Origin of the sequence: Micromonospora palythoicola (genome assembly GCF_036689795.1) — a bacterium.
Classification (GTDB): domain Bacteria; phylum Actinomycetota; class Actinomycetes; order Mycobacteriales; family Micromonosporaceae; genus Micromonospora; species Micromonospora palythoicola.
The window spans coordinates 115,343-173,013 of sequence record NZ_JBAGKI010000001.1; the positions used below are offsets into that span (position 1 = coordinate 115,343).

Here is a 57,671-nt window from a genome sequence, read left to right on the forward strand (position 1 = left end):
CCGCCAACAGGCGGTCCACCACTGGCCGGCGCAGCCGCGCGTACGCACCGGTCGGATCGGCTGCCCGCGCGTCCAGCCGCAGTTCGGGAACCTCGCGCAGGTCGACCAACGGCGCACCGTCATCGGCGCCGCGGACCGCCGCGACCCGCGGATCGCAGAGCAGGATCATCGTCCGGCTCCCCCGCCGGGCCGCTGCACGTGCCGGGCGAAGGCCAACGCGACGAGACGATCCAGGATCTCCCGGTAGTCGACACCGGCCGCCGCCCACACCTTCGGGTACATCGAGTGCGCGGTGAAGCCCGGCATGGTGTTCAACTCGTTGACGTACAACTCGCCGGCGACCTCGTCGAACAGGAAGTCGACCCGGGCCAGGCCCCAGCCACCGATCGCGGCGAACGCCCGCACGGACAGGTCCCGGATCCGCTCGGTCACCTCCGGGGGCAGCGAGGCCGGGACGATCATCGGATCGGTGTCGCCGAAGTACTTCTGGCGGTAGTCGAACCAGCCGCCACTGACCCGTACCTCGCCGACCGCTGACGCGTCCGGGCGGGTGCCGCCGAGCACACCGCACTCCAGCTCCCGACCGCTGACCCCCTGTTCCACCACGACCACCGTGTCGTGTCGCAGCGCCTCCTCGATCGCCGCCGCCAGATCGTCGCCCTCGGCCACCCGGGAGATGCCGATCGAGGAGCCCATCCGGGCCGGCTTGACGAACACCGGGCGACGCAGGCCCAGCACCAGCTTTTCCGGATCCTCCGTGGTCCGGTAGGTGGTCGCGTCGAAGGAGACGTGCGGGGTGATCGGCACTCCCTCGGCCCGCAACGCCCGCTTCATCGCCACCTTGTCCATGCCCACGGCCGAAGCCAGAATGCCGCACCCGACGTACGGCACACCCAGGGATTCGAGCAGCCCCTGCACCACCCCGTCCTCACCGAACGGACCGTGCAGCACCGGAAAGACCACGTCCAGCTCGGCGTGCACCGCGCCGGGGGCGTCCATCGCGGTCACCACCGCCGTGCCGGACCGCGGCCCGGCCCGCAACTCCACCGCCGGACCGATCACCGTCAGCCGGTCGTCGATCGCCCGCTCGGACGGCGTGCCGGCGAGAAACCCGGACAGCGCCGCGTCCGGCACGAGCCGCAACCCGCCGGTACGGGTCACCCCGATGGCGACGATGCGGTAACCACCGCCGGCCAGCGCCCGAGCCACGCCGAGCGCGGAGGCGCAGGAGACGTCGTGCTCCGCCGACGGGCCGCCGAACAGAATTCCAATGCGTACCGGCGCGCTCACGCCACTGCCACCTCTTCCTCGATTCGGGCGGTCGCCGTCAGTCGGGCGACCAGTTCCGGTTCCACGTTTCCGCCGGTCAGCACCACGCCGATCGTGCGCTGCCGGGCACCGGCCGCCGCCGGCAACCGCTCGGCGGCGGTCAACCGCCGCGTCCCGCCCGACCCGAGCGAGCGCAGCCCGTGGTCGGTGCCGAGCGAGTGCGGCCTCCAGTCGGCGGCGACCCGTAGCGCGCCGGCCAGGCCCGCCGCTCCCGACGGTTCGGCCAGCACCTTCAGTTCCAGCAGCAGCAACCGGAAGGCCGCCGCGATCTCGTCGTCGTCCACCCGCACCACGGCACGCAGCCGGTCGCGCAGCACGGCGAAGGGCAGGTCACCCACACAGGACGGACGCAGTCCGTCGGCGATCGTCGGTGCCGGCGGGACCGCGACGGGTCGACCGGCGGCCAGGCTGCGGGCGAGTGAGTCGCAGCCACGGGGCTCGACCCCGTACACCTCGATCGGCCGGCCGGTCGCGGCCAGACAGGCACCGGCCGCACCACCACCCCCACCGACCGGCAGCACGAGGGCGTCCAGCGGGGTGCCGGCCCGTTCGGCCTCCTCGATCAGTTCGAGGCTGGCACTGCCCTGCCCGGCGACGACGTCCGGATGGTCGTACGCGTCGACGATCGGGTGGCCGGTCTCGTCGCTCACCCGACGGGCCACGGCCAGTCGCTCCTCGACCGTCGTACCGGCGAGCACCACCCGGGCTCCCGCCGCGCGGGCCCGGGCCACCTTCGTCGCCGCCGCGTCGACCGGAAGCACCACCGTGGCGGCCAGTGCGAACGCGCGCGCCGCGAGCGCCACCGCCACCGCGTGGTTGCCGGTGCTCTGCGCGACCACCCCGCTGCGCCCGGCCGCTGCCAGCCGACCCACCGCGAACAGCCCGCCGCGCATCTTGTACGAGCCGCCGGCCTGGAGGTTCTCCGCCTTCAGCAGCACCCGGGCACCGGCCAGCCGGTCGATCACCGGTGCGCTCAGCACCGGGGTACGCACCACCCGGCCGGCCAGCCATCGAGCTGCCTCCGGCACGTCGATCGGGGCCGGGACGGCTCCGGGGGGATCGGTGTGGGTCATGTCCTCTCCTTCGAAGTCGATCAGTGAGACGCCGTCGCCACGAGCGGTGCCACCGGCCAGGTCGCGGCCACGCCGATCAGGTCGCAGGCACGCCGAAGGTCGGGCTGCCGATCTGTTCGGCCCCGTTCGTGGGTTCGCTTGCCGGCCTGGCGGCCGGGTCAGGGTGCGGTGGGTAGTTGGACGTCCACCCGCAGTCCGCCGTACTCGGCGGGGCGAGCGGCGATCAGGCCGTCGTGGGCCTGGGTGATCGAGCGGGCGATGGCGAGGCCGAGGCCGGCACCACCGCTGTGGTTCGTCCGGTCCCGGGCCAGGCGGCGGAACGGCTCGAAGAGCCCGGCGACCGCCTCGGCCGGCACCACCTGGCCCGTGTTGGCCACGGTCAGGGCCGGGCTGCGGCCGACCGTGACGGTGAGGGTGCCGCCCGGTCGGTTGTACTTGATCGCGTTCTCCACCAGGTTGGTCACCAGGCGTTCCAGCAGCACCCGCTCGCCCATCACCAGCCGGGGTTCCAGGTGGCTCTGCACCGTCAACCCGGCCTCGGTGATCCGGTCCTGGTACGTGGCCAGCACCCCGGTCACCATCTCGTCGAGTCGCTGCGGGGTACGGGAACGCAACCCCTGGTCGCTCTCGCTGAGCGCGAGCAGCCCCTCGATCAGCCGCTCGTTGCGTTCGTTGGTCTCCAGCAACTGGCCGGTCAGCAACTCCAGCTGTTCACCGGTGAGCGAGCGGGCCATCCCGACCTCGATGAGGGTCCGCTGCACCGCCAACGGCGTACGCAGTTCGTGGGAGGCGTTCGCGGCGAACCGTCGCTGACCCTCGTAACCGGCGGCGATGCGCTCCATCATCTCGTCGATGGACCGGGCCAGCCGGGCCAGTTCGTCGTTGCCGCGCGGGCGGAGCCGGTGACCGAGATTCTGCGGCCCGACCTGCGCGACCGGCCCGGCCAGATCCCGCACCGGACGCAGGCACCACAGCGCGCCGGCCCAGACCCCGATCACCGCGACCAGGAGCACGGCGAGCGGGGCGAGTGCCAGGACCAGATCGAGGAAGTTGTACGCCTGGCCGCAGAGCACGCTCGACCCGGGCAAACCGGTGCCGCAGAGCCGCGTGCCCCAGAGCCACACCTGGCTCAGGGCCCACCTCGCCAGCTCGGGAGCGGCGTATCCGACGAACAGCGCGACCACGCCGACCAGCACGACCCGCCAGCGCGGGGTCACTCGGCACCGCCGATGCGGTACCCGGCGCGGGGCACCGTGTGGATGACCTGCGGCTCGCCGAGCTTCTTGCGCAGCGTCATCACGGTGACCCGGACGACGTTCGTGAACGGATCGGCGAACTCGTCCCACGCCTGTTCCAGCAGGTCCTCGGCGCTGACCACCCGGCCCTCGGCGCGGAGCAGCACGTGCAGCACCGCGAACTCCTTCGGGCTCAGGCCGACCGGCCGGCCGGCTCGGGTGACCGTGTGCCGCGCCACGTCCAGGACGACGTCGTGCGCCCGCAGTACCGGCGGCACGGCCGGGGCGGAGCGCCGTCCCAGTGCCTGTACCCGGGCGACCAACTCGGCGAAGGCGAACGGCTTGGTCAGGTAGTCGTCGGCACCCAGCCCCAGGCCCTCCACCCGGTCGCGGATGCCGGCGGCGGCGGTGAGCAGCAGCACCCGGGTACCGGAGCCGGACGCCGCCAGGCTGCGGCACACCTCGTCACCGGTATGTCCCGGCATGTCCCGATCCAGCACGGCGACGTCGTACCGGTTCACCCCGACCCGTTCCAACGCTCCGTCACCGTCGTAGCAGACGTCCACCGCCATCGAGAGGCGACGCAGCCCCTCCGCGACGGTGTCCGCCAACAACCGCTCGTCGTCCGCCACCAGCACCCGCACGCTTCCGCTCCCCGTGGTCCTCGCTGTCGGCCATACGTTCCCAGGCAGGAGTTAAGGGTTCCGTAAGCGCCCGCCACCCCAATACTCCACGTAACCGCGCGCCAACCCCGCCCCGCCCCACCCCGCCCCGCCCCGCCCCGCCCCGCCCCCGCGATCTTGCACTTTTGGTCGCCGAAATGTCTTGTTAGAGCGCTTTTGCACCGACAGAAAGTGCAAGATCGCGGGGCAGGTGGGGTGCGAGGCGGGCGGGGTGGGGGCGTCAGGAGAGGGCGGTTCGGATGGTGGCGATGATGTAGTTGGGGCGACGGTAGAGGTCGCGATCGGTGAAGTACCGCATCCGCCAGCCCTGCGCGTCGAGCCAGTTGACACGTTCCCGGTCGTACCTGAGGCTCTCGCGACCCAGATGGGAGACACCGTCGTACTCGATGCCGACCCTGCGTTCGCGGTAGCCGAGGTCCAGGCGATATCGCTGTAAGCCGTCGGCGTCGTGCACCCAGAGTTGCGGCTCAGGTGGCGGTAGCCGCCCGTCGACCAGTACCAACCGCAACTGACTCTCCTGGCGGCATTCCGCCCGGCCGTCGGCCAGCGACACCAACTCGCGCGCCTGTCGCACCCCGCGCAATGCCCGATGCCTGCACACCTCGGCGATCAGATCGTCGGGGCTCACGGCACCGGACCTGAGAGCGCAGTCCAACACGGGAAGTGCGTCGAGCCGCCGCACCGTACGCGCCAGGTCGATCGCGCAGCGCGCCGCCGGCACACAGGGCAGCCCACCGACGAGGACCGGCTGCACCGGCAGCACGGACCGATGCACGACCAGCCCGGGTAGCCGGGGTTTCGGCGCGATGGCCGGCAGTTGGACGTGCACGAGGTCGTCGCGCAGAACGCCGAAGCCGTACCGTCGGGCCGCCGTCTGTCGGGTCAGCACGGCGCCCTCCGGCAGACACAGCAGCAGCGCCCGCAGTTCGTCGTCGTCATCGAGGGGTTGATCGGCATAGACACCCCTCCGCACGCGGCGCAGTTCCTCCCGGCCCAGTCGGGTACGAAGTCGTCGGGCGCTGAGCGTCCGCAGCAGAGTTTCCACTCGCCACAGTTGAGCAATCATGCGGACACCCTCCCCGTCCCGCCACCCACCGTTCCGCCCCCACCAACTCCCCTGTGGACAACCCTCCCTCCTGTGGAAAACCACCCCCAACCCCGACCCTCGTGCTACCCCACCCCACCTTCTCCGCGATCTTGCACTTTTCGACGCGACATTTCCGGTTGAAGCGCTCATAATGGCGACCGAAACTGCAAGATCGCGGGGGTGGCGGCGCGTCGGGTCAGGGGCGGGCGCGCAGCGAGGTGGCCAGCACCAGCAGCAGCGCGACTCCGAACATGGCCGTGCCGATGACGTTCACCTGCGGTGGGATGCCCCGCTGGGCGGCACCCCAGACGTACATCGGGAACGTGACGGTGGTGCCCGAGTTGAAGTTCGTGACGATGAAGTCGTCGAAGCTGAGCGAGAACGCCAACAGGGCGGCGGCCACGATGCCGGGCAGCACCAGCGGCAGGGTGATCCGCCGGAACGTCTGCCACTCGCCGGCGTACAGGTCCATCGCGGCTTCCTCCAGCCGCCGGTCCATCCCGCTCAGCCGGGCCTTCACGGTCACCACCACGAACGACACACAGAACATGACGTGGGCGACGACGATGGTCCAGAAGCCGAGCGGCACCCCGCCGGAGACGAAGAGGGCGAGCAGCGACGTGCCCATCACCAGTTCCGGCGTCGCCATCGGCAGGAAGATCAGCACGTTGAGGGTGGACCGACCCCGGAACCGGTGCCGGGCCAGGGCAAACGCCATGAGCGTGCCGAGCAGGGTCGCCGCCACGGTGGCGAGGAACCCGATCTGGACGCTGCGCAGCACCGCCTCGCACATCTCCGAGGTGGCGCACGGGTTGCGCCAGTTGTCGAGGGTGAACTCGTTGAAGTCGTACGACAGCCGGCTGGAGGGGCGGTTGAACGACAGCGCGGCGACCACCGCGATCGGCAGGAACAGGTAACCGAGCACCAGCAGCGCCACGCCCAGCACCCAGTGCTCGGCGAACCAGCGGGAGATCCTCACGGTGCCTGCCATTCGTTCGCGACTGCGGGGCTCCGCTGCGCTGCACTCCTCACGCTCACAGGGCCCGCCTTTGATTCGCGACTGCGGGGCTCCGCTGCGCTGCACTCCTCACGCTCACAGGACGTCCCTCGTCCCGGTGCGGCGGAGGTAGCCGAAGACCACCGCGAGGATCGCCGTCATGAGCAGGAACGACAGCGCCGCGCCCTGCGGATGGTCGAGCCGGACCAGGAACGCCGAGTCGATGACATTGCCGATCATGTACTCGTTCGGGGTGCCGAGCAGTTCGGCGTTCAGGTAGTCGCCGGTCGCCGGGATGAAGAAGAGCAGGGTGCCGGCGGTCAGGCCGGGCATCGACAGCGGCAGGGTGACCCGCCGGAACGTCTGCAGCGGGCTGGCGTACAGGTCGCTGGACGCCTCCAGCAGCCGGCGGTCCAGCCGTTCCAGGCTCGCGTACAGCGGGAGCACCAGGAACGGCAGGAAGTTGTACGTCAGGCCGAGCACCACCGCGACCGGAGTGGCCAGCAGCCGGCCGTCCGGGCCGAGCAGGTGCACGTCGCGCAGCAGCCCGACCAGCCAGCCGTTGTCCGACAGGATGGTCTTCCAGGCCAGGGTACGCAGCAGGAAGCTGGTGAACATCGGCGCGATCACGCAGACCAGCAGCAGGTTCTTCCACCGGCCGGCCCGCTGCGCGATCGCGTACGCCAAGGGGTAGCCCATCAGCAGCGCCAGCACCAACGCGATGCCGGCGTACCCGAAGGACCGGCCGAACTGCGGCCAGTACGCCTGCAAGGCCGCCGGGTAGTTGCCGAACGCCCAGGTCAGCGTGTACCCGGTGGAGAGCGAGCCGGCGGGGTCGTAGAGGCTGGCCGCGGCGAGCTGCACCAACGGCACGACGAAGAACAGGAACAGCCAGGCCGCGCCCGGCAGCAACAGCAGGTACGGCAGGAACCGGCGATGCTCCGGCCGGCCACCAGGTGACGGCGACGCCGGCTGCTCCCCGGCACCGGGGGGTGCCTGGGCCGGTGCGCTCACGCCCCCGCCTCGCTTCGTGGGCTCACCGGGCCGCGCCGACCGGTTCGTCCCGCATCGGGGCGGTCCGGTCGTCGTCGACGTGCCGGCCGAGCAGGAAGGCGTGCCGCGGATCCCAGTACGCCACGGCCCGCTCCCCGACGGCGAAACGCTCCTGGGCACCGCTGTTGGCGACGAAGACGCTCAGCTCATCGCCCCAGCCGGTACGCAGCAGGTACTGCGTGCTCACCCCGACATAGGAGGCGTCGGTGATGCTGCCTTCGACGTGCTGGTGGCCGGTCGGCACCTGCCCGGCCGCCGCGGCCAGGTGCAGCTTCTCCGGGCGTACGCCCAGGAGAACCGGACCCTGGGCGGCGCGGGACCGCGCCGACGGCACGGAGAACCGCGCGCCGTGCGCGGTGACCAGCAGGTCACCGCCGTTGCCGCCGGAGACGTCACCGGCGATCAGGTTGGACTGGCCGAGGAAGTTCGCCACGAAGGCGGTCGCCGGGAACTCGTACAGCTCGGCCGGCGCGCCCAGTTGCTCGATCCGGCCGGCGTTCATCACCGCGACCGCGTCCGCCATGGTCATGGCTTCCTCCTGGTCGTGAGTGACGTGCACGAACGTGACGCCCACCTCGGTCTGGATGCGCTTGAGTTCGATCTGCATCCGGCGACGCAGCTTGACGTCGAGCGCACCGAGCGGCTCGTCGAGCAGCAGCACCTGCGGGTGGTTGATCAGTGCCCGGGCCAACGCGACGCGCTGCTGCTGGCCGCCGGAGAGCTGGGCGGGGCGGTGCCGCTCGTACCCGTCGAGCTGCACCAGGGACAGCATCCGCCGGACCTGGCCGTCGACCGAGCGGATGCCGCGCCGCCGCAGCCCGAAGGCGACGTTCTCGAAGACGTCCAGGTGCGGGAAGAGCGCGTAGCTCTGGAACACCGTGTTGACCGGTCGTTTGTACGGCCGCAGCCGGGTGATGTCCCGGTCACCGAGCAGCACCCGCCCGCGGGTCGGTTCCGCCAGGCCGGCGACCATCCGCAGGGTGGTGGTCTTGCCGCAGCCCGAGGCGCCGAGCAGGGCGAAGAACGAGCCCTGCGGGACCGTCAGGTCCAGCTCCTCGACCGCGGTGAAGGCGCCGAACGTCTTGGTGAGGTTGACCAGCCTCAGATCGCCGGCCGGGGTCTGCGCAGCCACCGTCACGCCCCGATGACCTGCTGGAACTTCGTTTCGTACTCCCGTTCCTGCGGCTCGTCGAGCGCCATGAAGACCTTGGCCTTGGCGAGCATGGCCTCGTCGGGGAAGATCAGCGGATTCGCGGCCAGTTCCGGATCGATCTTCTCCAGCTCCGCCTGCGCCCCCTGCACCGGGCAGATGTAGTTGACGTACGCGGCGAGCTGAGCGGCGACGGCCGGATCGTAGTAGTAGTTGATCAGCTCCTCGGCGTTGGCCTTGTGACCGGCCCGGTTCGGCACCAGCAGGTTGTCCGACCAGAGCAGTACGCCCGATTCGGGCACCACGAACTTGATCCGTTCGTCCTCGAAGCCGAGCTGGATGATGTCACCGGACCAGCCGACGCACGCCGCGATGTCGCCCTTGGCCAGGTCCGGGGCGTAGTCGTTGCCGGTGAACCGGCGGATCTGCCCGGAGTCGACGGCCCGCCTGAGCTTGTTGAGCGCGTCGTCGAACTGGGCGGCGGTGAAGTCGGTCGGGTCGTGGCCGTTGGACATCAGCAGCAGTCCCATGGTGTCGCGCATCTCGCTGAGCGCGGTCACCCTGCCCTTGAGGTCGGGGCGGGTGAGCAGCTCGTCGACGGTACGGATCTCGCCGGTGACCCGGCCGTTGTAGGCCAGTCCGGCGAGGCCCGACTGCCACGGGATCGCGTACTGGTCCGCGGTGTCGAAGGGCCGGTTCCGCAGCGACGGCAGGAGGTTGGCCTCGACGTTCGGCAGCTTCGACTTGTCAAGCTTCTGGATCCAGCCGAGCCGGATCATCCGGGCGGCCATCCAGTCGGTGAGCACCATGATGTCCCGCCCGGTGCTCTGGCAGGCGGCGAGCTGGTTCTGCACCTTGCCGAAGAACTCGTTGTTGTCGTTGATGTCCTCGGCGTAGGTCACCTGGATGCCGGTCCTGCTGACGAAACCGTCCAGGCTGGGGCGCTTCGACTCGTCGTCGGGGTCCACGTCCATGTACTGCGGCCAGTTGGAGAACGCCAGCGTCCGCTCCGCGCCGGACAGATCCTCGCTGACGCAACCCTCCTCGGTCTGCTGCGCGGCGGGGGTACCGCAGCCGGTCAGGGTGCCGCCGCCGGCGAGGAGGGCGGCCGAGCCGAGGGTGCCGGTGAGCAGGCCACGCCGGGTGAAGGGCCGGTGGGCACCACGCATGAGACGGTTCCTATCAATGATCGTGGGCGACGGGACGAGGGTGGGCCGCCGGCTGGGGCTGGAGAGCCGGCGGCGACAGACGAATGATCCTGACATGAGGCGAGGGTGCCGGCCACGCCCCGGGCACCTTCCCTGACTCACCCTGCCCCGCCACCGGCCCCTCGACCCAAACCAGACCGCTCGCCCCACCCAGACCACTCGCCCACCCAGACCGCTTGACCCACCCAGACCCCTCGCTCGCCCAGACCAGACCCACGCATGCCGGACCCACGCGGGCCGGACCCACGCGGGCCGGACCCAGGCAGGCCACCTGGCCCACCCAGGCCGCTTGATCCACTCGACATGCCGCATCCCGCGCCATCCAGGTCGCCTAAGACCGCAAGATGCCGCATCTCGACGACCGAGCCGGGCGAGAGGACCGGCTGAAGGGGGCCGGGTAAAGGGTGCCGGGCGACTGAGCGGGGCGACCAGCCGGGCGACTGAGCGGGGCGACCAGCCGGGCGACGTGGCGGGCGGGGCACCGGATGCGGCGACCGGGCCGGTAGGCGAAGCAGAGTGGCGGCTCAGACGGTACTGCGGACGGTGCTGGTGACGAAGGCACGCCAGGCGCTCGGGGTGAAGGCCAGGGTGCCGCCGGTCCGGTCCTTGCTGTCGCGCACCAGCACCCGGCCGGGCAGGTTGTCGGCCACCTCGACACAGTCGCCGCCGTTGTTGCTGCTGCGGGTGGCGGTACGCCAGCTTGCGCCGGTCAACTCCATGTCGTCGCCCTCCAGATCAGGCGCGATGCTTGGCTTGCGTGACGAAGGCACGCCAGGCGGCCGGAGTGAAGGCCAGGGTGCCGCCGGTCCGGTCCTTGCTGTCGCGCACCAGCACCCGGCCGGGCAGGTTGTCGGCCACCTCGACACAGTTGCCGCCGTTGTTGCTGCTGCGGGTGGCGGTACGCCAGCTGGCGCCGGTCAACTCCATGTCGTCGCCACTTCCCTGATCAGGTCGATGGACCGTCGGCGGGGCAGCGCCTCACCGGTGACGCTCTCCCACCTCGCGCCCAGGCTAGCAAGGTCGGCACTGTCGGTCACCACCTGACCGCGCAGTTGATTGTCCAGATAGGCCGCCTCCGCGCCGTCCGGCATCCGGGCCAGCACGAACGGCCCGGCCAGGCCGGTGTGCCACGGGTTCTCCGCCGGAATCACCCGGACCTGCACGTGCTCCCGCTCACCCAGCGTGGCCAGCTGGGCCAACTGCTCCGCCATCACGCTCGGATCGCGGCTGACCGGCCGCCGCAGCACCACCTCGTCGATCACCGCGACCAACTGAAGCGGGGTCTCCCGCTCCAGCACCCGCTGCCGCGCCAGCCGCGCCACCACGATCTCGTCGACCTCCGCCGGCGACAGCAGGCCGCCGGTGGCCAGCACCGACCGGGCGTACGCCTCGGTCTGGAGCAGCCCCGGCACGAGCAGTGGCTCGTACGACCGGAGGGACCGGGCGTCCTGCTCCAGTTCCGCCCACGCCCGGAACCAGGGCAGGTCCCGGCGGCGGAACGGCTCCGGCCAGAGTTCGGCGGCCTTGCGCCCGAGGAGGTTGGCGACGGCGATCCTGGTCCGCGGATGCGGGATCCGCCCGTCCGCCAGCCAGCGAGCCGCCGTCTTCGGGTCGACGCCCACCTTCCCGGCCAGGGACTCGGCCGTCTCGCCCTTGTCCGCCATCGCCACCCGCAGCGCCTCGTTGCCCACAGTCCCGTTGCCCATCGCGCCCTCCCGACTCGCGTCACCCTCCGGCGCACGCTAGTCACCAGGAGTCGCCGTGTCCGTCGCCTGCCGGCGTGTTGCACCAGGACTGTTTCGCACATCCGAGGCGCACCCCAGACGCCCCCGAGACGCCCCGCCGACGCCCAGTCGCAGTCGCCCCAGCGCCGACGCCCACCCAACGACGCCGTCCCCGCGATCAAGAAGTTCTGGTCGCCCCAGGGCTCGGAACGCGACCAAAACTTCTTGATCAACGCCGACAGACGGCTGGGTTGGGTTAGTGGGTGGGGGGGATTACGCGGAGGTGGCCGCGGCGGGAGGTTGAGGACGCGGCGGGGGGTGTGGAGGGGTGGTTCTGGTCGTCCTGGGGAGGACGGGGGGCGGGGCGGGCGGCCTCGCGGACCGCTTCGGCGAGTGCGACCAGGTCGTCGGTGGTGGGCGGCGGCGGCTCGAACTCGCCCTCGTGGCGGACGACCTCCCAGCCGCGCGGAGCGGTCAGGCTGCGGGCGTGCGGCTCGCAGAGGTCGTACGTGTGCGGCTCGGCGAAGGCGGCCAGCGGGCCCACCACGGCCGTCGACTCGTTGTAGACATAGGTCAGCGTGGCGACCGCTTGCCGGGGGCAGCCGTTGCGGGAGCAGCGCCGTGGTGACCTCACCGGCGCAGGGTATCTCCATTACCGGCTCCGGCGCACCGCTTCGCGTTACGACACGCCCGTCTTGGTGATCACATTTCTCGTCCGGCGGCCGCAACGCGCCAGGTGGCCGGCGCTGACGCTGCTCGGCGGGGACCGGAAGCTACTCTTTGGCACATGACGAGCCCGGAGAACCGCCGCCCCGGCACCGGCCGGCGGGCGCACCGCGACCGGCACGGACGCGGTCTGCGTGGGCGGCTGGTGCCGGCCACCGTGCCGCTGGCGCGGACCAAGGCGGAGATCTTCGACGATCTGGTGCTGGACACCGTCGAGACGCTGGAGCGTCGGTTCGCCAAGGAGCTGGCCGGGGTGGAGTTCGCCGTCGAGGACGTCCCGCCCGACCTGAACGTCTACGACTCCGACGTGCTGGAGGACGGCGAAGTGCCGCTGGCCCGGCTGCTGCCCGGTCGGCCCGGCCGCCAGGAGGTGCCGCCTCGGATCGTGCTGTACCGGCGACCGCTGGAATTCCGGGCGATGGACCGGGAGGATCTCGCCGACCTGGTCCACGACGTCATCATCGAACAGGTGGCGAACCTGCTCGGCGTCGACCCGGACGAACTGGCCTGATCGCCCCCGCACCGTCACCGACCAGCCGGGCGCCTGCGCCGACCAGCCGACACGTCCGCCGACGACCAACCCCGACACGTCCCTCGACGACCAACCCCGGCGCGTCCGCTGGCGACCAGCCGGCACGGCCAGCGCGCGAAATCCCCGCAGGACCGACCCGTCCGCTGGCAGCCGCGCGCCGGGCCGGACCGCCGCAGCGGGTGGGACGGTCCCCCAACCGTCCCGCCCCACGTCAAGTCAGGCCGCCCGGCGCTTGAGCTTGCGCCGCTCCCGTTCGGAGAGTCCACCCCAGATCCCGAACCGCTCGTCGTGGCCGAGAGCGTATTCGAGGCATTCCGTCTTGACCTCGCACCGCGAGCAGATGCGCTTCGCCTCGCGGGTCGAGCCGCCCTTCTCGGGGAAGAACGCCTCCGGGTCGGTCTGCGAGCACAGGGCCCGCTCCTGCCACTCCGGCGCGTTTCCGAGCAGGTCGGCCGCCTCGAGCTGGCCGTCCATTCAGTTGCCTCCTTGTCGCGCACCGGCGTCGTCGCCGCTGCAACCCCCCACGCGAAAGGCGTGCTTTTGTCCGTCCGGTCCGGTTATCGTGCGTTCCGTGCGAACAACCCCATTCAAATTACACGCGTGTAATGCGTGCGCCGTCAAGCCAAACTTGATAATGGAGTCGCCCTCCCGACACGCGTCCGGGACGGCCGTCCGTACCACCCGGTCTCGCCCTGCCCTATCGATTCAGACCCCGGCCTAGTAACGCCCTCCCCGGCGAGTTGCCCGAGTTTTCTCCCGTGGCGCGCCGGGCGCCACCGAAGCGGTCGAGCTTCGCGGCGGCGCCGGAGAAGCCGCTCATCAAGATCCGTTGATCTTGATGAGCAAGGTTATCCCGACTTCGCCAACCCCGCCCGCCAAGCGGGTGAACGACGACCGCGTCCCGCCCACATTGTGGACGGGACGCGGCGGGCGGGACTCCGGCAGTTCAGTCGGCCAACGGCTGCAAGCTGGTCGGCAAGGCGAATTCGGCCACCACCCCACCGGACACGGTGACCGATCCAACAGGCGTGTCAGCGTCCCACCAAACGGTATAGACGCCGGCCGGAAGGTCCGGATAGACCGCACTGTGGAACGTGCCGTCCCGGACCCGACGCTCGCGTACGGCGGAGTGCGTACGCGGGTCACCGTCCCGGTCGGCCCGGCTCACCTCGATCTCCCGACCGAGCAGCTGCCGCCCGGTGTAGATGATCAGTGCTCCGGTGTCACCACCCAGGGTCAGCTTCGGCCCACCCCCCTGAGGTTTCACAGTGATCATGACCAACCTTTCCGGCGGCGGCGCGCAGACGCCGCGTTGACGGACGGGGGTCACGACAGACCACGCCGGACCCCCGGTGCGGGGTGCCGGCGACGGTCCTCGCCGCGCCGCCGCCGGCACCGACGGGTACGTCCGCCGGAAGGCGAAGGTTCGACCCTAGGCCGCGATGTGACCGTACGCAGTGGTGCGCCTACGCGCCGGTCGGCCCGCCGCCGCCGCGATGGCCCGCAACTGCTCCTCGGTACGCGCCGACCCGTTGCCGGAACCGGCCATCCGCGAGATGGTCTCCTCCATCAGCGTGCCCCCGAGGTCGTTGCAGCCGCCGCGCAGCAACTCCGCGGTGCCGGCGTCGCCCAGTTTCACCCAGGAGCACTGGATGTTGTCGATCCGACCGTGCAACAGCACCCGTGCCATCGCGTGCACCACCCGGTTCTCCCGCCAGGTCGGGCCTGGGCGGGCGATGCCCGCGAGGTAGATCGGGGCGTTGGTGTGCACGAACGGCAGCGCCACGAACTCGGTGAACCCGCCGGTACGGTCCTGCACCCCGGCCAGCACCCGGAAGTGCGCCAGCCAGTGCGCGGGGTGGTCGACGTGGCCGTACATCATCGTCGAGCTGGACCGGATGCCCAGCTCGTGGGCCGTGCTGACCACCTCGACCCAGGCGGCGGTCGGCAACTTGCCCTTGGTGAGCACCCAGCGCACCTCGTCGTCGAGGATCTCGGCCGCCGTGCCCGGGATGGTGTCGAGTCCGGCCTCGCGCAGCCCGGCCAGCCACTCCCGCACCGACACGCCGGCCTTGGCGGCGGCGGTGACGATCTCCATCGGTGAGAAGGCGTGCACGTGCATCTGCGGTACCCGGGCCTTGATCGCCCGGACCAGGTCGGCGTAGATGGTCACCGGCAGCTTCGGGTCGATGCCGCCCTGGAGGCAGACCTCGCCGGCACCGGCCTCCCACGCCTCCTGCGCCCGGTCCGCGACCTGCTCCACCGAGAGCCGGTACGCGTCGGCGTCCCGTTCCCGCTGCGCGAAGGCGCAGAACCGGCAGCCCACGTAGCAGACGTTCGAGAAGTTGATGTTGCGGTTGACCACGTAGGTCACGTCGTCGCCCACGGCGGACCGGCGCAACTCGTCGGCGGTGCGGCACAGCTCGTCCAGGGCCGGCCCGTCCGCGCCGAACAACGCGAGTGCGGCATCGGTGTGCCGGGGCTCCAGCAGCGCCGCCGGATCCTCGGCGGCCAGCCGCAACCCGGCCCGCAGGTCGGCGTCGGCGGCCCCGGCGACGAGCGGCCGGCCGGCCCCGGGACCGGTTCCCGCCTCCGTTGCCGGGCCACCGTCGACACCCGCCCCCGCCGGTGGCACAGCCACCTTCGCGGCTACCTCGGCCCAGTCGCCGTAGACGTGGTCGAAGTCGCCCCGGCGGTCGTCCGTGCGCCCCGTGGTGTCGATGGTGGTGTGCAGGTCGGTGCGCCCACCGAAGGTCTCGTCGGGCTCCTGCCACGGCCGGCCCACCGGACGGGCCGCCTCGACCGCCAGCCCGGTCGCCGGATCGGCGAGCGCGGTCACGTGCGGCAGCAGTCGCGCGTCCAGCCACGGCTCGCCGGCCCGCACGTAGTCGGGGTAGACGGTCAGCCGCTCGCGGAGGGTGAAGCCGGCCGCGGCGGTACGGGCAGCCAGCTCGTCGAGCTGCGGCCAGGGACGCTCCGGGTTGACGTGGTCCGGGGTCACCGGCGAGACACCGCCCCAGTCGTCGATGCCGGCTCGCAGCAGCAGGTCGTACTCACCGGCGATGAGGTTCGGCGGTGCCTGGATGCGGGCCTTCGGACCGAGCAGCACCCGGGCCACCGCCACGGTGGCGGCGAGGTCGTGCAGTTCGGCGTCGGGCATCCCCCGCATCGCCGTGTCCGGCTTCGCCCGGAAGTTCTGCACGATCACCTCCTGGAGGTGGCCGTACTCACGTTGGGTACGCCGGATCGCGAAGATCGCGTCGACCCGTTCGGCGAGGGTCTCGCCGATGCCGATCAGGATGCCGGTGGTGAACGGGACGCCGACCCGGCCCGCGTCGTCGAGGACCCGCAACCGCACCGCCGGCTCCTTGTCCGGTGAGCCGTAGTGCGGGCCGCCGGGCTCGGACCACAGGCGGGTGGCGGTGGTCTCCAGCATCATCCCCATGCTCGGCGCCACCGGCTTGAGTCGTTGCAGCTCCGCCCAGGAGAGCACCCCCGGGTTCAGGTGCGGCAGCAGGCCGGTCTCCTCCAGCACCGCCACGGCACAGGCCCGCAGGTAGTCCAGGGTGGACCCGTAGCCGCGTTCGTCGAGCCACTGCCGGGCCGCCGGCCACCGCTCCTCCGGCCGGTCGCCGAGGGTGAACAGCGCCTCCTTGCAGCCCTGCGCCGCGCCGGCCCGAGCGATGGCCAGCACCTCCTCGCGGTCGAGGAAGGCCGCCGGCAGCCGGTGCGGCACCGTGGCGAAGGTGCAGTAGTGGCACCGGTCCCGGCAGAGCCGGGTCAGCGGAATGAAGACCTTCTTCGAGTACGTCACGACGCCGGGCCGGCCGGCGTCCCGCAGGCCGGCGTCCCGAATCGCACCGGCGATGCCGAGCAGTTCCTCCAGCGCCGCGCCCCGGGCGGTCAGCAGGGTCGACGCCTCGTCGACGTCGAGCGCCCGCCCGGTGGCGGCGCGGCGCAGTGCCCGCCGTACGCTTCCGTCACCCGGCCCGCGCTCGCTCTGATCAACCATCCGCTCAGCCTATTCGCTGCGGCCCGTTGCGGCCCCGGCCCGTGGGCAACCGCACGTGCCTTCGACGACGCGCCGGTCAGCTCGGCTGGTCGCCCGGGTCGATCCGCTGGGTGCGGTCGGCCTCTCCATCGCCCGACCGGGCAGCCGGCGGCGCGGCGTCACCGTCGCCCGGCCGCGCGATCGCCTGGGTCGGCTCGGCGCTCTGGTGCGGGATCGTCTGAGTCGGCTCGGCGTCCTGCCGCTCGGCGCGCCCGGCCGGGTCGCCCTGACGCGGCACGCCCCCGCCCGGGTCGCCCTGACGCGGGATGCTCTGGGTCGGGTCGGCCGAGGCCGGCTGCCCGAACGGCGGTGCGGCCGGCGAGGCCGGCGACCCGAACGGCGGTGCGGCCGGCGAGGCCGGCGACCCGAACGGCGGTGCGGCCGGCGGGGCCGGCTGGCCGAATGTGGGCGCGGCCGGCGAGGACGGCGCCGACTGCGGTGGCACCGCCGGCTGGCCGTGCGGCGGCCAGGTGTGCGGAGACTCCGGTGGCCCTCCGGCGGGCGCCTGACCGGCCATTGGCCAAGCCGGCTGGCCGCCCTGACCGCCAGGGTTGCCCTGGCCGCCATGGTGGCTGTGGCCGCCGAAGTGGCCCTGGCCGCCGGGGTGGCCCTGGGTCGTGCCGCCGGCCGGGTAGCCGCCGAACTGGCCGGGCGGCGCCCACCCGCCACCCTGCTGACCGGGCTGGCCACCGAACTGACCCGCGCCGCCCGGCTGCGGCCAGCCCGGCTGCGGCGTGCCGTACAGGCCGGGCTCGGCCTTGGGCCGGGGTACGTGGTAGAGCCGCTGCCACACGCTCCACACCACGTACGCCGCCGCGGCGAAGAGCGCCACCCAGGCGACCCGGGTGAGCAGTCCGGTCATCGCGTCGAAGAGCTGCGCCTCGGCCAGCCGACCGACGACCCAGATCAGCAGGGTCAGACCGCCGAGCACGGCGCTCACCGCGTACTCGATGAGCGCCACCTGCGTGATCATTTTCGCCCGTCCGACGGTCGGGGCGAGATGCGTGGCCAGCAGCACCGCCAGCACCGGCAGCACCACCGCCTCGACGCCGATGAAGGCGAAGAAGGAGCTGGCGGCGCGCCCGGTGACCGTGCTGTACGCGCCCTGCGGGGTCAGCAGCCGGATCAGCCCCACGAACAGAAAGACGGCGTTCGCGCCCAGGAGCACGAGAGCGACGAGTTCACGTAGCGGCCCGGTCACCTGGCGGGCCGGGGTCGGGTCGGTGGGCGGGGGCTCGGCGGGGCTGGTCACGAACTCTCCCTGGGGCGAAAGCGGACAGATGCCGACGTGAGCCTAGTCTCCCGGGGCAGTTGGCCGCCGCAGGCGTCACGTAGGCGAGGATGGGCGGATGCGCATCGTGGTTCTGACCGGCGGAATCGGCGGTGCCCGGTTCCTGCTGGGGGTGCGGGCGTACGCCCGCGAGGTGGGTGCCGAGGTGACCGCCGTGGTCAACGTCGGCGACGACCTACGGCTGCACGGACTCCGGATCTGCCCGGACCTGGACAGCGTGCTGTACACCCTCGGCGGCGGCGCCGACCCGCAGCGGGGCTGGGGACGGGTCGACGAGAGCTGGACGGTCAAGGACGAGCTGGCGGCGTACGGTGCCGAGCCGAGCTGGTTCGGGCTGGGTGACCGGGACATCGCCACCCACCTGGTCCGCACCACGATGCTCGACGCCGGTTATCCGCTGCACCAGGTCACCAAGGCACTGGCGACCCGCTGGCAGCCCGGCGTACGCCTGTTGCCGGCGACCGACGACCGCCTGGAGACGCACGCGGTCGCCGACCTCGACGGCGGCCAGCGGGCGATCCACTTCCAGGAGTGGTGGGTGCGGTACCGGGCACAGGTCCCGACCCACCGGTTCGTCTTCGTCGGAGCGGAGTCGGCGAAGCCGGCACCCGGCGTCACGGAGGCGATCGCCGGAGCCGACGTGCTGCTCGTGGCACCGAGCAACCCGGTGGTCAGCATCGCGCCGATCCTGGCCGTGCCGGGTCTGCGCGAGGCGGTGGCGGACGGCCCCGCCCCGGTGGTGGGCGTTTCACCGATCATCGGTGGCGCACCGGTACGCGGCATGGCCGACCGTTGCCTGGCGGTCGTCGGCGTGGAGTGCAGCGCCGCCGGCGTCGGTGGGCTGTACGGAAGCCGGGCGGGTGGCGGGCTGCTCGACGGCTGGTTGGTGGCCGAGGAGGATGCCGCGACGGTGGTGCCGGACGTGACGGTCCGTGCGGTGCCGCTGCGGATGACCGACGAGGCGGCGACGGCGGCGATGGTCCGCGCCGCGGTGGAGTTGACGTGAGACTGGAGATCCTGCCGGTGCCCGGGATCGGGCACGTGACCGAGGGGGACGACCTCGCGGCCCTGATCGGAAACGCGGCGCCCTGGCTGCGCGACGGTGACGTGCTGGTGGTGACCAGCAAGATCATCTCAAAGGCCGAGGGGCGGCTGGTCGACGTGCCCGCCGACGGCCCGGATCGACAGGCCGTCCGGGACGAGGTGCTCGCGGCGGAGACGGTACGGGTGGTCGCCTCGCGCGGCGCGACCCGGATCGTGCAGACCCGGCACGGCTTCGTGATGGCCGCCGCCGGGATCGACGCCTCGAACGTCGACAAGACCCGGCTGGTGCTGCTGCCGGAGGACCCGGACGCCTCGGCCCGCGCGCTCCGTGCCGGCCTGCGCGACCGGTACGGCGTGGACGTCGCGGTCGTCGTGAGCGACACCATGGGCCGCCCCTGGCGCAACGGGCTGACCGACGTGGCCCTCGGCGTCGCCGGGATGGACGCCATCCGCGACCACCGGGGCGAGGTCGACCCGTACGGCAACGAGCTGGTGCTGACGCAGATGGCGGTGGTCGACGAGCTGGCCGCGGCGGGTGAACTGATCAAGGGCAAGTGCGACCAGGTGCCGGTCGCGGTGATCCGCGGTTACCTGACGCCGCCGCTGTCGGGGGACGGCGAGGGCGCCGGGGTGCTGGTCCGGGACGCCTCGATGGACCTGTTCTCGCTCGGCACCGCCGAGGCGAAGGCGGCCGGTCTGGCGGCTGCCGCCACCCTGCCGGATCACCTGTCGGAAGCCCCACCCGACCCGGCCACCGTCGCGCGGGCGATCGACTCGGTCGCCGACGTGATCGCACCCGGCACGGTCTTCACCCAGGTCACCGACGACGAGGTACGCGCCGCGCTGGCCCCCATCGTGCCGGGCTGGCCGGCCCGCGCGACCGGCCTGGTGCTCTGCTCCCCACCCACCCCGGTGGGCCCGTTCCAACTGGTCCGCTTCGGCACGGACGTGCAACGCCTGCGCACCGCCCTCGCGGCGGCCCACGTCCCCACCCGGCTCCTTCCCCCACCCGGCGGCACCACCGCCGCCGCCACCCTCGCCCTCTGACAGCTGGGCGGGTCAGGCGTTGAGGACGGCGCGGCCGAGCGGGGTGAGGGTGTGCAGGACGGTGTTGCGGTCGCGGTTGCTGACCAGCAGACCCGCGTTCCGCAGCACGCTGGTGTGCTGGCTGGCCGCCGCCGCCGAGATGCGCAGCCGGCGGGCCAGCTCGCCGGTGGTGCAGCCGTCGTCGCTGGCGGCGAGGACCGCCGCGCGGGTACGGCCGAGCAACGCGGCCAGCGCTTCCCGGCCGGTGTCGCCCGCCACGGGCGCGTCCCCGGTCAGTCCGCCCAGCCGGTCGACCGGGTAGACCAGCACCGGCGGTAGTTCCGGGTCGAGCAGCGCGACCGGCGTGTTCGCGCAGAAGAACGACGGCACCAGCAGCAGTCCTCGTCCCTCCAGGTGAAGTTCCCGGCTCCTCGGGTAGGTGGGAATCTCCAGCACGCCCGACTCCCAGCGCAGGCCCGGCCGCAGCGTGGTCAGCAGCCCTTCGACACCCCCGTCGAGCATCGCCCGCGACCGGCGGGCACGATCGGCCTCCACCGCACCCTGGACCCGCGTCCAGTACGGGCCGAGGGCGAGCTGCCGGTAGCGGTCCATCGTCTCGGTCAGGTGGGTCAGGGCCTCCGGCTCACCCCGGGCGATGGCGGCCACCCCGGCGGGCAGGTTCCGGTTGTCGCCGGCGAGCAGCGTGAGGTCGCGTTGCAGCGACGCCACCGGGGTACGCCGCAGCGCCTCCATCCCCGCCTCGAAACCGTGCACGCCCTCGTACGGGGTGAGGAAGTCCGGAAAGTAGCCACGCGGCGGGCTCAAGGTGGAAAGCAGTCGCAGCGCCTCGGCGTCCATCTGCCGACGCAGTCCCCGCGAGACCTCGCGACGCCAGCCGGCGAGCAACGGATCGCGGCTGCGCCCGGGCAGCAGGTGCAGACTCAGCACCACTTCCCAGACCGGATCGGCCGCCGGAGCCACCCGGGTCCGGAGAATGTCCTCGCCGGAGAAATGGATCTTCAGCATGGGTACTCCCACCGCCCGGCGGAGGGGGCACCCGGCGACCTCCGAACTGTACCCGGCCGCCCCGACCTCGGGCAGTTAAGCCTCAGCTGAAAGACCTCGACGGCCGGGACGTGAATCCGCCATGCTTCCCGTGCCACAGGGGGGACCCACGTCGAACGTGTCCGCCCCACTGGTGCCCGAGAGCGGGCGGCACCATACGAGGGTCTGCGGCGCAGCTTCCGCAGGGGGTGCCGCCCGGTCTCCCCGGCACCGGTCCGGCCGCCGCACCAGCTCGTCCACCAGCACCCGTACGCTGGCTCGGACGAGAGGAGCGGCCGTTGTCGACGACCCGAATCATGGACCGATCCGCGGACGGCTGGACGGCGCTGCACGCCGACGCGCTGACGGTGCTCACCGGCTGGACGCCGACCAGCCCCGACGCGGCGGTGGCCCGCGACCGTACCCTCGTCCTGCTCGACGCCGGGCCGGTCGCGATGGACCGCGCACACCGCGCCGGTCACGTCACCGCCAGCGCTCTGGTGTTCGACGCGACCGGCAGCCAGGTGCTGCTCTGCCTGCACGGCAAGTTCCACAAGTGGGTGCAGTTGGGCGGGCACTGTGAGCCCGCCGACCGGACGCTGGCCGGCGCCGCCCTGCGCGAGGCCACCGAGGAGTCGGGCATCGTCGGTCTGCGGATCGATCCGCTGCCGATCGACGTGGACGTGCACCCGGTGGCCTGCCAGGGCGGGTCGCTGCACCACGACGTACGCTTCGCCGTGTTCGCCCCGGTCGGCGCGACGGAACGGGTGAGCGTGGAGTCCGAGGCGCTCGGCTGGTTCCCGCCGGAGCGGTTGCCGCAGCCGTTGGCCGGCGGCACGGCCCGGCTCGTCACACCGGGCCTGGCGGCCTTCAGACGAGCTTCTCCGCACCCCGTCTCTTGAGTTCGTCCACGATCGACTTCACGTCCTGAGCGCGATCGCGCGGGCAGACCAGCAACGCGTCCTCGGTGTCGACCACGATCAGGTCGCGTACGCCGACGGCGGCCACCAGCCGACCGGCCTGCGGCGCCACCACCATGCCGCTGCTGTCGTGCAGCAGCACCTCGGTCTTGGCGTCGCTGGCGAGCACCACGTTGCCGTCCGGGTCCGCCGACAGCACCTCGCCGAGGGTGTGGAAGTCACCCACGTCGTTCCACCGGAAGTCACCGGGAACGGTCGCCACCCGGCCGGCCGCGGCCGCGCCCTCCATCACCGCGTAGTCCACCGAGATCTTCGTCAGCGTGGGCCAGACCGCACCGAGCACGTCGTCCTGTTCGTCGGAGTGCCACGCCGCCGCGATCGTGGTGACCCCGGCGTGCAGGTCGGGCTGCTGACGTGCCAGCTCGGCGAGAAACGCCGACACCCGCCAGACGAACATGCCGGCGTTCCAGAGGTAGTGGCCCGACCGCAGGTACGTATCGGCGACCTCGGCGCTCGGCTTCTCCTTGAACTCGAGCACCGGTCGCATCGGGCCACCGTCGACGGGCTCGCCGGTCCGCAGGTATCCGTAGCCGGTCTCCGGCCGGGTCGGGGTGATCCCGACCGTCATCAGCAGCCCCTGCTCCGCGCCCCGGACGGCCTCGCGGACGGTGTCCACCCACCGCTGCGGATCGCCGATCAGATGGTCGGCGGCGAACGATCCCATGACGGCGTCCGGGTCGCGTACGGCGATCACCGCCGCGGCCAGCGCGATGGCGGCGCAGGAATCCCGTGGCGACGGTTCGACCAGGATGTTCTCCTCCGGCAGACCGGTCAGCTGACGGGCCACGGCCGCGGCGTGCGCGGCCCCGGTGACCACCATGGTGCGTTCGGGGGTGGTCAGCGGCCCCAGCCGCTCGACGGTCGCCTGCAACAACGACGCGGACGTGCCGGTGAACGGGTGCAGGAATTTGGGATGCCCGGCACGGGACAGCGGCCACAACCTTGTGCCGCTGCCACCGGCCGGAATGACGACATAGATCACCAGGACATCATGCCCGAACCGCCCGGACCGGGCGTCTCGGTTGCCGGCCTCAGGCCCGCGCCCTGGTCCACGCCGCGATGTGCACCTCGGCGCTGGACCCCCAGGTGAACTCCTTCGCCCGATCGAACCCGGCCTTGGCCAGCGACAACCGGCGTGGTTCGTCGTCGAGCAGCGCGGCCAGGTCGGCGGCGATCTGATCCGGATCCTCGCTGGTGTAGGCCACCGCGTCGCCACCGACCTCCGGCAGCGACAGCCGGGGGGTGGTGAGCACCGGGGCGGCGCACGCCATCGCCTCCAGGATGGGCAACCCGAACCCCTCACCGTAGGAGGGGTACGCGGCCACCAGCGCCCCGCCGAGGAAGCCGGGCAGGTCGCCGTAGCGCAGGTAGCCGGGACGCAGCAGCCGCAGGTGCGAGGGCACCTCGGCCACCGCGCGGTCGATATCGTCGTCGTGGCCCTGTCCGCCGGCCACCACGAGTGCCGGCGGGTCCGGCCGCTCGGCGACCGCCCGGGCCCAGCCACGGATCAGGTTCGGCACGTTCTTGCGCGGCTCCTTGGCGCCGAGGAACGCGACGTAACTGCTGCCGCCCAGCCCCAGGCGGGCCCGGACCCGGGCCTTCTCCTCGTCGCCGGGCGCGTGGAAGGCCTCGTGGTCCACCCCGTGGTAGGCCACGTCGATGCGGGTGGGGTCGGCGTCCAACAGGCGGATCAGTTCGTCGCGGGTCGCCTTGCTGGGCACGATCACCCGGTTCGCGCGCCGCAACGAGGTCTTGATCGCGCTACGGAAGAACGTCCGGCGGGACTTGTCGTAGTGCTCCGGCTCGGTGAAGAACGTCGCGTCGTGCACCGTCACGGTGACCGGACAGCCGGCCCGCAGCGGGCAGGTGTAGAAGGGCGAGTGCAGCACCTCCGCGCCGACCTGCTGGGCGAGCAGGGGCAGGCCGGTCTGCTCCCAGGCGAGCCGGGCCGGCCGGTGCGCCACCGCGGCCGGCGCCGGAATGATCTCCGCGCCGGGCAGCTTCCGCCGGTAACGCTCCAGGTCGGTGCGGAGGCTGACCACCACCAGGTCCACCGCCGATCCGCACACCTTGCCGAGGGCGCCGAGCAGGCCATCGACGTATCTACCGACGCCGCCGCGATCGGCGGGAACACTCGTGGCGTCGATGAGCACGCGGGGCGGGCGACCGGCGGTCACGGGGCGACTCCTTGCGGTGGCGGGACTGTGGGGAACGACACTCCGGCAAGCCTACGCCGGAGCCGGGCACGGACGCTGACTGCGACCCGACGGTACGCCGACTTGTCGCTGTCATCGAGTACGGCCGCCGGGCGCGTATCGTTCGCGCCGATGGCTGACAACATTGCCCGGGTGTTCGCCGACGCGGTCGCGACCGACCCGAACCGCCCCCTGCTGACCTGGTACGACGACGCCACCGGCGAGCGCACCGAGCTTTCCGGAGCGACGCTGGCGAACTGGGTGGCCAAGACGGCGAACCTGCTCGTCGACGAGCTGGCCCTCGGGCCGGGTGGCACTGCGGCGGTGCTGCTGCCGCCGCACTGGCAGAGCGCCGCGGTGCTGCTCGGGTGCTGGTCGGCCGGGCTGACGGCGCGTCCGGCCGGTCTGCCGGTCGCCGACCGGCCGGGCGAGGTGGACGTGCTGTTCGCCACCGTCGACGGCGTCGCCGAGGCCGACGCCTGGTCGGCGGCCGACCGCTACGCGCTCGCGTTGCACCCGTTCGCGCTGCCGCTGCCGGAGGTGCCGGCGGGCTTCGCCGACTACGTCACCGAGGTACGCGCGCACGGCGACCACTTCACGGCGTACCCGCCCGGCGGGCCGGAGCACACCGCGCTGCGCGCCCGGGTCACCACCCGCGCCGCCGAACTCGGCATCTCCGCGGGTGACCGGCTCCTCGTGGACGTCGACCGGCACCCGGACCCGCTCGACTGGCTGCTTGCCCCGCTCAGCGTCGGCGCCACCCTGGTGCTCTGCGCCCACCCGGACCAGGCCCGCCTGGCCGACCGTCGCTCGACGGAACGCGTCACCCGCGCCCTGACCTGACTTGCCCCGCCCAGCTCTGCCCCGCCCAGCTCTGCCCTCACTGCCCGGCCCTGACCCGCCCAGCTCTGCCCTCACTGCCCGGCTCTGACCCGCTCGCCCCGGCCCGGGCCTGCTCGCCCCGACCCGAACCGGCCCGGTCTACCCAGCCCGGCCTGCCTGGCCGGCCCGCCCGGCCTGAGCCGTCGCCAGCTGGGCGGTGCTGGAGGCTCGGGTCGAAAGGTCGGCGTCTCGGGTCGGGTCAGGTGGCGGGGCGGTCCGGGGTGCGGTGTCGGGCCAGGGTGGCGAAGGCGGTCAGGGAGTCCGGGTTGGCCAGGGCGCCCTTGGCCGCCGCCTGGTCGACCGGAGTTCCGGTGAGGATCTTCTTGACCGGCACCTCGAGCTTCTTCGCCGACAGGGTGCGTGGCACCGCGCGGACCTGGTGGATCTCGTCGGGTACGTGCCGGGGCGACAACGCGGTACGCAACTCGCGGCAGATCGTCCGGCGCAACTCGTCGTCAAGGCTCACTCCCTCGGCGAGCACCACGAACAGCAGCAGCTCACCGGCGCCGCCCTCGTCGTCCTCCAGGTGCACCACCACCGAGTCGACGACCTCGTCCAGCCCTTCCACGACGGAGTAGAACTCGGCGGTGCCGAGGCGTACGCCGCCCCGGTTGAGGGTGGCGTCGGAGCGACCGGTGATGACACACCCGCCCCGGGAGTTGATGGTGATCCAGTCCCCGTGCCGCCACACCCCCGGATAGACGTCGAAGTACGCCTCCCGGTAGCGGGCTCCGTCCGGATCGTTCCAGAAACCCACCGGCATGCTCGGCATCGGTTCGGTGATCACCAGCTCGCCCAGCTCCCCGATGACGGGAGTGCCGTCCGGCGAGCGGGCCTCCACCTTGGCGCCCAGGGCACGGCAGGCGATCTCACCGGCGTGCACCGGCAGCAGCGGCACGCCGCCGACGAAACCGGTGCAGACGTCGGTGCCGCCGGACAGCGACTGGAGCTGAAGGCCGTCGCCGACCGTGTCGTACACCCAGGTGAAGCCCTCGGCGGGCAGTGGCGCGCCGGTGGAGCCGAGGCCGCGCAGCGCGGAGAGGTCGGCGATCTCGCGGGGGACCAGCCCGGCCTTGCGACAGGCCAGCAGGAACGGCGCCGAGGTGCCGAAGTACGTGGTGCCGGTCTGCTCCGCCAGCCGCCACAGGGCACCCAGGTCGGGATGGCCGGGGTTGCCGTCGAACAGCACGATGGCCGCGCCCACCGCCGGCCCGGAGACCAGGAAGTTCCACATCATCCAGCCGGTGGTGGTGAACCAGAAGAACCGGTCCGCCGGGCCGAGGTCGTGGTGCAGGGCGAGCATCTTCAGGTGCTCCAGCAGGATGCCGCCGTGTCCGTGCACGATCGGCTTGGGCAGGCCCGTGGTGCCGGAGGAGTAGAGCACGTACAGCGGGTGGTCGAACGGCACCGGGGTGAAGGCCAGCGGTTCGTCGGTATCGGCCGCCAACTCCGCCCAGGCGAGTGTGTCCGCAGCCGGCGAACCGTCGGGGTCGAGGTAGGGGATCGACACGGTGTGCCGCAGCGACGGCAGCGCGGCCCGGATCGCGGCCACCTCGGCGCGCCGGTCGACCGGCTTGTCGCCGTAGCGGTACCCGTCCACGGCGACCAGGACCTTCGGCTCGATCTGCTGCCACCGGTCGGTGACGCTGCGGGTGCCGAACTCCGGCGCACAGGACGAGAAGACGGCGCCGAGGCTCGCGGTCGCCAACATCAGCACGTACGTCTCGGGGATGTTCGGCGCGTACCCGGCCACCCGGTCGCCGGTGGTGACGCCGAGCCGGCGCAGTCCGGCGGCGACCCGGCGGACCTGCTCGCGCAACTGCCCGGCGGTCAGGGTGACCGGCGGCCGGGTCTGCCCGTGCGCCACGACCACGGGCTCGTCGTCGGCCCGGCCCGGCATCCGCAGCACGTTCTCGGCGTAGTTGAGGGTGGCGCCGGGGAACCACCGGGTGCCCGGCATGTGCCGGTCGGTCAGGGTGGCGGTCGGCGGGGTGTGCGCGACGACGCCGAAGTGGTCCCAGATCGACCGCCAGAAGGCGTCCAGGTCGGTGACCGACCATCGCCACAGCGCGTCGTAGTCGGCGAACGTCAGCCCCCGGTGCTCGGCGAGCCAACGCAGGTAAGCCCCGATCCGGGACCGCTGGAGCACGTCCGCCGGTGGCGTCCACAGCACGTCCGTCACTGGTCCACTCCTCCCCTGGCCCGGCACGACGCTGTGCGGTGGGCCGTGGCGCCATCTTGCCCTACCTCGAAGCGCCATTGTCCGCACCCGACCCGCGCAGGCGCATGTGCCCGCCCCACACCCCCTCGACCCGGGCAGTGTGGGCGGGACGCAGGAAGCGCCGTCGGCGGCCGGAGCGGTCAGGGTTCGCTGCGGGCCGCCTGGATGGCCTGGCGGCGGGCCAGCCGGTGGGCGCGGCGGATCTCCGCCTCACGCCAGCGCCGCTCGTCCTCCGGCGTCTCCGGCAACACCGGACGCACCGGTCGGGGCGCGCCGCCCACCTCGACCCCGACGAAGACGAGGTACGCGGTGGCCACCCGCACCGGTACCTCGTCGGCCGAGTCCCAGCGCTCGGCCATCACCCGGACGCCGACCTCCATCGAGGTCTGCCCGGTCCAGTTCACCTGGGCGTACGCGTGCACCAGGTCGCCCACCCGGACCGCCTCCGAGAAGACGATCTCGTCGATCGCGGCGGTCACCGCCGTGCCACCGCTGTGCCGCGCCGCCGCCGCGCCGGCCACGTCGTCGACGAACTTCATCAGCACCCCGCCGTGCACCGTTCCGTACAGGTTCACATCCACCGCGGTCATGATCCGGCTGAGGGTTACCCGGGAGTACGAGGTCGGCTTGCCCGGCAGGGCGGTGGCGGGGTGCTCGGTCATGTCGGAAACGGTACGGTGCGCGGATGCGACATCTGTGGAGCTTCCTCGCAGGGCTGGTGGTGGTGCCGGTCACCTGGGTGCTGGTCACCCTCGGTCAGGACGGGTCGGCCGACACCGTCAACCGGTGGGTGGAGATCGGCACCGCCAACACGGCGAATCTCATCGAGCCGGCCGTGTACCTCGCTGTCGGTGGCATCGTGCTGGGCCTGCTCGGCACGCTACGCATCTCACCGCTCGGTCCGCTGGTGGCCGGGCTGCTGCTGGTCACCCCGTACGTCGGACTGTTCGTCTCGCCCTTCCGGGTACGCGAGCGCATCCCGTCCGACTGGAAGTTTCTCGGCGACCCGCTGCCGCTGGGGCTGCCGGTGGAGAACGGCACGCTCTTCCTGATCGGCATGCTGCTGCTGGTCGCGACGTTCAGCGGGCAACGGTGGCGGCGGTGGCCGGTCGCGGTGCCGCAGCCGGAGCCGGGGACCCCCGACATGCCGGCACCAGACCAGACGTTGACCGACTGGTCACCGGGCCCGTCGGCGGAACGGGACACCGCGCCGCTGAGCCTGGGCTACCCGGACCCGGACCCGACACCGACCGAGCCGCTGCCCCGGCGTACCGGAGGTGGGTCGCCCTGGTCGGCACCGCCGGGCAACCTGCCCCGACGCGACGACGCCACCAGCTGACCCGACAGATACGGATCGGCACCTCCGCCCGGCAACCGCGCGGGCGGAGGTGCCGACAGCCGTCGTCGGAGTGTCAGTCCTTGAGCAACTGCCGGGCCATCACGATGCGCTGCACCTGGTTCGTGCCCTCGTAGATCTGGGTGATCTTGGCGTCCCGCATCATCCGCTCGACGGGGTAGTCACGGGTGTAGCCGTAGCCGCCGAGCAACTGCACCGCGTCGGTGGTGATCTCCATCGCGGCGTCCGAGGCGAAGCACTTGGCCGCCGCGCCGAAGTAGGTCAGATCGGCGTCGCCGCGCTCGGACCGGCCGGCCGCCGCGTACGTCAGCTGCCGGGCCGCCTCCAGCTTCATGCCCATGTCGGCGAGCATGAACTGCACGCCCTGGAACTCGGCGACCGCCCGGCCGAACTGCTTGCGCTCGGCGACGTACCCCTTGGCGTAGTCGAGCGCACCCTGCGCGATGCCCACCGCCTGCGCGGCGATGGTGACCCGGGTGTGGTCCAGGGTCTTCATCGCGGTGGCGAAGCCGGTGCCCTCGGCGCCGATCATCCGGTCCGCCGGGATCCGGACGTTGTCCAGGTAGACCTCGCGGGTCGGCGACCCCTTGATGCCCAGCTTCTTCTCCGGCGCGCCGAAGCTCACCCCCGGATCCGACTTCTCGACCACGAAGGCGGAGATGCCCCGGGAGCGGGCGGCGGGGTCGGTCGTCGCGAAGACGGTGTAGAACTCCGAGACACCGGCGTTGGTGATCCAACGCTTCACCCCGTTGAGCACCCAGTGGTCGCCGTCACGTACCGCCCGGGTGGTCATCGCCGCCGCGTCGCTGCCGGCCTCCGGCTCGGAGAGGCAGTACGAGAACATCGCCTCGCCGGCGGCGACCGGCGTCAGGTAGCGGCGCTTGAGATCGTCGGATCCGGCCAGCAGCAGCGGCATCGTGCCCAGCTTGTTCACCGCCGGGATCAACGAGGAGGAGGCGCAGGCCCGAGCGACCTCCTCGATCACGATCGCCGTGGCCAGCGCGTCCGCACCCGCCCCGCCGTACTCGACCGGGATGTGCGGTGCGTGGAAGTCGGCGGCACGTAGCGCGTCGTACGACGCCTTCGGGAACTCACCGGTCTCATCCGCCTCGGCGGCGTGCGGAGCCACCTTCGCCGCACAGACCTCACGGACCGCTTCCCGGATCGCCTCGTGCTCCTCCGGCAGGCGGTACGCGTCGAACGACTGTTCTGCGGCCATGTCGGCCCCTCCCCTTCACCGCTATCATGCGCAGTCTGTAACGTCGGCTGGACGCCCACCACGCAGACTGAAGGATAACGACCACAGTTCAGGTGATGTTACCGGCGCGTAGGCTGGGCCATGACGAAGCTCCGACGCCGCTCGGCGATGATGGAACCCAGCAGACGACCCACCCCTGCGGTGCCCACCTGGCGCCGTGGCGGAACGCGACGCAGCCACGCGGCGCCAGTGCGAGCGGAGAGACAGGCGTGACCATCCCGTACCCGAACACCCAGCCGGTGCCCGCCATCGCGGCGGTCACACCCCCCTCGGGTGCCTCCCGGCCCCGGGTGACCTTCCTGGGCACCGGCTACCTTGGCGCGACCTATGCCATCTGTTACGCCGAACTCGGCTACGAGGTGCTCGGCTTCGACGTCGACGCGGACAAGATCGCGAAGCTGAACGCGGGCGAGGTGCCGATCCACGAGCCCGGGCTCGACGAACTGCTGCGGCGCAACCTCGCCGCCGGCCGGCTGCGCTTCAGCACCGACATCGCCGAGACCGCCGACTTCGGTGACGTGCACTTCATCTGCGTCGGCACCCCCCAGCGGGCCGACGGGATGGGCGCCGACCTGTCGTACGTCGAGGCGTCGGTCACCGGCCTGGCCCAGCACCTGACCCGCAAGGCGCTGATCGTCGGCAAGTCCACCGTCCCGGTCGGCACCGCCGAGTGGGTGGAGCAGCTCGTCGGCAAGCACAGTCCGGCCGACCTCGGCGTCGAGGTCGCCTGGAGCCCCGAGTTCCTCCAGGAGGGCTTCGCCGTCGACGACGTGCTGCGCCCCAACCGCATCGTCGTCGGGGTCAAGAGCGAGTGGGCCAACGGCATGCTCTACGCCGCCCACAAGGGCGTGTTCGATCTCGCCGCCACCGAGGACCGGGAAGTACCGCTGGTCGTCACCGACTTCGCCACCGCCGAACTGGTCAAGGTCGCCGCGAACGCCTTCCTGGCCACCAAGATCTCCTTCATCAACGCGATGGCCGAGGTCTGCGAGGCCTCCGGCGGCGACGTCACCCAGCTCGCCAAGGCCATCGGCTACGACCCCCGCATCGGCAACCGCTTCCTCCAGGCCGGTCTCGGCTTCGGCGGTGCCTGCCTGCCCAAGGACATCCGCGCCTTCCAGGCCCGGGCCCAGGAACTCGGAGCCGGCGAAGCCCTCCGCTTCCTGCACGAGGTCGACCTGATCAACCTGCGTCGCCGTACCCGCGTCCTCAACCTCGCCGCCGACCTGCTCGGCCGCCGCTCCGGCCCCGCCGGCCCCGACCTGTCCGGCACCCGCGTCGCCGTCCTCGGCGCCACCTTCAAACCCAACACCGACGACGTACGCGACGCCCCCGCCCTGGCCGTCGCCGCCCTGTTGCACAAGGCCGGCGCCGATGTCCACGTCTACGACCCCGAGGGCATGGAGAACGCCCGCCGCGCGGTGCCGGAACTCACCTACGAACCCGACATCAGCACTGCGGTCACCGACGCCGACCTGGTCTGCGTCCTCACCGAGTGGGCCGACTTCCGCAACGCCGACCCCGGCCTCCTCGGCGACCTCGTCGCCGGCCGCCGCATCGTCGACGCCCGCAACTGCCTCGACCCGGCACTGTGGACCCAGGCCGGCTGGGAGTACCGGGGCATGGGGCGTCCGTGATCCCACCGTTTGGTGATGTTGGCGGTTGACCCGCCGACAACTGTCGAATTCCCGGCCCGCTTTGGGCATGCTGCGACAGTGGGATTCCACAGTGCGGGTGGAGGGGTGTCGTGGCGAGCTTTCAGTGCCCTTCGTGCGGCCGGGAGATCAAACCGGCGGTTCGCTGCCCGCACTGCGGTGCGCACCAGCCACAATGGGCCGAGCACCTGGCGGACATCGAACGATCCATCGCGGAGTTGAAGGCCCGCGAGGCCGCCATCGCCCGCGAACAACGGCAGCTCGCCGCGAAGATGCAGGCCGCGCTCTTCCAGCGGGACATTCTCTCGCACGCCGGCAGCCAGGGCGACGAGCGCCTCCGGCAGGCCACCCGCCCCCGGCGCGTACTCCGTCGCCGGCCGCCGCGACGCTCCGCCTCCGAGGATGCCTCGCCGCCGCGCGACGGCGCACCCCCGCCGCCCCGGGTACCCCGGCAGGGCGCCGCCGGCACCCAGGGGCCGCCGCCACCGACCGAACCGGTCTGGCTGGACGCCGACGATCCTGAGCATCCGCCCGAGGCCTCTTCCCGGGAGGTCCAGAACATCCCGCTCGGTCTCGGTGCGCTGCTGCTCGGCGTCGCCGCCGTGGTGTTCGCCGTGGTCGCCACCAGCTCGATGGACGCGCTGGCCCGGCTGGGCATTCTGCTGCTCGCGACGGTGCTCATGCTGCTCGCCCCGCCGGTGCTGGTCCGGCGCGGGCTGACCTCCACGGCCGAGACCATCGCCGCCGTCGGTCTGCTCCTGGTGCCCCTCGCCGGGTACGCGTTGTGGGCCGTGGACCGGATCGGCGGCGGCGGCGCCTCCGGTGCCGTCTTCGCCGGTGTGATCTTCGCGGTCACCGCCGCCGTCTCGGTCGGCTACGCCGGGTGGACCAGGCTGCGCGCACCCCGGTTCGCCAGCGTGCTGGCCGCCCAGCCGGTGGTGCCACTGCTCGCGTACGACCGGATCACCGGTCCGGCGGGCTGGGCGCTGGTGCTGACCGTGGTGGCGCTGCTCGACCTGTGGCTGGCCCGCTCGCCGGTCACCGTGGAGCAGCCGGTCACCGACGGCCCGGCCAGCTCCGGCCGGTCGGGTGCCCCCCGGCAACGGTCGGCTGAGCAGAGCCAGGTTGACGGTAGGCCGGAGGCGGCGCCGGAGGAGAGCGGCGAACTGCTGGATCCCATCGGCGGCAGCGCGACCGCGCCGGCCCGACCGGTGCCGGGGTTGCGGGAACTGACCTGGGTGCTGCACGGGGTGGCGGTCGCCCTCGCCCTGGCGTACGCGGTGACCGCCCTGCTGCGGACCACCACCGTGCCGGGCGCGACCGGCGCGGGCCTGGTGCTGCTCCTCGCCGCCGCCGTCTGCCTGGCCGGGACGCTTGTGCTCCGCCGCCCACCCCTGCCCGACCTGGGCGCGGGTGTGTTCACCCTCGCCGTCATCGGCGCCCTGGGGCGGATCGCCTCGGTGGCGCTCCCCGGCCGAGCCCTGCTGTTGATCGCCCTGGTCATCACGGTCACCGGTCTCGCGGTCCGGGCGGTACCCGAGTCCGCCCGCCGGGGACCACAACTCGCCTCCGCGGTGGCGCTCACGGTCAGCGGGGTGGTGGTCGCCGGCAGTGCGCTGCGTGCCGGCATCGCCCCGATCGAGGCGGCGCTGCCGGCCTGGGCGGCGGACCTCGACCGGTACCCGGCCGAACTGGCCGCCGCCGTGGGACCGGCCGCGTGGCAGCTCGCGGCCAGCGCCTTCCTGCTGACCGTGGCCGCGGTGCTGGCCCTACCGCCGGAGATCCGCCGCGAGTTCGCGGTGACCGGTGCCGCGCTCACCGCGCTGGCCGTACCGGCCTCCTTCGGGCTGGCCTGGACGTACGCGCCGTGGCCGATGGTGCTGACCGCGATCGGCATCGGGGCGGCCGGCCTCTCCGCTCGTACCCCCCGCGCCGCGTTGGCGCACGCGGTGACCGCCGCCACGGTCGGGCTGGCCGGTGCCGGCGCGGCCCTCGCCCGGCCGGCGTTGACCGCTGCCGTGCTGCTCACCCTCGTCGTGGCCGGCACGCTGATCGCCGCCGCTCCCCGGATCCGGCTCGCCCCGGCGGCGGCGGACACCGTCTCGGCCTGGGCCGCCGGAGGTGCCGCCTTCGCGCTGCCCGGAGCGGTGGCCGCCTTCGTGGCGGCGACCCTGCCGGTGGATGACACGCCGACTCCGGCGAGCCTGCGCGAGGCGACCGTGCCGGTGCTCGCGGCGAGCTTCCTCGCCGTGTGTGTCACGCTCGGTTACGCCGCCCTGGTGCAGGTGTCGCAGCGCCAGATCCCGGTCCCGCTGTCGGTGGGCACCGGCCTGGGCGCGTTGCTGGTCGCCGCGGCCGGATTCGGCGCACCGGGGGCCACCGTGGCGGATGCCTGGGTCGGCGCGCTGCTGCTGGTCGCCGCGGTACTCCTCTTCCTGGCTCCCTCGATCGACACCGGCCGCCGTTCCGATCTCACCCTCGACGGCTCCGACCTGGCGACCGCCGCGGTGACCGCCGCGCTGGTCGCCACCCTGCTGCGGATCGGCACGGTGCTGGCGCCGAGCGGGCAGCTCGCCGTCGCCGCCGCGCTGGTCCTGGTCGTCGCCGTGGCGGCCCGGGCGATGCCCGAGCAGTGGCGTCGTGGGCCGGTGCTCGGCCTCACCATCGGTGGCCTGCTGATCGGGCTGCTGGCCGGCTGGATGGCGCTGCGCGGTGGCGTCGGTGTGCTGGCCACTCCCGGCCCGATCTGGAACGGCGACCTCAGCGGTTGGCCGGCCGCGCCCACCGGCGGCACGACCTGGCAGGGCCCGATCGCCCTGGTGCTGCTCGCAATCGCGGCGGGGATTCTGCTGCCGCCACCCTGGCGCTACGACGTGGCCGGCGTGGCGGTGGTGCTCGCCACCATCGGCGCTCCCGCCGCGTTCGAGCTTGCCTGGTGGTCGCCGGTCCTGATCGGCGGCATGGTCGCCACCATCTTCGGGATGGCCGCGGTCGCCACGATCGATCCCCGGGCCGCGCTGTCCCGCATCACGGTGGCCGGGGTGGTCGCGTTGCACGCGGCCGGTGCCGGCCTCGTACGGCCGTGGACGACCGCACTTGCCCTGGGCAGCATCGTGCTGATCGGCGCGGTGGTTGCCGCGCTGGCCCGTAACCTGGCCGAGCCGCTCGTCGAGGACATCGAGGCGGAGGGCATGCCGCCGCACCTGGCGCAGATCGGTGGTGCGGCTGTGGGCGCGGCGCTGTTGGCGTTGCCGGGTGCCGTCGCCGCCCTCGCCGTCGAGTTCGGCCACGCCCCGCAGGTGGTGCTCACCGCCGGCCTGGCCGCATCCAGTCTCGGCCTGGCCGCGGTGGCGGCGGCCCGTCGGCAGGTTCCCCAGTACCTGCCCTGGGCCAGCGCCGGGGTGGTCGGCGGAGCCAGCGTGACCGCGCTCGCCGCCGTCCCGATCGCCGTGCCCGTCGGTGTCTACGCCGCTGCGGCGGCACTGCTCGGTGTGCTCGCCGAACTGGTACGCGGGGCGACCGAGCCGCCGGCCGGCGCGGCCCAACCGGTGCGCCGCTGGACCGTGCTGCTGGACGGGGCGCTGCGCCGACTGCCCGATGACGACCGGCGCCGGTGGCGGGTGAGCCCGGCCGCCGGTGCGCTGGCCGCCGCCGCCGTGCCGACCGTCCTGGCCCTGGTATCCATCGCACCAGCGCTGATCGCGGCCCTCGTCGACCCGCATCGCACCGTCGGCCGGATCTGGCAGGGGCCACCGGCGGTCCTGCTCGATCCGCCGCCGGCAGCGGTCAACCCGACCCATGTGCTCACCGCGTTGCTGCTCACCGCGACGGCGGCCCTGGCCGCGACCGGGTTCAGTGGCGGTCGCCGGTCCCGGGCCGTGCCGGTGGTGCTGCCCGGCGCCGCCGTCACCCTGCTCATCGCCCCGATCGCGCTGGGCGGCGGCTGGCCGACGAGCACCCTGTCGGCGCTGGCGGTGTTCACCATCTCGATGCTGGGGCTGGCGCTGACACCACCGCCGGCGCTGGTGGAACGGGCCCGTTCGTTGCGACTGGCCCGGGTGCTGGTCTTCCTGATCGGGCTGGCGGCGGGCGGGGCCGGGCTCGCCGGCAGCCTCGCCACCCGGGAGCTGACCCTGTTCACGCTCGGTGGTGCGGTCGGGGTCGGGCTGGTGGCCGCCCTCTACGGCCTCACCTCCCGGGCCCGGCTGCTCGGCTGGCTGTTCGCCTCGCTGATGGCGCAACTGTTCGTGCTCACCGCCGGTCTGGTGGCCGGGCTCGCCCCGGTCTGGTCGGCGTTCGGGGTGCTGGCGGTCGGCGCGGCGTTGCAGGTCTTCTCCGCCACTCTGCCCCGGCTGCGCCGTCCGGAGGCACGTCGCGAGGCGGCGACCGTGGAGTGGAGCGGCCACGCCGCCGCGCTGATCGCACTGGCGCTGGCGTTCGACTCACCTCGGCACATCGCCGCGCTGCTCGCCGCCTGGGGTGCGGTCCTCGGTCTCGCGGCGACCCGGCCGGGCCGGCGGCCGGCGGAGCGACGGGTCCTGTTCTGGGCGGTGGTGCTCTGCGAGATCACCGCCTGGTGGATCCTGATGCGGGTCGCCGAGGTGGCCCTGCCCGAGGCGTACACGCTGCCGCTCGCCGCGCTGGCTCTGCTGGTCGGAGTGCTCGAGCTACGGCAGCGCACCGACCTGAGCAGCTGGGTGGCGTACGGACCGGCGCTACTGGCCGCCTTCGTGCCGACCCTGGCGATCGTGCTGGCCACCGATTCGAGCACCATGCGCCAGGTGCTGCTGCTCCTCGGCGCGGTCGCGGTGCTGGTCTTCGGCTCGATGACCCAGCAGCAGGCACCGGTCATCGTCGGTGCGGTGGTCACCGCCATCGCGGCGGTGCACGCGCTGTTCAGCCTCGGACCGTGGCTGGCGCTGATCCCGGTCGGCTTCCTGCTGCTGATCCTCGGCGCCAGCAACGAACGCCGACGCCGCGCCCAGGAGCGCCTTCAGACCGCGCTTCGCGGCATGCGCTGAGGCGGCGTCAGGCCAGGGAGGCGCGGAGTGCGGCGTCCTTCTCGGCGACCAACTGCTCCAGGTCCGCCTGGTAGGCCGCCATCCGGTCGAGCAGGGCGCGGTCGGCGGTGGCGAGGATGCGGACGGCGAGCAGCCCGGCGTTGCGGGCATTGCCGATGGACACGGTCGCCACCGGCACACCGGCCGGCATCTGCACGATCGACAACAGCGAGTCCATGCCGTCGAGGTGCTTCAACGGCACCGGTACGCCGATCACCGGCAGCGGGGTCACCGAGGCGACCATGCCGGGCAGCGCCGCCGCGCCACCGGCCCCGGCGATGATCACCTTCAAGCCACGGTCGGCGGCGGCCCGACCATAGTCGATCATCTTGACCGGGGTGCGGTGCGCCGAGACCACCTCGACCTCGTACGGCACCTCGAACTCGGTGAGCACCTCGGCGGCGGCCCGCATCGTCGGCCAGTCCGAGTCGCTCCCCATGATCACACCGACCGTGCTCACGCCGCTCGTTCCTCCGGTGTCCCGTCCCGCAGCCAGCGGGCGGCCCGGGCAGCCCGGGCGCGTACCTCGTCCAGGTCGTCACCGAGCACGGTGACGTGCCCGATCTTGCGGCCGGGGCGCACCTGCTTGCCGTACAGGTGGACCCGGGCGGTCGGCTCGGCGGCGAAGAGGTGGTGCAACCGCTCGTCGATCGACATGCCGCCGGGCTGGCCACCGAGCACGTTCGCCATCACCACCACCGGGGCGGTCAACGAGGTGTCGCCCATCGGATAGTCCAGCACCGCGCGCAGGTGCTGCTCGAACTGCGACGTCCGGGCGCCCTCGATGGTCCAGTGCCCCGAGTTGTGCGGGCGCATCGCCAGCTCGTTGACCACCAGCCGGCTACCGCCCGGCGCCGTCGGATCAACCACCTCGAACAGCTCCACGGCCAGCAGGCCCACCACGCCGAGCGCGGTGGCCAGGTCGATGGCGAGCTGCTGGGCGGCGACCGCCAGTTCCTCGGCCAGGCCGGGCGCCGGGGCCAGCACCTCGACGCAGATCCCGTCGCGTTGCACGGTCTCGACGACCGGATAGACCGCGACCTGCCCGAACGGCGAGCGGGCCACCTGCACGGCCAGTTCCCGGCGCAGCGGCACCCGCTCCTCGACGATCAGCTTCGTGCCGCCGGCGAGCAGCGTCTCCGCCAACTCGCTCGCGGACGCCGGGTCGGTGGCCGGCCACACGCCCCGCCCGTCGTACCCGCCACGGGCGGCCTTGAGCACGACCGGCCAGCCGACCTCGTCGCCGAAGGTGACCAGATCGGCGGGGGACCCGACCGGTCGCCAGCGCGGATTCGGGGCACCCAGGGAGCTGAGCCGTTCCCGCATGACCTGCTTGTCCTGAGCGTGCACCAGGGCGTCGGCGGGCGGGAACAGTTTCACACCCTCGCCGGTCAGCGTGCGGATGTGTTCGGTCGGGACGTGCTCGTGGTCGAAGGTGACCACCTCGCAGCCCTTGGCGAAGGTACGCAGCGCGACGAGGTCGGTGTGGTCGCCGTACTGGACGTCGGCGGCGACCAGGGCCGCCCCGTCGTCGGGGGTGAGCGCGAGCACACGCAACGACTGGCCGAGGGAGATCGCAGCCTGGTGGGTCATCCGGGCCAGTTGGCCGCCACCCACCATGCCGACAACGGGCAGACCGGTACGGGAATCCATAGCGGCGTCAGCCTAACCGGGCCGGTCCCGGCACCGACCGGCGGATCCGGCTCAACGCAACTGCCCCACCAGCTCCTCGACATCGGTCACCGGTCGCTGGCAGACGAAGCCCCGACAGACGTACGCGGTGGCCCGTCCGTCGACCAGCGGACGGTCGGCCAGCAGCGGTGTCCCGGGCCGGTCCGGGGGGCCCGCCACGATCACCGCGCCGGGTGGGGCGTGCCGGTACGCCGCCGCCAGCAGCGGGTCACCCGCCGGATCCTCGGTCGCCACCGCGATCTCGTACGGCCCGGAGAGCAGCGCCTCGCCCACGGTCGCCGCGTACCCGGTGAAGCGGGCGTGCCGCCCGACGATCGGCGCGACGGTCGACAGGGCCGCCTCGGCGGCCTCGCGGTAGCGGTTCTCCCCGGTCAACGCCGCGTACCCGACGAGGGCGGCGACGATCGCGGACCGACCCGAGGGGGTGGCGTTGTCGGTCGGGTCGGCGGGCCGGGCGACCAGTTGCTCCGCGTCGTCGGCGGTGTCGTGGAACGCTCCGCCGGGCGCGGCGAAGTGGGCCAGCGCCGCGTCGATGAGCTGACCGGCCAGGTCCAGCCACCGCCCCTCGCCGGTGAGCTGGTGCATGGCGCAGAACGCCTCGGCCACACAGCCGTAGTCCTCCAGCACTCCGGCCGGCTCGCCGACCCGGCCGTCGCGGGAGGCGCGGCGCAGCCGCCCGTCGACGACGTGCACCCGGGCGAGGTACTCGGCGGCGTCCCGCATCGCCCCGTCGGCCACGATCGTGACCCCCTCCAGCAGGTTCGCCTCGCCCTCGGTGCCGAGCCGGCCGGTGGTCTCGACCAGCCGGACGAACTCCGCCAACGCGGTGATCGCCAAACCGTTCCAGGCGGCCACCACCTTGTCGTCCCGCGCCGGCTGGGGTCGGGCGTCCCGGGCGGCCAGCAGTCGGCGGACCACCACCTGCCAGCGTTCCCGTACCGCCGGATCCGCGTCGTCGACGTCGCGCGCCAGCCGCAGCACGCTCGTACCCTCTTCGAAGCTGCCGGCATCGGTCACCGCGAACAGGTCGGCGGCCCACCGGCCGTCCTCCTCGCCCAGCGCCTCGACCAGTTGGGCCGGCGTCCAGACGTAGGTCAGCCCCTCGACCCCCTCGGTGTCCGCGTCCAGCGCGGAGGCGAAGCCCTGCCCGGGCCGGTGCAGCTCGTCGGCGAGGAACCGGGCGGTGTCCCGGGCCACCCGCAGCGCCAGCGCGTCGCCGGTGAGTCGCCACAGCTGGGTGTAGACCCGCAGCAGCAGCGCGTTGTCGTAGAGCATCTTCTCGAAGTGCGGCACGGTCCAGTGCCCGTCCACGGAGTACCGGGCGAAGCCGCCGGCGAGTTGGTCATGGAGGCCGCCACGGGCCATCGCCTCGCAGGTGTGCCGGACGATCTCCAGGCTCCGCGCCGAGCGGGTGCGTTGGTGATGGCGCAGCAGGAAGAGCAGGTTCATGTGCGGCGGAAACTTCGGCGCTCCACCGAAACCGCCGTTGACCTCGTCGTACTCGCTGGCCAGCTGGTCGGCGGCGGCGTCGAGCAGCTCGGCGGTGAGCGGGGCGGTGGGGCCGCCGACGGCCTGGGCACCGCCGATCGCCTGCACCACCGCGGCGCCCTGGCGCAGCACGGCCTCACGCTGGTCGCGCCACGCGGTGCCGACCGACTCGAGCAGCCGGACGAAGTTCGGCCGGGGGAAGTACGTGCCGCAGAAGAACGGGGTGCCGTCCGGGGTGGCGAAGACGGTCATCGGCCAGCCGCCCTGACCGGTCATCGCCTGGGTGGCGGTCATGTAGACCGCGTCGACGTCGGGCCGCTCCTCGCGGTCCACCTTGATCGAGACGAAGCCCTCGTTCAGCAGCTTGCCGACCGCCTCGTCCTCGAACGACTCGTGCGCCATCACGTGGCACCAGTGGCAGGCCGAGTAGCCGACCGAGATCAGCACCGGCACGTCCCGCCGTTTCGCCTCGGCGAACGCGTCGTCGCACCAGGGCCACCAGTCCACCGGGTTGTCGGCGTGCTGGAGCAGGTACGGGCTGGTGGCCTCCGCGAGTCGATTCACCCGACGACCATATCCAGCCGGGCACCCGGTTGCCGGTCGGACGTCAGGAGGCGCCGTCGGCGCGGAGGGGGAGGACGTTCGTGGGGGCGCTGTCGCGTAGCGAGCCGAGGACGGCGGCGATCTTGTCGGCGGGCATCGGCTTGAAGAAGTGGTAGCCCTGGGCCGCGGTGCAGCCCAGCTCCGCCAGTGCGGAACGCTGCGCGGCGGTCTCCACCCCCTCGGCCACCACCCGCAGGCCCAACTGGTGGGCCAGCCCGACGGTGCTGCGCACGATGGCCGCCGCCTGGGGTGAATCCGCCATCTGGAGGACGAAGGAGCGGTCCACCTTCAGCTCGTCCACAGTGACCCGGGTCAGGAACGCCAGCGACGAGAAGCCGGTACCGAAGTCGTCCACCGCCAACTGCACGCCCATCGACCGCAACGTGGTGAGCACCTGGTCGATGACCTCCAGGTCGCTCATCACCACCGTCTCGGTGATCTCCAGGACCAGCCGGTCCGCCGGCACCTGGTGCCGACGCAGCGCCTCCGCGATCTCCGCCGGCAACCTCGGATCCAACAGGCTGCGAGCGGAGAGGTTCACCGAGATGGGGACGTCCAGACCCTCCCGGGCCCAGTCGGCGGCCACGGCGAGCGCCTTGTCGAGCACGTAGCGGGTGAAGGCCCCGAGCTGCTCGCTGTTCTCCACCGGCCGGATGAAGTCGGCGGGCCCCAGCCAGCCCCGCCTCGGGTGCCGCCACCGAATCAGCGCCTCAACGCCGGTCGGTGCCCCGGTGACCAGGTCCACGGCCGGCTGCAACACCAGCACCAGCTGGTCGTCGGACTGCAACGCCTCTCGCAGCTCGGCGAGCAGGGCCAGCTGGTCGGTGCTGGCCGCGTCGCTTGCCGTGTCGTACGCGGCCACGCTGACACCACCCGACTTGGCCTGGTACATCGCGATGTCGGCCCGGCGCAGCAGTTCGGTCAGATCGGCGGTGCCGGCCGGGGCCACCACCACCCCGACGGAGACCTCGACGGACATCCGCACCCCGGCCACCTCGGTGGGGGCGGCCAGCCGCTCGGCGATGTCCCGGGCCTGACGCAGCGCGTACGCCATGGGCGCGGCGCGGTCGCCGACCACCGGGACCGAACTCAGCAGCAGGGCGAACTCGTCGCCCCCGAGGCGCGCCAGCAGGTCACCGGAGCGGGCCAGGGCGCCCAGCCGGTTGGCGGTCAAGCGCAGCAGTTGGTCACCGGCGGCGTGCCCGAGAGTGTCGTTGACCTCCTTGAACTGGTCGATGTCCAGCAGCAGCAGGGCGACCGGGTGGTCATGGGCCAGCTGCCGCAACGCCTGGTCGCCCTTGCCGAGCATCGCCGCCCGGTTGGCCAGGCCGGTCAGCGGGTCGTGCACCGCCTCGTACGAGGAGCGGGCCGTGACCAGGCGCAACTCCCGGTGGGTGGCGGCATCGTGCAACGCCGCGGCGAGGGCGTCGGCGAAGGCGGCGTGGGCGTCGCGTTCCCGACCGGTGGCCGGCGCCGTACGGGGAAGGCGCACCCGCAGGCGGCCCACTCGGGTATCGCCGACCGACAGGTCGCGGACCAGTTCCCCCGGTTCAGGCTCGTCGCCGCCGGGCGGAGCGATTTCCCGGTCGACCACCTGACCACCCGGGTCGCCCCGGTAGCGACGCCACCGACCGTCCCGCCGGGCCACCTCCACGTCGACCAGGTCCGCCTCGAACAGCGTCAGCGCTCCGGTGACGCCCGCCGTGGCGACACCCCGCTCGTCGAGTTGGTTCAGCGCCTTCGTGGCCTCGGCGAGCGACCGCCAGGTACGCCGATCGCGGTCCTCCCGCAACCGTTGCCGGTAGGTCTGTTGCAGCAGCCACAGCGGAGCGGGCAGCAACAGGAGCCAGCGTGGGTCGATCTCGATCAGCACCACCACCAGCACGCCGACCACCAGGTTGCCGATGAACATCAGCAGCTTGCCGCGCAGTGCGGCGAGCAGCGGGCGCCCGATCGGGATGCCGTGCCGCAGCGCCAGCATCACCCCGCCCAGCCAGGCGCTGGCGAGTAGATAGGCGAGGGCGCCGGCGGCCACCGCGAGCGCCAGTGCCGGGGTCGGACCGGCGAGCGTCGGCTGGCCCAGGGCGGTGGTGACCGCGACCGCCAGCGCGGTGGCGGCGGTGTGTGCACTCGCGATTCGGATGACGTCCCAGGTGGCGCGGCCCTCGTCCACCAACGAGAGGGCCGTCCAGGCGAGCGCGACGCCGAGCAGCGCGGCCCCGGGCAGCCAGCCGGGTGGTACCAGGTAGAGGCAGACGACCAGGGCGGCTTCGGCCCAGGTGACGCTCACCACGCCGGCCGCGGCCCGGAACCGGAGCCGGGCCAGCTGGGACAGGGCGAAGAGGGCGACCGCGAAGCCGAAGCGGGCGGGCCCGCCGAGCGGATCGTCGGCGGTCAGCCGCGCCGGCAGGCTCAGGCCCACCACCGCAGTCACCAGCGCGGTGGCCACGACGGCGGCGGTGAGCAGGTGCAGCCCTGTCGGCGTACCACGGACCCGGGGCCGGTCGAGCGGTTGACCGGCCCTGCCGGAGGTCACCGACCCCCTCCCGCCGACCCGGAACAGGCCACGCGGCGGGCGGACACGACTGCGGTGGTCATCGGCGCCCCCTCCCGCGCAGCTTGAGGACTTCTGGTCCCCCCGGCGGAAGGCTAAGCCAAACCCGATGGTCGCAACAGGGGTCGACCATCCGGTTCGACGTGAATCATGCTCCGATCAGCCGTCGCGGCGCTGCTTGCGCCCGTTGGGAGCATCCGAGGATGAATCCTCCGTCACGATCCCACCTGTCGGATCATCGACCGAACGGTCCATCGACTCGGTGCCGGGTGCCGTCGGCCCCTCGGTCGGGAACCGGTCCGGAAGCCGGCGCAGCCGGGCGTTCATGTTCCGGATCAGCAGCACGGTGGCGGCACCGAGGACGAGAATGAGGAACAGGCCCATCGGCCCGGCGAGACCACCGGTGCGGGTGTCCCCGAAGTTGTTCTGGGCGAGCACCTGAGCAGCGGTCAGCATGGGATTCCTCCGGGTCGCGGTGTGCGACCAGGGTAGCCCGCCGCCCGCTCAGCGGGCATGGGCCGTACCTCGCACGCCGGCGAACAGGTCCGACTCCGGCGTCGGGCTGTCGACCGACGACCGGACCAGCTCGAAATCCTCCGTCGGCCAGGCGCGCTGCTGCAGCTCCATCGGCACCTGGAACCAGAAGCCGTCCGGATCCACCTGGGTGGCGTGCGCCCGCAGCGCGTCGTCGCGCACCGGGAAGTACTCGGCGCAGGGCACCCGGGTGGTGATCCGCGGCCCCTTGTCCGGGCGGTCCTCCCAGCGGGTCAGCCACTCCGCGTACGGCGACTCGGCACCGGTCGCGAGCAGGGCCTCGTGCAACGCCAGGATCTTGCCCTTCGAGAAGCCGATGTCGTAGTAGAGCTTCAACGGCTGCCACGGCGCACCCAGTTCCGGGTAGCGTTCGGCGTCGCCGGCCGCGTCGAAGGCCGCCACGCTGACCTTGTGGCACATGATGTGGTCCGGATGCGGGTAGCCACCCTCCTCGTCGTAGGTGGTGACCACGTGCGGACGGAACTCACGCATCAGCCGGACCAGCGGACCGGCGGCCACGTCCACGTCCTGGAGGGCGAAACAACCCTCGGGCAGCGGCGGCAACGGATCACCCTCGGGCAGACCGGAGTCGACGAAACCCAGCCACGCCTGCTCGATGCCGAGGATCGCCCGGGCCGCGTCCATCTCGGCGCGACGGATCTCGGCGATGTTCGCCCAGACGTCGGGACGGTCGAGCTTGGGGTTGAGCACGCTGCCCCGCTCACCGCCCGTACACGTCACGACCAGCACGTCCACCCCTTCGGCGACGTACTTCGCCATCGTCGCGGCGCCCTTGCTCGACTCGTCGTCGGGGTGCGCGTGAACGGCCATGAGTCGAAGTTGCTCTGCCAAGGTCGGCGCTCCTCGTCTCTGCCCACCGGCGACCCGCCCCGGGCCCCCGTTGACCTGCCGGATTCCTCCCCGTAGCGGCACCGGACCGCGCCGGCCTGTCATATTTGACCCCAGCCGTACGCGACGCTGAGCCAGATCTGGCGACCGAGTCGAACAGGAATGGCGGACTCTGCCATTCTTGCCGATACCGCTGACAACAACGCCAGGGAGATACCCGACGGTGACCGAGACGCACGCCACACTTGGACCGGACGCGCCGGTTTTCCCACCCGGTCGGTACGGTCGCCGCCGCGCGCCGCGCCGCCGCCGCCCGGTGCTGGCCGCGCTGCTCGCCGTCGTCGTGGTCGCGACGCTCACCGCCGTCTCGGTCCGGCTCTACCGGCAGTACGGCGATCCGGCGTACGACGCCCAGGTGATCAGCTACGGGGACATCACGGACGACCAGGTGGTGGTCGACTTCCGGGTGAACCTGCCGGACGGTGGCTCGACGGTGTGCGTGCTGCGCGCCCGGGACCACGCCGGTGCCGAGGTGGCCCGCGAGGAGGTGCCGGTGACCGCCGTCGCCGGGCAGCCGCACGTCACCGTCCGGCACCGCCTCGCGACCACGGCACGGCCGTTCATCGGTGAGGTCGTCCGCTGCCGGCCGCCCGGCTGAGATCCGCCACGGGAGCCGGTCGCTCTCCGGCGCCCCGGGTCCGGACGCCGACAACCCGCGGCGGTCGTCGGCCCGGTCCGGGCAGCCCGTCGATGCGCCCGGCGTGATCGCCGACACTCCTTGTCGTAGGGCACTGGTAACTTGGAGGTTCACCTGTCAGCCAGCACGCAGAACCGAGGAGGACCGCCTGTGTCCAATGGCAACGAGGCGCCCGCCACCTGGCTGTCCCAGGACGCGTACGACCGCCTGAAGGGCGAGCTCGACGAGTTGATCGCCAACCGGCCGGTCATCGCCGCCGAGATCAACGCCCGGCGTGAGGAAGGCGACCTGCGCGAGAACGGCGGCTACCACGCCGCCCGCGAGGAGCAGGGCAAGGCCGAGGGGCGCATCCTCTACCTGAAGGAGCTGCTCCGCACAGCCCAGGTCGGCGAGGCGCCGACCGTCGACGCCGTGGCGCCCGGGATGGTCGTGACGATCTACTTCGACGACGACGCCGACGACACAGAGACGTTCCTGCTCGGCTCGCGTGAGATCGCCTCGACCACGGACCTGACGGTCTACAGCCCCGAGTCGGCCCTCGGCCAGGCGATCCTGGGCGGCAAGGCCGGCCAGGCCTGCACCTACACCGCTCCGAGCGGCGCCGACATCAAGGTGACCGTGGTCAGCTTCGAGCCCTTCTCCGGCTGACCGTCCTCGTCCGCCGGCCGCGCCGGCAGTCCGATCGTCCAGAGGCGTGACGCCACCGCGTCACGCCTCTGGTGCGATGGTCACCTGGTAGCCGCTGGCCCGCAGCGCGCTGATCAGCATGTCGGAGTGTTCGACGCCACGGGTCTCCACCGACAACGCCACTTCCACCTCACCGAGGCGCAGGTGCGGGTTGGCCCGCTGGTGCACCACGTCCACCACGTTCGCCCGGTGCTCGGCGATCTCGCTCAACAGCGAGGCCAGCTGTCCGGGCCGGTCCGAGCAGCGCACCGTCACCCGCAGGTAGCGACCCGCCGCCGCCAGTCCGTGCTCGATCACCCGCAACATCAGCAGCGGGTCGATGTTGCCACCGGAGAGCACCACCACCGCCGGCGCGGTCACCTCGACAGCACCGGCCAGCAGGGCGGCCACGCCGACCGCCCCGGCCGGCTCCACCACCTGCTTGCCGCGTTCGAGCAGCATGAGCAGCGCCCGGGAGATGTCCTCCTCGGAGACGGTGACCATGTCGTCGACGAGCTTGCGGACGTGGCTGAAGGTGACGTCACCCGGCCGACCGACCGCGATGCCGTCCGCGATGGTGGTGAAGGCCGGCAGCCGGACCGGCTCGCCCGCGACGAGTGACGGCGGAAAGGCCGCCGCGCCGGCCGCCTGCACCCCGATCACCCGAACCTCCGGCCGGAGCGCCTTGGCGGCAACCGCCAGCCCGGAGATCAGTCCTCCCCCGCCCACACCGGTGACGATCGTGGTGACCTGCGGGCACTGCTCCAGGATCTCCAGCGCCACCGTGCCCTGCCCGGCGATGACGTCCCGGTGGTCGAACGGATGGATCAGCACTGCGCCGGTGCGCTCGGCGAACGTCTGCGCCGCGACCAGAGACTCGTCGACCGTGGCACCGATCAGCTCGACCTGGGCGCCGTATCCCTTCGTGGCCGCCACCTTCGGCAGTGGCGCGTTCACCGGCATGAAGACGGTGGCGTGGGTGCCGACCAGGCCGGCGGCGAGCGCCACACCCTGTGCGTGGTTGCCGGCGCTGGCCGCGACCACGCCCCGGGCCCGCTCCTGCGCCGACAGCCGCGAGATCCGCACGTACGCGCCGCGCACCTTGTACGACCCCGCCCGTTGGAGGTTCTCGCACTTGAGCCAGACCGGCCCGCCGAGCGCGGCACTGAGCGGGCGGGACGGCTCCAGCGGAGTGGTCCGGACGACCCCGTCGAGCAGGTCCCGGGCCGCGCGCACCTCGTCCAGGCTGACCAGTTCCGTCATGCCTAGATCGTGCCACCCGCCCCGTCCGGCGTCGGCGACGCCCGACCCGGAACAGCCGGCGGCGGACCGGTCGGCGGTACCGGTGCCGGGACGGCCGGGGCCGGGTCCGGCGATGCGGCCACCGTCATACCGGGCAGGATCGGACCGGTGGGCATCGACCGGGCGATTCGGGCGGTCTGCGCAGTGGAGATGCTCTGGATCAGCACGATCAAGGAACCTCCCGCCACCGTGCAGAAGATCGCCGGCACCAGGTACTCACCGGTCGCCCGCAGGTAATGGTCGGCGTACGCCTGGAAATGGGACGAGGTCTGCGGGTACGGCAACGCCTCGTACTCGGCGGCGGCGGAGCGCGCGAACATCCGTTCCGCGAAGAGGAACACCAGCCAGCTGCCCCACCACACGTGCACGAGTACCGGGGTACTCAGCCGCCACAGACTCTCCCGGGCGATGTTACCCACCACCCGGTGCGGCATCACGAAGTTGACGAACGGCACCAGCCATCCGGCGATCGCCCACCCGTCGGAGTTGGTGGGCCCGGCGCCCGGGAAGGCGTCCAGGTTCGTCCGGGCCCGCCAGGTCCAGACGATCACGAGCACGATCGCGACCAGGAACGCGACCTGGTAGAGCAGTGCCGCCGCCAGTTCCAGCACCCCCGCGGTGAGCAGGAACGTCTCGCTGTCGAGGGAGTCGGCCGCCCGCTCGGCGAGCAGCGCGTTCACCGGCTGGACGGCCACCGTCAGCAGCAGGAACGCGGTGGTCGCGGCGACGGCGACCGAGGCGGCCCGACCGACACCCCGGACCGGTCGCACCCGGGCACCCGGGCGGACGGCCGGCGCGCCGACCGGCGTACGGCAGGTCGGGCATTCTCTGGTGCGTACGTCGGTCTCGGTGTCGCAGGTGTGGCAGCGCATGCCCGGCGGTCCTCCCCTGTCGCGGTGCCGGGGAGCCTAAATGATCAAGCGTTGGCTGGCCAGCCCGTTCCGACGTGCGGGTATCCGGGTGCGTGCCGAGGCCACGGGTTCGCCATCTCGAACTGACCGGCGACGCCGAGCAGCAGCAGCTCCGAGCCGGGTGGTCCGACAAGTTGCACGGCGAGGGGCAGCCCGTCCGGGCGGCGGCCCACCGGCACCACCAGGGCGGGCAGGCCGGCGATGTTCCACGGCGCGGCGTAGGGCGCGTACCGGATGCTGGCCAGCATGTTGGCCTGCCAGGAGCGGGTCGACCAGCTGGCCGCCGCCGGCGGTGCGCTGGCCAGCGCCGGGGTGAGCAGCAGGTCCACCGAATGGTCGGTGAAGAAGCCGATCGACCGCTCGCGCCAGGCCGACCGGTCGGCCTCCCGGACGTACCCGCGCCGCCAGGCCCACTCGCCGAGGGCGACGTGCCGGCGGCTGCGACGTTGCAGGGCGCGTCGGTCGACACCGGCGTCGCGCACGTCCGCCGCCGCGGCGGCGAACCAGGTGGCGATGCCCTTCAGGCCCAGCGAGGTCGGGTACACCGGGTCGGCCGGCACCGTGTCGTGCCCGGCACCGGCGAGCAGCCGACCGGCGGCGGCGACCGCGTCCCGGTTCGGCGCGTCGGGTGAGACGCCCCGCACGGGCGATCGCAGCGACACGCCGACCCGCAGCCGCTGTGGCGGTACGAGCTTGCTCTGGGCACGGCCGGCGAGCACCTGGAAACCGACCGCCGCGTCGGCGACAGTGGTGCTGAGCATGCCGTGCTCGGTCAGGCCGAACCAGTCCTCCGCGCCGAGCTGACAGGGCACCACCCCGCGACCGGGTTTCAGACCGACCAGCCCGCAGCAGGCGGCCGGGATACGGATCGAGCCGAGCCCGTCGTTGCCGTGGGCGATCGGCACCAGTCCGGCAGCCACAGCCGCGGCCGCACCACCGGAGGAGCCGCCCGGGGTGCGGGACGGGTCCCACGGGTTGCGGGTGACGGCGGTCTCGTCGTCGGTGCTGCCCCACAGGCCCAGCTCGGGCATCCGGGTGACGCCGAGGATCACCGCGCCGGCTCCGCGCAGTCGGCGGACCACCTCGTGGTCGGCCTCCGCCACGGGGGTACGGACGGCGGCGGAACCGTTCCAGGTGGGCACACCGGCCACCGGGGTGTTCTCCTTGACCGCGACCGGCACCCCGGCCAGCGGGAGGTTCGCCAGGTCCTCCTGCTCGTCGACCTTCTCCGCCTCGGTGACCGCCTCCCCGCCGCGTACCGCGCGGAACGCGGCGAGGTCGACGTCGGTCTTGGCGACATGGTCGAGGTGGTCGGCGAGCACCTGGGTGGCGGAGACGTCTCCCCGGCGTACTCCCCGGGCGATCTGTTTGGCGGTCGCCCCGACCCAGGTCGGCATGATGTCCTGCACGGCCACCCTCCCAAGCCAGCGGTCAGCCCAGCGCCTGCTCCAGATCGGCGAGCAGGTCTTCGACCGTCTCGATGCCGACAGACAGTCGCACGAGATCGGAGGGAACTTCAAGCGGCGAGCCGGCAGCACTCGCGTGTGTCATCCGACCGGGGTGCTCGATCAGGGATTCCACCCCACCGAGGGACTCGGCGAGCACGAACAGCCGGGCCCGGTTGCAGATCTCGACGGCGTGCTCCTCACCCCCGGCGGCCCGGAAGGAGATCATGCCGCCGAACCGGCGCATCTGCTTCGCCGCCACCTCGTGCCCGGGGTGCGTGGGCAGGCCCGGATAGAGCACCTGACCGACCTTGGCATGCCCGTCCAGGTACGCCACGATCCGTTCCGCGTTGTCGCAGTGCCGGTCCATGCGTACCCCGAGGGTCTTGATACCGCGCAGGGTCAGCCAGGCGTCGAACGGACCGTTGATCGCGCCCATCGCGTTCTGGTGGTAGCGCAGTCGCTCGCCGAGCTCGGCGTCGGCCGCCACCAGCGCGCCACCGACCACGTCGGAGTGCCCACCTACGTACTTGGTGGTCGAGTGCACGACCACGTCCGCGCCGAGCGTGATCGGCTGTTGCAGGTACGGCGAGGCGAACGTGTTGTCGACCACCAGCAGCGCCCCGGCGTCGTGCGCCACGGCGGCCAGGGTGGCGATGTCGGCGATGCCGAGCAGCGGGTTGGTCGGGGTCTCCACCCAGACCACCTTCGTGACGCCGGGCCGGATCGCGGCCCGCACGGCCTCCGCGTCGGAGACCCGGGCCGGGGTGTACGCCAGGCCCCACCGCTCGGCGACCTTGGCGAAGAGCCGGTACGTGCCGCCGTACGCGTCATCGGGGATCACCACGTGGTCGCCCGGACCACAGACGGTACGCAACAGGGTGTCCTCGGCGGCGAGACCGCTTGCGAAGGCCAGGCCGACCCGGCCGGCCTCGAGCGCGGCCAGGCACTCCTGGAGCGCGTCCCGCGTCGGATTGCCGGAGCGGCTGTACTCGTAGCCGAGCCGTGGCGCGCCGACCGCGTCCTGGGCGTACGTGCTGGTCTGGTAGATCGGGGGGATCACCGCGCCGGTGCGGGCCTCGGGGTCCTGGCCGGCATGGATGGCGAGCGTCTCGAAGCCATGGGTCATTCCGCAGACGTTAGTCCTCCCGCCCGTCCCACCGTATGAAACCCAGCCCGGCTCGCCTCCGAGGTTCTGTCGGAACCCTGAGCGATACTTGCCGAGTGAGTCCGACCAAGAGCCTTCCATCCCGCCTGATCGGAGCAGCCGACCGCATCCCGGCCTCGCTTGACGTGCTCGCCGGTCCCGATCATGGGCGGGTCGTCCTACCACTCCGACTGGCCTGGTCCGGCCTGACCGAGTTCGACGTCGACGATTCTCGGGAGCGGTTGACCCTGTACTGCCTACTTCTGGATTGTGGGCAGCACGATGACATCGTGCACTACGTCAACGCGGAGTTGCTGCGGCACGACTGGCCACGGATTCGAAGACTGACAGCCCGCCGAATGACTGGTTTGTGGGAAAGCCGCGTGCCTGAGCTGGCCGCCGCCTGATGCAGCCCTTGCACCGGAAGCTGCTTGAAGTTGGCTTCAGTGCTGGCGACGACCTTGGTCTTGTACTGGCGGGCGGCTACGCCATGGCGGCCCACGAACTGGTTGATCGCCCATCGCAGGACATCGACTTCGCGACCGCCACCGCACTGCCCTTGGCGACCGTGGTAGATCGCCTGGCTGGCACTTATCGATCAGCGGGCTACCAAACGGAGATCATCGAAGTCACGCCCCGGATGGCCCGGATGCTGGTGTCGGACGCGACCATGTCGTGCGAAGTCGACCTGCTCAAGGAGGGGCTTGGGCCGCCGGCCAGATTGGCCGTCGGTCCGGTTCTCTCCTTCGAGGATGCGGTCGGCCTGAAGATGCGCGCGCTGCACGACCGCGCCGCGCACCGCGACTACATCGACGTCCATGCCGCAAACAACCGGCTGAGCTGGCACGAGATCGAGAAGTTGGGCGCGCAACACACCGCCGGCTTTTCGCTGGAGGAGTTGGCCGATCGACTCGGCTCTATCAGCGAGCGCGACCCCCGCACCTTCCGGTCCTACGGACTCGGTGACGACGACATTGAGACGCTCTGCCGGTGGGCCATCGCCTGGGAGGCGGACATCCGGTCCCGGCTGGCGAACGGGGAGACCGGTCCGGTGCCGGTGGCCGGCGACGAGTGGGACGCGTACCTCGACCGGCTGTGACGGGCAGTGCGACGCGGGCGGCGGCGGCACCCGCCCCGGCTTAATCTGACCGGATGGCAGGGTGTGTGTTCTGCAGGATCGTGGCCGGTGAGGTTCCGGCGTTCCGGGTGTCCGACGAGCCGGACGGGGTCGCGTTCCTGGACACCCGGCCGGTGTTCAAGGGACATGTGCTGGTGGTGCCGCGCACCCATCTGGTCACTCTCGCCGACCTGCCGCCGGAGTCGCTGCCCGGCTACTTCGGGTTGGTGCGGCGGATCGCCGTGGCGGTCGAGTCCGGTCTCGGCGCGGGCGGCACGTTCGTGGCGATGAACAACCGGGTGTCCCAGTCGGTGCCGCACCTGCACACCCATGTGGTGCCCAGGACGAAGGGCGACGGGCTGCGTGGCTTCTTCTGGCCGCGTACCCGCTACGCCGACGACGCCGAGGCCTCCTCCTACGCGGCCCGGGTCCGGACGGCGCTGGCGGCCTGACGGAGCGCGACGCGGGTAAGGAAGCGGCGTCCGCCGGTGTTGCACGCGGGGAAGGGTACGAAAGGAGTTCCACCGTGTTCCTCCGCCGCATGAAGGCCGAGATGATCTCACCCGACCGGGCCCTGCCCGGCCGGCCCATCGCGATGCCGGTGGCCGACCGGCACGAGGTGCTCGGGACCCCGCTGAAGGGCCCGTTCCCCGAGGGCTATCAGGTCGCCGTGTTCGGGATGGGGTGTTTCTGGGGAGCCGAGCGCCTGTTCTGGACCCTGCCCGGCGTCTTCACCACCTCCGTGGGTTACGCGGGTGGTTACACCCCCAACCCGAGCTACGAGGAGGTCTGCTCCGGGATGACCGGGCACACCGAGGCGGTCGAGGTGGTGTACGACCCCACGAAGATCAGCTACGAGGATCTGCTGAAGGTCTTCTGGGAGAACCACGACCCGACCCAGGGCATGCGCCAGGGCAACGACGTGGGCACCCAGTACCGGTCCGCGATCTACGCCAGCACGGACGAGCAGCTCGCGACCGCCGAGGCGTCGCGGGAGGCGTTCGCGCCGATCGTCGCCCGCGCCGGCAAGGGCGAGATCACCACGGAGATCGCCCGGCTCGGTGACTACTACCTGGCCGAGGACTACCATCAGCAGTACCTCGCGCCGACGAAGAACCCGAACGGTTACTGCAACCACGGCCCGAACGGGCTGAGTTGCCCGGTCGGCGTGGCCCGTACCGCCGGATGAGCAGGGCAACGCGCCCAAGCGCCCTTGGCAGCCGGCCCGCCGAAGTCGGCGGGCCGGCTGCCGTCGCGTGTGCGGGACCATCGACCCAGTGATCACGCCCATGCCACACGTATTGCGGCATTCGTCACACTCGGCGCCGCTTCGCAAAGGCCTCAAGTGTCACGAGGTAGGCAGGAACCGACCCAACACTCGGCGTGGGATGTCACCTGCTTGATCGCGGGGCGCGGATTCTAGCAATGCTGTTACAGGACCGTCATGGTCTCAACAGGCTAATCGCAACATCCTCTGGCAGCATGGGCACACATGTGCGGACTGGCTGGGGAGTTCCGACGGGACGCGACGCGTGCCGACGTCGCAGCGGTGGAACGGATGGCCGCCACCATGTGCGATCGGGGGCCGGATGGCAGCGGGGTGTGGTCACAGGGGCCGGTCGCCCTCGGCCACCGCCGTCTGAAGATCATCGACCTGTCGGCGGCCAGCGGTCAGCCGATCGTCGACTCCGCCGCCGGTCTGACCGGTGTCTTCAACGGCTGCATCTACAACTACCGCGAGCTGCGTGCCGAGCTGCAGGCCAAGGGCCACCACTTCTTCTCCAGCGGAGACAGCGAGGTCGTCGTCAAGGCGTACGCCGAGTGGGGGCTGGACTTCGTCGACCACCTGATCGGCATGTTCGCCGTGGCGATCAGCGAACGGGACACCGGCCGTCTGGTGCTGGCCCGGGACCGGCTCGGCATCAAGCCGCTCTACCTCGCCGAGTCCGCCGGCGTGGTGCGCTTCGCCAGCACCCTGCCGGCACTGCTGGCCGGCGGCGGGGTGGACACCGGCATCGACCCGGTCGCCCTGGGCCACTACCTCAGCTTCCACAGCATCGTGCCACCGCCGCGCACCATCCTGCGCGGGGTCACCAAGCTGCCACCGGCCACCGTGCGGGTCTACGAGGCCGACGGCCGCAGCCACGAGCGCGTCTACTGGGATCCACCGTTCCTCCGCCGCGACGAGCACTCCGGATGGTCCGAGCGGGAGTGGCAGGACGCCCTGCACGAGTCACTCACCACCGCCGTACGCCGGCGGATGGTCGCCGACGTGCCGGTCGGCGTGCTGCTCTCCGGCGGCCTGGACTCCAGCCTGGTGGTCGCCCTGCTGGCCGGGGAAGGGCAGCGCGGGCTGTCCACCTTCTCCATCGGCTTCGACGCCGTCGGCGGCCGGGAGGGTGACGAGTTCCGCTACTCCGACGTGGTCGCCAAGACCTTCGACACCGACCACCACCAGATCCGGGTCGCCGCACAGGATCTGGTCCCGCCGCTGGAGGCGGCCGTCGCGGCCATGAGCGAACCCATGGTCAGCCACGACTGCGTCGCCTTCTACCTGCTCAGTCAGGAGGTGTCGCGGCATGTCAAGGTGGTCCAGTCCGGCCAGGGCGCCGACGAGATCCTGGGCGGCTACCACTGGTACCCGCCACTGGCGCAGGTCGGCCGGGAGCAGGCCCTCGACACGTACGCCCGGGCCTTCTTCGACCGCGACGGCGCCGGCCTGGCCCGGGTACTCAACCCCGACTGGCTCGCCGACGGCGATCCGGCGCGGGAGTTCGTCGCCGCGCACCTGGCGCGGCCGGGCGCGCAGACCGCGGTCGACGCCGGCCTGCGCATCGACACGCAGATCATGCTCACCGACGACCCGGTCAAGCGGGTCGACAACATGACCATGGCGCACGGGCTGGAGGCCCGGGTGCCGTTCCTGGATCACGAGTTCGTGGAACTGGCCGCCGCCTGCCCCCCGGAGTTGAAGCTGGCGCAGGGCGGTAAGGGTGTGCTGAAGGAGATCGGCCGTCGTGTGCTCCCGCACGAGGTCATCGACCGGCCCAAGGGTTACTTCCCGGTGCCGGGCCTGACGCACCTGGAGGGCAAGCTCCTCGACCGGGTACGCGACGCGCTGTCCGCTCCGGAGGCCCGCCGCCGCGACCTGTTCCGCACCGATTACGTCAACGCCCTGCTCGACGCGCCCAACGCCGAACTGACCCCGTTGAACGGAAACAAGCTGTGGCAACTCGGACTCCTGGAAATGTGGCTCCAGAGCCACGGAATCGACTGAGCGTGACCGACACCCTGGCCACCGGCGTAGCCCGGACCGACCGGGGCCGCGGCGCGGGCAGGCGGTACGAGCGGGTCGGGCCGGGCGGTGATCCGATCGCCACCGGCGGCGCCGAACCGACCGCTGACGAACGCCCGGGCACCGGTGCGGACGTCGTCGTCGACTGCGGTTGGGGGCGGCTGGTCTTCGGCCAGACGTTCGCCGACCAGTCCGCGGTCGCCGACGTGCTGCGCTCCGAGGCGGCCGGCGCCCGGGACATCTGCATCTACCTGCGGGATCCGCATGTGCTGGTCTCCCGCTTGCCCGACGAGCTGTTCATCGACCCGTCGCTGACCTTCCGGCTGCCGCTCGGTGGGGACCGTCGCGGGCCTCGTCCCGGTGCCGGGACGACCGAGGAGGCCGGCACCGCCGAGACGCCGGCACCGCTCGACGCCCGCAACGAGCTGCCTGGGGTACGCATCCGCAGGTTGCGCGACGCCGCCGACGCGGACGCGGTCAACCGGATCTACGCGGCCAACGGCATGGTCACCGCCCCGGTCGACAAGCTTGTCGACAACGCCGCGACCGACCGGTTCCTGCACCTGGTGGCCGAGGCGGTCACCGGCGAGATCGTCGGCACCATCACCGGCATCGACCACGTGGCGGTCTTCGACGACCCGGACAACGGCGCCAGCCTGTGGTGCCTGACCGTCGACTTCAACCAGGCTCCGCCCGGCACCGGGCAGGCACTGATCACCGAGCTGGCCAGCCGGCTGGTCGCCCGGGGTCGCGCGTACGTCGACCTGTCCGTGCTCGCCGAGAACGCCGGGGCGATCCGGCTCTACGAGCGGCTCGGTTTCTACCGCACCGCCACGCTCTGCGTGAAGCGGAAGAACCCGATCAACGAGCGGTTGTTCCTGCCGGCCATGCCGGTCGGGTACGACGGGCTCAACCCGTACGCCCGGATCGTCGCGGACGAGGCGATGCGGCGGGGCATCCGAGTGGAGGTGACCGACCCGGAGTGGGGCGAGCTGCGGCTGACCAGCGGCGGCCGGACCATCCTCACCCGGGAGTCGCTGTCCGAGCTGACCTCGGCGGTGGCGATGAGCCGCTGCGACGACAAGCGGGTCACCCGCCGCATCCTGACCGAGGCCGGTCTGTCGGTGCCACGCGGACGCACCGCCACCGGCGACGCCGCCGACGCCGAGTTCCTGGCCGAGGTGGGCCAGGTGGTGGTCAAGCCGGCCCGGGGCGAGCAGGGCAACGGCATCACCGTCGGGGTACGCACCCCCGAGGCGCTGGCCGCCGCCGTGGAGCTGGCCGCCCGGTTCTGCCCGGAGGTGCTGCTGGAGGAGCTGTGCTCCGGTGAGGACCTGCGGGTCGTCATGATCGATCACGAGGTGGTGGCCGCCGCCGTACGCCGGCCCGCCTCGATCACCGGCGACGGCGTGCACGACATCGCCGAGCTGATCGAGCGGCAGAGCCGCCGTCGGGCCGCCGCCACGGGTGGCGAGTCCCGCATTCCGCTCGACGACATGACCCGGGACGTGGTCACCGAGGCCGGCTACCAGCTGCACGACGTGCTGCCGGAGGGGCAGGTGCTCGCCGTGCGGCGCACCGCGAACCTGCACACCGGTGGCACCATCCACGACGTGACCGGCGAGCTGCACCCGCTGATCGCCGAGGCGTGCGTCGCCGCCAGCCGGGCCATCGACATCCCGGTCACCGGGCTCGACCTGCTGGTGCCGGCGCCGGACCAACCCGAGCACGTCTTCATCGAGGCCAACGAGCGGCCCGGGCTGGCCAACCACGAGCCGCAGCCCACCGCCGAACGCTTCGTGGATCTGCTCTTTCCCGGGACTCGGGCACCGCAGAAGCTGTGGACCCCGGCCGGTGCGGCACCATCTGGGGCATGACCGTACGCAAGACCACTCCGCTCCCCATCGACCTGGACTATCTCCGTCAGGTGCTGGTCGAGCTGCTCGATATCCCGAGCCCTTCGGGACGCACCGACCACGTGCAGCAGTACGTGGGTGAACGCCTGTCCGCGCTCGGCATCCCGTCGACGCTGACCCGCCGGGGCGCGCTGAGCGCCTGCCTGCCCGGTCCCCGCGAGACCGGCGCGGACCGGGCCATCGTGGTGCACACCGACACCATCGGCGGGATGGTCAAGCGGCTGAAGGAGAACGGCCGGCTGGAGCTGAAGCCGATCGGTACGCACAGCGCCCGGTTCGCCGAGGGCGCCCACGTACGGATCTTCACCGACGACCTGGACCGGGTGGTCACCGGTCAGGTGCTGCCGCTCAAGGCCAGCGGTCACCGCTACAACGAGGGTGTCGACCTGCAGGGCTTCGGCTGGGAGCAGGTGGAGGTACGCGTCGACGAGCCGGTGGAGGACCTCGCCGGACTGCGGGCGCTCGGCATCGACGCGGGCGACTTCGTGGCGTTCCTGCCGAACCCGACGGTCACCCCGAGCGGGTACGTCAAGTCCCGTCATCTGGACGACAAGGCCGGCGTCGCCGCGGTGCTCGCCGCCCTGAAGGCGATGG

At 72.2% G+C, this 57,671-nt stretch carries 51 protein-coding genes (2 of these 51 running past the window's edge); 17 read left to right on the forward strand and 34 right to left on the reverse strand.

The window, feature by feature from the left end; translation table 11 throughout:
* From V5O40_RS00485 to V5O40_RS00550, 14 genes are all read right to left on the reverse strand, one after another.
* Nucleotides 1-169 carry the start of a M15 family metallopeptidase gene (locus tag V5O40_RS00485; protein WP_332903560.1) on the reverse strand. 467 nt of this gene lie to the left of the window's left edge, so 169 of the gene's 636 nt are visible here — the first part of the coding sequence; its start codon is at nt 167-169; its stop codon lies beyond the left edge, outside the window.
* The gene (locus V5O40_RS00490; RefSeq protein WP_332903561.1) at nt 166-1,290 is read right to left on the reverse strand and encodes a D-alanine--D-alanine ligase family protein; all 1,125 of its coding nucleotides are present in this window, start codon (nt 1,288-1,290) and stop codon (nt 166-168) included. Before V5O40_RS00490 ends, V5O40_RS00485 begins: the two co-directional genes overlap by 4 nt.
* Entirely contained in the window at nt 1,287-2,402 is a 1,116-nt protein-coding gene (locus V5O40_RS00495; protein ID WP_332903562.1) for a threonine ammonia-lyase, read from the reverse strand. The genes V5O40_RS00490 and V5O40_RS00495 overlap by 4 nt, the downstream gene beginning before the upstream one ends.
* A 158-nt stretch (nt 2,403-2,560) precedes the next feature.
* Nucleotides 2,561-3,619, reverse strand: coding sequence for a sensor histidine kinase (locus V5O40_RS00500; RefSeq protein WP_332903563.1), 1,059 nt, complete (start codon nt 3,617-3,619; stop codon nt 2,561-2,563).
* Nucleotides 3,616-4,281: a response regulator transcription factor gene (locus V5O40_RS00505; protein ID WP_332903564.1), complete on the reverse strand. Its 666-nt coding sequence runs from the start codon at nt 4,279-4,281 to the stop codon at nt 3,616-3,618. Before V5O40_RS00505 ends, V5O40_RS00500 begins: the two co-directional genes overlap by 4 nt.
* Before the next feature lie 259 nt (nt 4,282-4,540).
* On the reverse strand, nt 4,541-5,386 hold the full coding sequence (locus V5O40_RS00510; protein ID WP_332903565.1) for a DUF559 domain-containing protein: 846 nt from the start codon (nt 5,384-5,386) through the stop codon (nt 4,541-4,543).
* Nucleotides 5,387-5,603: 217 nt separating this feature from the next.
* Nucleotides 5,604-6,386: an ABC transporter permease gene (locus V5O40_RS00515; RefSeq protein ID WP_332903566.1), complete on the reverse strand. Its 783-nt coding sequence runs from the start codon at nt 6,384-6,386 to the stop codon at nt 5,604-5,606.
* Nucleotides 6,387-6,500: 114 nt separating this feature from the next.
* Nucleotides 6,501-7,418, reverse strand: coding sequence for an ABC transporter permease (locus V5O40_RS00520; protein ID WP_332903567.1), 918 nt, complete (start codon nt 7,416-7,418; stop codon nt 6,501-6,503).
* 22 nt (nt 7,419-7,440) lie between these two features.
* Nucleotides 7,441-8,595: an ABC transporter ATP-binding protein gene (locus V5O40_RS00525; protein ID WP_332903568.1), complete on the reverse strand. Its 1,155-nt coding sequence runs from the start codon at nt 8,593-8,595 to the stop codon at nt 7,441-7,443.
* Nucleotides 8,592-9,776, reverse strand: coding sequence for a polyamine ABC transporter substrate-binding protein (locus V5O40_RS00530; RefSeq protein WP_332903569.1), 1,185 nt, complete (start codon nt 9,774-9,776; stop codon nt 8,592-8,594). The genes V5O40_RS00525 and V5O40_RS00530 overlap by 4 nt, the downstream gene beginning before the upstream one ends.
* Before the next feature lie 563 nt (nt 9,777-10,339).
* On the reverse strand, nt 10,340-10,534 hold the full coding sequence (locus tag V5O40_RS00535) for a DUF397 domain-containing protein (RefSeq protein ID WP_332903570.1): 195 nt from the start codon (nt 10,532-10,534) through the stop codon (nt 10,340-10,342).
* A 16-nt stretch (nt 10,535-10,550) separates the two neighbouring features.
* On the reverse strand, nt 10,551-10,742 hold the full coding sequence (locus V5O40_RS00540; protein WP_332903571.1) for a DUF397 domain-containing protein: 192 nt from the start codon (nt 10,740-10,742) through the stop codon (nt 10,551-10,553).
* Nucleotides 10,733-11,521, reverse strand: coding sequence for a helix-turn-helix domain-containing protein (locus tag V5O40_RS00545; RefSeq protein WP_332903572.1), 789 nt, complete (start codon nt 11,519-11,521; stop codon nt 10,733-10,735). The genes V5O40_RS00540 and V5O40_RS00545 overlap by 10 nt, the downstream gene beginning before the upstream one ends.
* A gap of 274 nt (nt 11,522-11,795) precedes the next feature.
* Entirely contained in the window at nt 11,796-12,173 is a 378-nt protein-coding gene (locus V5O40_RS00550; RefSeq protein WP_269739754.1) for a DUF3499 domain-containing protein, read from the reverse strand.
* 153 nt (nt 12,174-12,326) lie between these two features.
* Here V5O40_RS00550 and V5O40_RS00555 point away from each other — a divergent pair, with 153 nt between their 5' ends.
* Nucleotides 12,327-12,776, forward strand: a complete 450-nt coding sequence (locus tag V5O40_RS00555; RefSeq protein WP_093406503.1) for a metallopeptidase family protein — start codon at nt 12,327-12,329, stop codon at nt 12,774-12,776.
* Between the two features lie 237 nt (nt 12,777-13,013).
* On the opposite strand, the gene V5O40_RS00560 is transcribed toward V5O40_RS00555, so the two are convergent.
* The 4 genes from V5O40_RS00560 to V5O40_RS00575 form a co-directional block, all read right to left on the reverse strand.
* Nucleotides 13,014-13,271 carry a WhiB family transcriptional regulator gene (locus V5O40_RS00560; RefSeq protein ID WP_013731688.1) on the reverse strand — a complete coding sequence of 86 codons (258 nt, stop codon included), beginning with the start codon at nt 13,269-13,271 and terminating at the stop codon, nt 13,014-13,016.
* Between the two features lie 472 nt (nt 13,272-13,743).
* Nucleotides 13,744-14,073 (reverse strand): phospholipase, encoded by a 330-nt coding sequence (locus tag V5O40_RS00565; protein ID WP_332903573.1) that lies wholly within the window; start codon nt 14,071-14,073, stop codon nt 13,744-13,746.
* A 156-nt stretch (nt 14,074-14,229) separates the two neighbouring features.
* Nucleotides 14,230-16,809 (reverse strand): bifunctional FO biosynthesis protein CofGH, encoded by a 2,580-nt coding sequence (locus V5O40_RS00570; protein ID WP_332903574.1) that lies wholly within the window; start codon nt 16,807-16,809, stop codon nt 14,230-14,232.
* Nucleotides 16,810-16,885: 76 nt separating this feature from the next.
* A complete protein-coding gene (locus V5O40_RS00575) occupies nt 16,886-18,100 on the reverse strand; it encodes a hypothetical protein (protein WP_332903575.1) in 1,215 nt (404 codons plus the stop codon).
* A gap of 97 nt (nt 18,101-18,197) precedes the next feature.
* Here V5O40_RS00575 and cofD point away from each other — a divergent pair, with 97 nt between their 5' ends.
* The gene (cofD, locus tag V5O40_RS00580; RefSeq protein WP_332903576.1) at nt 18,198-19,145 is read left to right on the forward strand and encodes a 2-phospho-L-lactate transferase; all 948 of its coding nucleotides are present in this window, start codon (nt 18,198-18,200) and stop codon (nt 19,143-19,145) included.
* Nucleotides 19,142-20,230 (forward strand): coenzyme F420-0:L-glutamate ligase, encoded by a 1,089-nt coding sequence (locus V5O40_RS00585; RefSeq protein WP_332903577.1) that lies wholly within the window; start codon nt 19,142-19,144, stop codon nt 20,228-20,230. Before cofD ends, V5O40_RS00585 begins: the two co-directional genes overlap by 4 nt.
* Nucleotides 20,231-20,242: 12 nt before the next feature.
* On the opposite strand, the gene V5O40_RS00590 is transcribed toward V5O40_RS00585, so the two are convergent.
* A complete protein-coding gene (locus V5O40_RS00590) occupies nt 20,243-21,235 on the reverse strand; it encodes an ArsR/SmtB family transcription factor (protein WP_332903578.1) in 993 nt (330 codons plus the stop codon).
* Between the two features lie 335 nt (nt 21,236-21,570).
* Between V5O40_RS00590 and V5O40_RS00595 the strand changes: the two genes are divergently transcribed.
* A complete protein-coding gene (locus tag V5O40_RS00595) occupies nt 21,571-22,155 on the forward strand; it encodes an NUDIX hydrolase (protein ID WP_332903656.1) in 585 nt (194 codons plus the stop codon).
* Here the strand turns inward: V5O40_RS00595 and V5O40_RS00600 are convergent.
* Both V5O40_RS00600 and V5O40_RS00605 read right to left on the reverse strand, forming a co-directional pair.
* Nucleotides 22,124-23,215 (reverse strand): mannose-1-phosphate guanylyltransferase, encoded by a 1,092-nt coding sequence (locus tag V5O40_RS00600; protein WP_332903579.1) that lies wholly within the window; start codon nt 23,213-23,215, stop codon nt 22,124-22,126. The two genes, V5O40_RS00595 and V5O40_RS00600, sit on opposite strands and share 32 nt — an antisense overlap.
* Nucleotides 23,216-23,264: 49 nt before the next feature.
* The gene (locus V5O40_RS00605; protein WP_164446048.1) at nt 23,265-24,410 is read right to left on the reverse strand and encodes a glycosyltransferase family 4 protein; all 1,146 of its coding nucleotides are present in this window, start codon (nt 24,408-24,410) and stop codon (nt 23,265-23,267) included.
* A 150-nt stretch (nt 24,411-24,560) separates the two neighbouring features.
* Between V5O40_RS00605 and V5O40_RS00610 the strand changes: the two genes are divergently transcribed.
* Nucleotides 24,561-25,271 carry a TIGR03089 family protein gene (locus V5O40_RS00610; protein ID WP_332903580.1) on the forward strand — a complete coding sequence of 237 codons (711 nt, stop codon included), beginning with the start codon at nt 24,561-24,563 and terminating at the stop codon, nt 25,269-25,271.
* Nucleotides 25,272-25,509: 238 nt separating this feature from the next.
* Here V5O40_RS00610 and V5O40_RS00615 read toward each other — a convergent pair whose 3' ends face one another.
* Entirely contained in the window at nt 25,510-27,492 is a 1,983-nt protein-coding gene (locus V5O40_RS00615; protein WP_332903581.1) for an acetoacetate--CoA ligase, read from the reverse strand.
* A 179-nt stretch (nt 27,493-27,671) separates the two neighbouring features.
* On the reverse strand, nt 27,672-28,193 hold the full coding sequence (locus V5O40_RS00620; RefSeq protein WP_164446051.1) for an acyl-CoA thioesterase: 522 nt from the start codon (nt 28,191-28,193) through the stop codon (nt 27,672-27,674).
* Between the two features lie 23 nt (nt 28,194-28,216).
* Here V5O40_RS00620 and V5O40_RS00625 point away from each other — a divergent pair, with 23 nt between their 5' ends.
* On the forward strand, nt 28,217-28,870 hold the full coding sequence (locus V5O40_RS00625; protein ID WP_332903582.1) for a hypothetical protein: 654 nt from the start codon (nt 28,217-28,219) through the stop codon (nt 28,868-28,870).
* Nucleotides 28,871-28,943: 73 nt separating this feature from the next.
* Here the strand turns inward: V5O40_RS00625 and V5O40_RS00630 are convergent, their stop codons facing one another.
* The gene (locus V5O40_RS00630) at nt 28,944-30,107 is read right to left on the reverse strand and encodes an acyl-CoA dehydrogenase family protein (RefSeq protein ID WP_332903583.1); all 1,164 of its coding nucleotides are present in this window, start codon (nt 30,105-30,107) and stop codon (nt 28,944-28,946) included.
* 248 nt (nt 30,108-30,355) lie between these two features.
* On the opposite strand from V5O40_RS00630, the gene V5O40_RS00635 reads away from it, so the two are divergent.
* Nucleotides 30,356-31,783 (forward strand): UDP-glucose dehydrogenase family protein, encoded by a 1,428-nt coding sequence (locus V5O40_RS00635; protein WP_269739767.1) that lies wholly within the window; start codon nt 30,356-30,358, stop codon nt 31,781-31,783.
* Between the two features lie 110 nt (nt 31,784-31,893).
* Nucleotides 31,894-36,822 (forward strand): SCO7613 C-terminal domain-containing membrane protein, encoded by a 4,929-nt coding sequence (locus tag V5O40_RS00640; protein ID WP_332903584.1) that lies wholly within the window; start codon nt 31,894-31,896, stop codon nt 36,820-36,822.
* Nucleotides 36,823-36,829: 7 nt separating this feature from the next.
* Here the strand turns inward: V5O40_RS00640 and purE are convergent, their stop codons facing one another.
* From purE to mca, 6 genes are all read right to left on the reverse strand, one after another.
* On the reverse strand, nt 36,830-37,321 hold the full coding sequence (purE, locus tag V5O40_RS00645) for a 5-(carboxyamino)imidazole ribonucleotide mutase (protein WP_332903585.1): 492 nt from the start codon (nt 37,319-37,321) through the stop codon (nt 36,830-36,832).
* A complete protein-coding gene (locus V5O40_RS00650; RefSeq protein ID WP_332903586.1) occupies nt 37,318-38,514 on the reverse strand; it encodes a 5-(carboxyamino)imidazole ribonucleotide synthase in 1,197 nt (398 codons plus the stop codon). The genes purE and V5O40_RS00650 overlap by 4 nt, the downstream gene beginning before the upstream one ends.
* Before the next feature lie 51 nt (nt 38,515-38,565).
* Nucleotides 38,566-40,605 carry a thioredoxin domain-containing protein gene (locus V5O40_RS00655; RefSeq protein WP_332903587.1) on the reverse strand — a complete coding sequence of 680 codons (2,040 nt, stop codon included), beginning with the start codon at nt 40,603-40,605 and terminating at the stop codon, nt 38,566-38,568.
* 43 nt (nt 40,606-40,648) lie between these two features.
* On the reverse strand, nt 40,649-43,117 hold the full coding sequence (locus tag V5O40_RS00660; RefSeq protein WP_332903657.1) for a putative bifunctional diguanylate cyclase/phosphodiesterase: 2,469 nt from the start codon (nt 43,115-43,117) through the stop codon (nt 40,649-40,651).
* Between the two features lie 240 nt (nt 43,118-43,357).
* Entirely contained in the window at nt 43,358-43,654 is a 297-nt protein-coding gene (locus V5O40_RS00665) for a hypothetical protein (protein WP_332903588.1), read from the reverse strand.
* A gap of 48 nt (nt 43,655-43,702) precedes the next feature.
* The gene (gene mca / locus V5O40_RS00670; RefSeq protein WP_332903589.1) at nt 43,703-44,584 is read right to left on the reverse strand and encodes a mycothiol conjugate amidase Mca; all 882 of its coding nucleotides are present in this window, start codon (nt 44,582-44,584) and stop codon (nt 43,703-43,705) included.
* 220 nt (nt 44,585-44,804) lie between these two features.
* On the opposite strand from mca, the gene V5O40_RS00675 reads away from it, so the two are divergent.
* Complete coding sequence (locus tag V5O40_RS00675; protein ID WP_332903590.1) at nt 44,805-45,239, forward strand: DUF4307 domain-containing protein; 435 nt, start codon at nt 44,805-44,807, stop codon at nt 45,237-45,239.
* Between the two features lie 189 nt (nt 45,240-45,428).
* Nucleotides 45,429-45,926 (forward strand): transcription elongation factor GreA, encoded by a 498-nt coding sequence (greA, locus tag V5O40_RS00680; protein ID WP_164446063.1) that lies wholly within the window; start codon nt 45,429-45,431, stop codon nt 45,924-45,926.
* Between the two features lie 60 nt (nt 45,927-45,986).
* Here the strand turns inward: greA and ilvA are convergent, their stop codons facing one another.
* The 4 genes from ilvA to V5O40_RS00700 are packed head-to-tail and all read right to left on the reverse strand — an operon-like array spanning nt 45,987 to nt 50,731.
* Nucleotides 45,987-47,207 (reverse strand): threonine ammonia-lyase, encoded by a 1,221-nt coding sequence (gene ilvA, locus V5O40_RS00685; protein WP_281580106.1) that lies wholly within the window; start codon nt 47,205-47,207, stop codon nt 45,987-45,989.
* Nucleotides 47,208-47,209: 2 nt separating this feature from the next.
* On the reverse strand, nt 47,210-48,118 hold the full coding sequence (locus V5O40_RS00690; RefSeq protein WP_332903591.1) for a DUF4328 domain-containing protein: 909 nt from the start codon (nt 48,116-48,118) through the stop codon (nt 47,210-47,212).
* A 44-nt stretch (nt 48,119-48,162) separates the two neighbouring features.
* Nucleotides 48,163-49,572, reverse strand: coding sequence for an amidase (locus V5O40_RS00695; protein ID WP_332903592.1), 1,410 nt, complete (start codon nt 49,570-49,572; stop codon nt 48,163-48,165).
* Between the two features lie 16 nt (nt 49,573-49,588).
* Entirely contained in the window at nt 49,589-50,731 is a 1,143-nt protein-coding gene (locus tag V5O40_RS00700) for a cystathionine gamma-synthase (RefSeq protein ID WP_332903593.1), read from the reverse strand.
* Between the two features lie 95 nt (nt 50,732-50,826).
* On the opposite strand from V5O40_RS00700, the gene V5O40_RS00705 reads away from it, so the two are divergent.
* The 7 genes from V5O40_RS00705 to V5O40_RS00735 form a co-directional block, all read left to right on the forward strand.
* Nucleotides 50,827-51,156, forward strand: a complete 330-nt coding sequence (locus V5O40_RS00705; RefSeq protein ID WP_332903594.1) for a hypothetical protein — start codon at nt 50,827-50,829, stop codon at nt 51,154-51,156.
* Nucleotides 51,156-51,848, forward strand: coding sequence for a nucleotidyl transferase AbiEii/AbiGii toxin family protein (locus V5O40_RS00710; protein ID WP_332903595.1), 693 nt, complete (start codon nt 51,156-51,158; stop codon nt 51,846-51,848). The genes V5O40_RS00705 and V5O40_RS00710 overlap by 1 nt, the downstream gene beginning before the upstream one ends.
* A 53-nt stretch (nt 51,849-51,901) precedes the next feature.
* On the forward strand, nt 51,902-52,318 hold the full coding sequence (locus V5O40_RS00715) for an HIT family protein (protein ID WP_332903596.1): 417 nt from the start codon (nt 51,902-51,904) through the stop codon (nt 52,316-52,318).
* 74 nt (nt 52,319-52,392) lie between these two features.
* Nucleotides 52,393-53,055, forward strand: a complete 663-nt coding sequence (gene msrA, locus V5O40_RS00720) for a peptide-methionine (S)-S-oxide reductase MsrA (RefSeq protein ID WP_332903597.1) — start codon at nt 52,393-52,395, stop codon at nt 53,053-53,055.
* 303 nt (nt 53,056-53,358) lie between these two features.
* Nucleotides 53,359-55,143 carry an N-acetylglutaminylglutamine amidotransferase gene (locus V5O40_RS00725; RefSeq protein ID WP_332903598.1) on the forward strand — a complete coding sequence of 595 codons (1,785 nt, stop codon included), beginning with the start codon at nt 53,359-53,361 and terminating at the stop codon, nt 55,141-55,143.
* 2 nt (nt 55,144-55,145) lie between these two features.
* Nucleotides 55,146-57,038, forward strand: a complete 1,893-nt coding sequence (gene ngg / locus V5O40_RS00730) for an N-acetylglutaminylglutamine synthetase (RefSeq protein WP_332903599.1) — start codon at nt 55,146-55,148, stop codon at nt 57,036-57,038.
* A protein-coding gene (locus tag V5O40_RS00735) for an osmoprotectant NAGGN system M42 family peptidase (RefSeq protein ID WP_332903600.1) crosses the window boundary here: on the forward strand, nt 57,035-57,671 show its 5' portion. The gene runs 557 nt beyond the window's last position; the window shows 637 of its 1,194 coding nt (coding positions 1-637); the start codon lies at nt 57,035-57,037; its stop codon lies beyond the right edge, outside the window. Before ngg ends, V5O40_RS00735 begins: the two co-directional genes overlap by 4 nt.

Bases quoted from the DNA above. Each gene is read 5' to 3' on its own strand.
- V5O40_RS00545 (WP_332903572.1), bottom strand. From the start codon at position 11,521: ATGGGCAACGGGACTGTGGGCAACGAGGCGCTGCGGGTGGCGATGGCG.
- V5O40_RS00590 (WP_332903578.1), bottom strand. From the start codon at position 21,235: ATGCTGAAGATCCATTTCTCCGGCGAGGACATTCTCCGGACCCGGGTG.
- V5O40_RS00690 (WP_332903591.1), bottom strand. From the start codon at position 48,118: ATGCGCTGCCACACCTGCGACACCGAGACCGACGTACGCACCAGAGAA.
- V5O40_RS00560 (WP_013731688.1), bottom strand. From the start codon at position 13,271: ATGGACGGCCAGCTCGAGGCGGCCGACCTGCTCGGAAACGCGCCGGAG.
- V5O40_RS00715 (WP_332903596.1), top strand. From the start codon at position 51,902: ATGGCAGGGTGTGTGTTCTGCAGGATCGTGGCCGGTGAGGTTCCGGCG.
- V5O40_RS00510 (WP_332903565.1), bottom strand. From the start codon at position 5,386: ATGATTGCTCAACTGTGGCGAGTGGAAACTCTGCTGCGGACGCTCAGC.
- V5O40_RS00725 (WP_332903598.1), top strand. From the start codon at position 53,359: ATGTGCGGACTGGCTGGGGAGTTCCGACGGGACGCGACGCGTGCCGAC.
- V5O40_RS00620 (WP_164446051.1), bottom strand. From the start codon at position 28,193: ATGACCGAGCACCCCGCCACCGCCCTGCCGGGCAAGCCGACCTCGTAC.
- V5O40_RS00630 (WP_332903583.1), bottom strand. From the start codon at position 30,107: ATGGCCGCAGAACAGTCGTTCGACGCGTACCGCCTGCCGGAGGAGCAC.
- V5O40_RS00595 (WP_332903656.1), top strand. From the start codon at position 21,571: ATGGACCGATCCGCGGACGGCTGGACGGCGCTGCACGCCGACGCGCTG.
- V5O40_RS00540 (WP_332903571.1), bottom strand. From the start codon at position 10,742: ATGGAGTTGACCGGCGCCAGCTGGCGTACCGCCACCCGCAGCAGCAAC.
- V5O40_RS00570 (WP_332903574.1), bottom strand. From the start codon at position 16,809: ATGGTTGATCAGAGCGAGCGCGGGCCGGGTGACGGAAGCGTACGGCGG.
- V5O40_RS00650 (WP_332903586.1), bottom strand. From the start codon at position 38,514: ATGGATTCCCGTACCGGTCTGCCCGTTGTCGGCATGGTGGGTGGCGGC.
- cofD (WP_332903576.1), top strand. From the start codon at position 18,198: ATGCGCATCGTGGTTCTGACCGGCGGAATCGGCGGTGCCCGGTTCCTG.
- V5O40_RS00555 (WP_093406503.1), top strand. From the start codon at position 12,327: ATGACGAGCCCGGAGAACCGCCGCCCCGGCACCGGCCGGCGGGCGCAC.
- V5O40_RS00535 (WP_332903570.1), bottom strand. From the start codon at position 10,534: ATGGAGTTGACCGGCGCAAGCTGGCGTACCGCCACCCGCAGCAGCAAC.
- V5O40_RS00610 (WP_332903580.1), top strand. From the start codon at position 24,561: ATGGCTGACAACATTGCCCGGGTGTTCGCCGACGCGGTCGCGACCGAC.
- ilvA (WP_281580106.1), bottom strand. From the start codon at position 47,207: ATGACGGAACTGGTCAGCCTGGACGAGGTGCGCGCGGCCCGGGACCTG.
- V5O40_RS00495 (WP_332903562.1), bottom strand. From the start codon at position 2,402: ATGACCCACACCGATCCCCCCGGAGCCGTCCCGGCCCCGATCGACGTG.
- V5O40_RS00665 (WP_332903588.1), bottom strand. From the start codon at position 43,654: ATGCTGACCGCTGCTCAGGTGCTCGCCCAGAACAACTTCGGGGACACC.
- V5O40_RS00530 (WP_332903569.1), bottom strand. From the start codon at position 9,776: ATGCGTGGTGCCCACCGGCCCTTCACCCGGCGTGGCCTGCTCACCGGC.
- V5O40_RS00565 (WP_332903573.1), bottom strand. From the start codon at position 14,073: ATGATCACTGTGAAACCTCAGGGGGGTGGGCCGAAGCTGACCCTGGGT.
- V5O40_RS00625 (WP_332903582.1), top strand. From the start codon at position 28,217: ATGCGACATCTGTGGAGCTTCCTCGCAGGGCTGGTGGTGGTGCCGGTC.
- V5O40_RS00700 (WP_332903593.1), bottom strand. From the start codon at position 50,731: ATGACCCATGGCTTCGAGACGCTCGCCATCCATGCCGGCCAGGACCCC.
- V5O40_RS00710 (WP_332903595.1), top strand. From the start codon at position 51,156: ATGCAGCCCTTGCACCGGAAGCTGCTTGAAGTTGGCTTCAGTGCTGGC.